Annotated in this window: 38 protein-coding genes and 1 pseudogene; 18 read left to right on the top strand and 21 right to left on the bottom strand. The window is 62.9% G+C overall.

Annotation, left to right across the window (positions count from 1 at the left end; genetic code table 11):
- Positions 1-3: 3 nt before the first annotated feature.
- Complete coding sequence (locus ACF8MI_RS17165; protein WP_051099445.1) at positions 4-474, bottom strand: MaoC family dehydratase; 471 nt, start codon at positions 472-474, stop codon at positions 4-6.
- A gap of 34 nt (positions 475-508) precedes the next feature.
- Positions 509-1,453: an alpha/beta hydrolase gene (locus tag ACF8MI_RS17160; RefSeq protein ID WP_060498694.1), complete on the bottom strand. Its 945-nt coding sequence runs from the start codon at positions 1,451-1,453 to the stop codon at positions 509-511.
- A gap of 218 nt (positions 1,454-1,671) precedes the next feature.
- Here ACF8MI_RS17160 and fadD2 point away from each other — a divergent pair, with 218 nt between their 5' ends.
- Both fadD2 and fadD1 read left to right on the top strand, forming a co-directional pair.
- Positions 1,672-3,360 carry a long-chain-fatty-acid--CoA ligase FadD2 gene (fadD2, locus tag ACF8MI_RS17155; RefSeq protein ID WP_060498695.1) on the top strand — a complete coding sequence of 563 codons (1,689 nt, stop codon included), beginning with the start codon at positions 1,672-1,674 and terminating at the stop codon, positions 3,358-3,360.
- A gap of 296 nt (positions 3,361-3,656) precedes the next feature.
- Complete coding sequence (gene fadD1, locus ACF8MI_RS17150; RefSeq protein WP_060498696.1) at positions 3,657-5,354, top strand: long-chain-fatty-acid--CoA ligase FadD1; 1,698 nt, start codon at positions 3,657-3,659, stop codon at positions 5,352-5,354.
- A 103-nt stretch (positions 5,355-5,457) separates the two neighbouring features.
- Here fadD1 and ACF8MI_RS17145 read toward each other — a convergent pair whose 3' ends face one another.
- A complete protein-coding gene (locus ACF8MI_RS17145; protein WP_156868126.1) occupies positions 5,458-6,765 on the bottom strand; it encodes an FAD-binding oxidoreductase in 1,308 nt (435 codons plus the stop codon).
- 24 nt (positions 6,766-6,789) lie between these two features.
- Positions 6,790-8,154 (bottom strand): glutamine synthetase family protein, encoded by a 1,365-nt coding sequence (locus ACF8MI_RS17140; protein ID WP_104835481.1) that lies wholly within the window; start codon positions 8,152-8,154, stop codon positions 6,790-6,792.
- A gap of 526 nt (positions 8,155-8,680) precedes the next feature.
- Between ACF8MI_RS17140 and hrpA the strand changes: the two genes are divergently transcribed.
- On the top strand, positions 8,681-12,586 hold the full coding sequence (hrpA, locus tag ACF8MI_RS17135; protein WP_104835362.1) for an ATP-dependent RNA helicase HrpA: 3,906 nt from the start codon (positions 8,681-8,683) through the stop codon (positions 12,584-12,586).
- 174 nt (positions 12,587-12,760) lie between these two features.
- A complete protein-coding gene (locus ACF8MI_RS17130) occupies positions 12,761-13,882 on the top strand; it encodes a beta-ketoacyl-ACP synthase III (RefSeq protein ID WP_019099150.1) in 1,122 nt (373 codons plus the stop codon).
- A 137-nt stretch (positions 13,883-14,019) separates the two neighbouring features.
- On the opposite strand, the gene ACF8MI_RS17125 is transcribed toward ACF8MI_RS17130, so the two are convergent.
- On the bottom strand, positions 14,020-15,264 hold the full coding sequence (locus ACF8MI_RS17125; RefSeq protein ID WP_392517609.1) for a putative porin: 1,245 nt from the start codon (positions 15,262-15,264) through the stop codon (positions 14,020-14,022).
- A 262-nt stretch (positions 15,265-15,526) separates the two neighbouring features.
- On the opposite strand from ACF8MI_RS17125, the gene ACF8MI_RS17120 reads away from it, so the two are divergent.
- Positions 15,527-16,654 (top strand): GNAT family N-acetyltransferase, encoded by a 1,128-nt coding sequence (locus ACF8MI_RS17120; protein WP_200929173.1) that lies wholly within the window; start codon positions 15,527-15,529, stop codon positions 16,652-16,654.
- 40 nt (positions 16,655-16,694) lie between these two features.
- Here ACF8MI_RS17120 and ACF8MI_RS17115 read toward each other — a convergent pair whose 3' ends face one another.
- The 3 genes from ACF8MI_RS17115 to ACF8MI_RS17105 all read right to left on the bottom strand — a co-directional run bounded on the left by ACF8MI_RS17115 (position 16,695) and on the right by ACF8MI_RS17105 (position 20,570).
- Entirely contained in the window at positions 16,695-18,827 is a 2,133-nt protein-coding gene (locus tag ACF8MI_RS17115; protein ID WP_060498702.1) for a TonB-dependent siderophore receptor, read from the bottom strand.
- Between the two features lie 76 nt (positions 18,828-18,903).
- Positions 18,904-19,284: a hypothetical protein gene (locus ACF8MI_RS17110; RefSeq protein ID WP_060498703.1), complete on the bottom strand. Its 381-nt coding sequence runs from the start codon at positions 19,282-19,284 to the stop codon at positions 18,904-18,906.
- A gap of 116 nt (positions 19,285-19,400) precedes the next feature.
- Entirely contained in the window at positions 19,401-20,570 is a 1,170-nt protein-coding gene (locus ACF8MI_RS17105; protein WP_164524226.1) for an MFS transporter, read from the bottom strand.
- 106 nt (positions 20,571-20,676) lie between these two features.
- Between ACF8MI_RS17105 and ACF8MI_RS17100 the strand changes: the two genes are divergently transcribed.
- Positions 20,677-21,561 (top strand): LysR family transcriptional regulator, encoded by an 885-nt coding sequence (locus ACF8MI_RS17100; protein WP_060498705.1) that lies wholly within the window; start codon positions 20,677-20,679, stop codon positions 21,559-21,561.
- Between the two features lie 41 nt (positions 21,562-21,602).
- Here ACF8MI_RS17100 and ACF8MI_RS17095 read toward each other — a convergent pair whose 3' ends face one another.
- Complete coding sequence (locus tag ACF8MI_RS17095) at positions 21,603-22,352, bottom strand: 3-oxoacyl-ACP reductase family protein (protein WP_060498706.1); 750 nt, start codon at positions 22,350-22,352, stop codon at positions 21,603-21,605.
- Positions 22,353-22,470: 118 nt separating this feature from the next.
- Here ACF8MI_RS17095 and ACF8MI_RS17090 point away from each other — a divergent pair, with 118 nt between their 5' ends.
- Complete coding sequence (locus ACF8MI_RS17090) at positions 22,471-23,409, top strand: LysR family transcriptional regulator (protein ID WP_104835357.1); 939 nt, start codon at positions 22,471-22,473, stop codon at positions 23,407-23,409.
- A gap of 40 nt (positions 23,410-23,449) precedes the next feature.
- On the opposite strand, the gene ACF8MI_RS17085 is transcribed toward ACF8MI_RS17090, so the two are convergent.
- Both ACF8MI_RS17085 and ACF8MI_RS17080 read right to left on the bottom strand, forming a co-directional pair.
- Positions 23,450-23,920, bottom strand: coding sequence for a GreA/GreB family elongation factor (locus ACF8MI_RS17085; RefSeq protein WP_186723247.1), 471 nt, complete (start codon positions 23,918-23,920; stop codon positions 23,450-23,452).
- Between the two features lie 2 nt (positions 23,921-23,922).
- Complete coding sequence (locus tag ACF8MI_RS17080; RefSeq protein WP_060498709.1) at positions 23,923-24,321, bottom strand: hypothetical protein; 399 nt, start codon at positions 24,319-24,321, stop codon at positions 23,923-23,925.
- A 130-nt stretch (positions 24,322-24,451) separates the two neighbouring features.
- Between ACF8MI_RS17080 and earP the strand changes: the two genes are divergently transcribed.
- Positions 24,452-25,579, top strand: a complete 1,128-nt coding sequence (gene earP, locus ACF8MI_RS17075) for an elongation factor P maturation arginine rhamnosyltransferase EarP (RefSeq protein ID WP_104835356.1) — start codon at positions 24,452-24,454, stop codon at positions 25,577-25,579.
- Positions 25,580-25,627: 48 nt separating this feature from the next.
- Positions 25,628-26,197, top strand: coding sequence for an elongation factor P (efp, locus tag ACF8MI_RS17070; RefSeq protein WP_012271109.1), 570 nt, complete (start codon positions 25,628-25,630; stop codon positions 26,195-26,197).
- 56 nt (positions 26,198-26,253) lie between these two features.
- On the opposite strand, the gene ACF8MI_RS17065 is transcribed toward efp, so the two are convergent.
- The 3 genes from ACF8MI_RS17065 to ACF8MI_RS17055 form a co-directional block, all read right to left on the bottom strand.
- A complete protein-coding gene (locus tag ACF8MI_RS17065) occupies positions 26,254-26,682 on the bottom strand; it encodes an organic hydroperoxide resistance protein (protein WP_060498711.1) in 429 nt (142 codons plus the stop codon).
- A 141-nt stretch (positions 26,683-26,823) separates the two neighbouring features.
- Positions 26,824-27,279 (bottom strand): MarR family winged helix-turn-helix transcriptional regulator, encoded by a 456-nt coding sequence (locus ACF8MI_RS17060; RefSeq protein ID WP_060498712.1) that lies wholly within the window; start codon positions 27,277-27,279, stop codon positions 26,824-26,826.
- 57 nt (positions 27,280-27,336) lie between these two features.
- The gene (locus ACF8MI_RS17055; protein WP_060498713.1) at positions 27,337-28,290 is read right to left on the bottom strand and encodes a LysR family transcriptional regulator; all 954 of its coding nucleotides are present in this window, start codon (positions 28,288-28,290) and stop codon (positions 27,337-27,339) included.
- A gap of 113 nt (positions 28,291-28,403) precedes the next feature.
- Here ACF8MI_RS17055 and ACF8MI_RS17050 point away from each other — a divergent pair, with 113 nt between their 5' ends.
- Positions 28,404-29,153, top strand: coding sequence for a sulfite exporter TauE/SafE family protein (locus ACF8MI_RS17050; protein WP_041166652.1), 750 nt, complete (start codon positions 28,404-28,406; stop codon positions 29,151-29,153).
- Between the two features lie 28 nt (positions 29,154-29,181).
- On the opposite strand, the gene ACF8MI_RS17045 is transcribed toward ACF8MI_RS17050, so the two are convergent.
- The gene (locus tag ACF8MI_RS17045) at positions 29,182-30,033 is read right to left on the bottom strand and encodes a LysR substrate-binding domain-containing protein (RefSeq protein WP_200929174.1); all 852 of its coding nucleotides are present in this window, start codon (positions 30,031-30,033) and stop codon (positions 29,182-29,184) included.
- 97 nt (positions 30,034-30,130) lie between these two features.
- Here ACF8MI_RS17045 and ACF8MI_RS17040 point away from each other — a divergent pair, with 97 nt between their 5' ends.
- Positions 30,131-30,349, top strand: a complete 219-nt coding sequence (locus ACF8MI_RS17040) for a DUF1127 domain-containing protein (RefSeq protein WP_060498714.1) — start codon at positions 30,131-30,133, stop codon at positions 30,347-30,349.
- A 135-nt stretch (positions 30,350-30,484) separates the two neighbouring features.
- On the opposite strand, the gene ACF8MI_RS17035 is transcribed toward ACF8MI_RS17040, so the two are convergent.
- On the bottom strand, positions 30,485-31,831 hold the full coding sequence (locus ACF8MI_RS17035; protein ID WP_060498715.1) for a class II 3-deoxy-7-phosphoheptulonate synthase: 1,347 nt from the start codon (positions 31,829-31,831) through the stop codon (positions 30,485-30,487).
- Between the two features lie 116 nt (positions 31,832-31,947).
- Here ACF8MI_RS17035 and ACF8MI_RS17030 point away from each other — a divergent pair, with 116 nt between their 5' ends.
- Together ACF8MI_RS17030 and ACF8MI_RS17025 are read left to right on the top strand one after the other, a co-directional pair.
- Positions 31,948-32,703, top strand: coding sequence for a spermidine synthase (locus ACF8MI_RS17030; protein WP_104835354.1), 756 nt, complete (start codon positions 31,948-31,950; stop codon positions 32,701-32,703).
- Positions 32,704-32,996: 293 nt separating this feature from the next.
- Positions 32,997-34,710, top strand: a pseudogene (locus ACF8MI_RS17025) (DEAD/DEAH box helicase).
- A gap of 90 nt (positions 34,711-34,800) precedes the next feature.
- Here ACF8MI_RS17025 and ACF8MI_RS17020 read toward each other — a convergent pair.
- Entirely contained in the window at positions 34,801-35,568 is a 768-nt protein-coding gene (locus tag ACF8MI_RS17020) for a class III extradiol ring-cleavage dioxygenase (protein WP_104835353.1), read from the bottom strand.
- A gap of 110 nt (positions 35,569-35,678) precedes the next feature.
- Between ACF8MI_RS17020 and ACF8MI_RS17015 the strand changes: the two genes are divergently transcribed.
- Positions 35,679-36,329: a thiopurine S-methyltransferase gene (locus tag ACF8MI_RS17015; RefSeq protein ID WP_060498718.1), complete on the top strand. Its 651-nt coding sequence runs from the start codon at positions 35,679-35,681 to the stop codon at positions 36,327-36,329.
- A gap of 94 nt (positions 36,330-36,423) precedes the next feature.
- On the opposite strand, the gene htpX is transcribed toward ACF8MI_RS17015, so the two are convergent.
- Complete coding sequence (htpX, locus tag ACF8MI_RS17010) at positions 36,424-37,311, bottom strand: protease HtpX (RefSeq protein WP_016500929.1); 888 nt, start codon at positions 37,309-37,311, stop codon at positions 36,424-36,426.
- Between the two features lie 448 nt (positions 37,312-37,759).
- Positions 37,760-38,971, bottom strand: coding sequence for a pyridoxal phosphate-dependent aminotransferase (locus tag ACF8MI_RS17005; RefSeq protein ID WP_019099440.1), 1,212 nt, complete (start codon positions 38,969-38,971; stop codon positions 37,760-37,762).
- Positions 38,972-39,138: 167 nt separating this feature from the next.
- On the opposite strand from ACF8MI_RS17005, the gene msrB reads away from it, so the two are divergent.
- Positions 39,139-39,534 (top strand): peptide-methionine (R)-S-oxide reductase MsrB, encoded by a 396-nt coding sequence (gene msrB / locus ACF8MI_RS17000; RefSeq protein ID WP_060498721.1) that lies wholly within the window; start codon positions 39,139-39,141, stop codon positions 39,532-39,534.
- A gap of 13 nt (positions 39,535-39,547) precedes the next feature.
- Positions 39,548-40,036 (top strand): glutathione peroxidase, encoded by a 489-nt coding sequence (locus ACF8MI_RS16995; protein ID WP_200929175.1) that lies wholly within the window; start codon positions 39,548-39,550, stop codon positions 40,034-40,036.
- Here the strand turns inward: ACF8MI_RS16995 and ACF8MI_RS16990 are convergent.
- On the bottom strand, positions 40,026-42,383 hold the full coding sequence (locus ACF8MI_RS16990; RefSeq protein WP_200929176.1) for an ATP-binding protein: 2,358 nt from the start codon (positions 42,381-42,383) through the stop codon (positions 40,026-40,028). The genes ACF8MI_RS16995 and ACF8MI_RS16990 overlap by 11 nt on opposite strands.
- Positions 42,384-42,459: 76 nt before the next feature.
- On the opposite strand from ACF8MI_RS16990, the gene ACF8MI_RS16985 reads away from it, so the two are divergent.
- Entirely contained in the window at positions 42,460-43,347 is an 888-nt protein-coding gene (locus tag ACF8MI_RS16985; protein ID WP_200929177.1) for an ATP-binding protein, read from the top strand.
- Positions 43,348-43,830 carry a GAF domain-containing protein gene (locus ACF8MI_RS16980; RefSeq protein WP_060498725.1) on the top strand — a complete coding sequence of 161 codons (483 nt, stop codon included), beginning with the start codon at positions 43,348-43,350 and terminating at the stop codon, positions 43,828-43,830.
- A gap of 67 nt (positions 43,831-43,897) precedes the next feature.
- On the opposite strand, the gene ACF8MI_RS16975 is transcribed toward ACF8MI_RS16980, so the two are convergent.
- On the bottom strand, positions 43,898-44,665 hold the full coding sequence (locus ACF8MI_RS16975; RefSeq protein ID WP_104835351.1) for a hypothetical protein: 768 nt from the start codon (positions 44,663-44,665) through the stop codon (positions 43,898-43,900).
- Between the last annotated feature and the right edge of the window lie 270 nt (positions 44,666-44,935).

Here is a 44,935-nt window from a genome sequence, read left to right as displayed (position 1 = left end):
CCTTCAGCTGGCCACAAAGTTCGGCGGCGACACCAGCTCGACAGTCTGCTGTTTGCGCGGTGCCAGAATCTCGGCCTCACCCTCGACCACCAGCTCATCGTTCTGGTTGTACACATTGGTGGCGATACGCACCTTGAACTTCGGCAGCTTCTCAAGAATTTCCAGGCGCACGGTCAGGGTGTCGCCAATTTTCACCGGCTTCTGGAAGCTCATTTTCTGGCCCAGGTAGATGGTGCCAGGGCCGGGCAGGGTGCAGGCCACTGCTGCACTGATCAATGCGCCGCTGAACATGCCATGGGCAATGCGCTCGCGGAACATGCTCTTGGCGGCGAACTCGGCGTCCAGGTGCACCGGGTTGTGGTCGCCGGACATGGCGGCGAACAGCTGGATGTCGCGCTCTTCAACAGACTTCTTGTATTCGGCCTTCTGGCCGACTTCGAGGGCTTCGTAAGGCGTGTTGGTGACCTGGGACATCGGGGCTTCCTTAAGCGGTGGGCGAGGGCGGCTATCATTCACTGCGCACAGGGCGGCCAAGGGCCAGCGCCTGTTCAAGCCAGCCGAGAATATCGGCGGTGACCTCGTCACGGTTGGTTTCGTTGAGCACTTCGTGCCGCGCCTCAGGATAGACGCGCAGCTGTACATGTCGATTGCCGGTCGCGCGCAGGGCGTCGGCCAGATGGGTGAGACGCTTGCCGGCACTGACCGGATCACATTCACCACCGATCACCAGCATCGGCAAGTTCGGATCGATCTGCGCGAGGTTACTCGGCTGGCTGATCTGCGCCAAGCCTTGCAACAGGTCGAGCCACAGCTGGTTGCTGCAACGAAAGCCGCACAACGGGTCTTTGACGTACAGGTCGACTTCGGCCGGGTCGCGGCTGAGCCAGTCGAATGCCGTGCGGTTGGGCTTGAAAGCCTTGTTGAACGAGCCGAACGACACCCACTCGATCAGTGCACTTTTGCCCAACGGCCCCTGACGCCAGGCTTCCAGCCGGGCAATCTGCCGGGCCACGCGGTAAAGCGTCGCCGGCTGGTAGTTGGAGCCACTCAGGATGGCCCCGTGCAGGCTGGCACTGTGGTGCAGCAGGTAGGCCTGGGCGATGTAGCTGCCCATGCTGTGGCCGAACAGGAACAGCGGTGTGCACGGGTATTGCTGACCGATGTGCTGGGCCACCCGGCCGAGGTCGTTGACCACGGCATTCCAGCCATGATGGCGGGCGAACAGGCCGAGGTTGCCCTGTTCGGCAGTGCGCCCGTGACCGCGCTGGTCGGCCGCGAACAGGGCAAAGCCGGCCTCGCTCAAGGCCTGCCCCAGGCGTTGGTAGCGCCCGGCATGCTCGGCCATGCCATGGGCCAGCAGCACCACGGCTTTCGCCGGTTTGGCCGGCAGCCATTGGTGCACATACAGGCTGCAGTGCTCGCTGGCGGGTAGCCAGAAGGCGTCGTGAGGCATGGCGGGTCCTTGTGCGCACAGGTACCCGAACAGTGTATGCACAACCGGCCGGATTGCAGGAAGGGCACAAATAAGATTCACAATGTTAATGGCGGCACTTGGCGTATATGCCACCTTGGACTTACCTGTTAACGTCGGATCAACGCCTGTTCGCCGGCTGGCGATCAGGTAATGGACTAAAGGACGCAGTGCAGGTCCAGGCAGAGGAACAATAATAAATGCAAGCCGACTTCTGGAATGACAAGCGCCCGGCGGGCGTGCCTTCCACCATCGACATCAATGCATACACCTCGGTCGTCGAGGTGTTCGAGCGCTCCTGCAAGCGCTTTGCCGACCGCCCGGCGTTCAGCAACCTGGGGGTGACCCTGACTTACGCCGAGCTGGAGCGCCGTTCAGCCGCCTTCGCCGGCTGGTTGCAGCAGCACACCGACCTCAAACCGGGTGACCGCATCGCGGTGCAGATGCCCAACGTGCTGCAGTATCCCATCGCCGTCTTCGGTGCCATGCGCGCCGGCCTGATCGTGGTCAACACCAACCCGCTGTACACCGAGCGCGAAATGCGCCACCAGTTCAAGGACAGCGGCGCGCGCGCACTGGTGTACCTGAACATGTTTGGCAAGCGTGTGCAGGAGGTGTTGCCCGATACCGGCATCGAATACCTGATCGAGGCGAAGATGGGCGACCTGCTGCCCACCGCCAAAGGCTGGCTGATCAACACCGTGGTCGACAAAGTGAAGAAGATGGTGCCGGCCTATCACTTGCCCCAGGCGGTATCGTTCAAACAGGTGCTGCGCCAAGGGCGCGAGCTGTCACCCAAACCGGTGCCGCTGAGCCTGGACGACATCGCCGTGCTGCAATACACCGGCGGTACTACCGGCTTGGCCAAAGGCGCGATGCTCACCCACGGCAACCTGGTGGCCAACATGCTGCAGGTGCTGGCCTGCTTCTCGCAGCACGGCCCCGACGGGCAAAAGCTGCTCAAGGACGGGCAAGAGGTGATGATCGCGCCGCTGCCGCTGTACCACATCTATGCCTTTACCGCGAACTGCATGTGCATGATGGTCACCGGTAACCACAACGTGCTGATTACCAACCCACGGGATATCCCGGGCTTCATCAAGGAGCTGGGCAAGTGGCGTTTCTCCGCACTGCTGGGGCTGAATACCCTGTTCGTTGCGCTGATGGATCACCCGGGGTTCCGTCAGCTGGACTTCTCGGCGCTGAAGGTCACCAACTCCGGCGGCACTGCGTTGGTCAAGGCCACTGCCGAGCGCTGGGAAGCGCTTACCGGATGCCGCATCGTCGAGGGCTACGGCCTGACCGAAACCTCGCCGGTGGCCAGCACCAACCCCTATGGCAAGCTTGCCCGACTGGGCACGGTGGGCATCCCGGTGGCGGGTACCGCATTCAAGGTGATCGACGATGACGGCAACGAGATGCCGCTGGGCGAGCGGGGCGAGTTGTGCATCAAGGGCCCGCAGGTGATGAAGGGCTACTGGCAGCAGCCCGAGGCCACGGCTCAGGCCCTGGATGCGGACGGCTGGTTCAAGACCGGTGATATTGCGGTGATCGACCCGGACGGTTTTACCCGCATTGTCGACCGCAAGAAGGACATGATCATCGTCTCGGGCTTCAACGTTTACCCCAACGAGATCGAGGATGTGGTGATGGGCCACCCCAAGGTCGCCAACTGTGCAGCCATCGGCGTGCCGGACGAGCGTTCCGGCGAGGCGGTGAAGCTGTTCGTGGTGCCGCGTGAGGGGGGGCTGAGCGTGGATGAGCTCAAGGCCTACTGCAAGGCCAACTTTACCGGCTACAAGGTGCCCAAGCACATTGTGCTGCGCGAGTCGTTGCCGATGACGCCGGTGGGCAAGATCTTGCGGCGGGAGCTGCGCGACATCGCTTAATGCCGGGTTGGCTGCTTCGCGGGCTTGCCCGCGAATGCCTTTAAACGGCTCTAACCGGCTTGTTACAGCCTGATCTGCGACATTTTGGTTAAAAACTCTAAAAATGACTTGTATTGTTCATTGAGTCATTTTTGTGACTGTAAGGCCTGTTTTGGCCTCTAGGCGACCCCAGGCAAAGCTGTTACTCTCGGCCCGCTTTCAGACGATCCGGTTTGCAACGAACCGCCGTCTCATATCAATAATAAGCGCATCGACGCGCCAATCGAACTTCGCTGTTGCTGAAGGAGTGGGCTTCCATGATCGAACATTTTTGGAAGGATAAGTACCCAGCCGGGATTACGGCGGAAATCAATCCTGACGAATTCCCCAATATCCAGGCAGTACTCAAGCAATCCTGCCAACGCTTTGCCGACAAACCGGCCTTTAGCAACCTGGGCAAGACTATCACTTATGGCGAGTTGTATGCGCTGTCGGGGGCGTTTGCGGCCTGGCTGCAGCAGCACACCGACCTCAAGCCGGGTGACCGCATTGCCGTGCAACTGCCCAATGTCCTGCAATACCCGGTCGCGGTATTCGGTGCCATGCGTGCCGGGCTGATCGTGGTCAACACCAACCCGCTGTACACCGTGCGGGAGATGGAACACCAGTTCAACGACTCCGGCGCCAAGGCCCTGGTGTGTCTGGCCAACATGGCCCACCTGGCTGAAAAGGTGGTGCCCAAGACCCAGGTCAGGCACGTTATCGTCACCGAAGTGGCCGACCTGCTGCCGCCGCTCAAGCGCTTGCTGATCAACAGCGTGATCAAGTACGTGAAGAAGATGGTACCGGCCTACAACCTGCCGCGTGCCATACGCTTCAACGACGCGTTGGCATTGGGCAAGGGCCAGCCGGTAACCGAGGCCAACCCGCAGGCCAACGACGTGGCGGTGCTGCAGTACACCGGCGGCACCACGGGCGTGGCGAAGGGGGCGATGCTGACCCACCGCAACCTGGTGGCCAACATGCTGCAGTGCCGGGCGCTGATGGGCTCCAACCTGCACGAAGGCTGCGAAATCCTTATCACGCCGCTGCCGCTGTACCACATCTATGCCTTTACCTTCCATTGCATGGCGATGATGCTGATCGGCAACCACAACGTGCTGATCAGCAACCCGCGTGACCTGCCGGCCATGGTCAAGGAACTGGGCAAGTGGAAGTTCAGCGGCTTTGTCGGCCTCAACACCCTGTTCGTTGCCCTGTGCAACAACGAGGCGTTCCGCGCCCTGGACTTTTCAGCGCTGAAAATCACCCTGTCGGGCGGCATGGCCTTGCAACTGAGCGTGGCCGAACGCTGGAAGGCCGTTACCGGCTGCGCTATCTGCGAAGGTTACGGCATGACCGAAACCAGCCCGGTGGCGGCGGTGAACCCGGCAGAGGCCAACCAGGTGGGTACCATCGGTATTCCGGTGCCTTCGACCCTGTGCAAGATCATCGACGACGCCGGCAACGAGTTGCCTTTGGGTGAAGTGGGCGAGCTGTGCGTCAAGGGCCCGCAGGTGATGAAGGGCTACTGGCAGCGCGAAGACGCCACCGCCGAAATCCTCGACAGCGAAGGCTGGCTGAAAACCGGTGACATCGCCCTGATCCAGGCGGACGGCTACATGCGCATTGTCGATCGCAAGAAGGACATGATCCTGGTCTCGGGCTTCAACGTGTACCCCAACGAACTGGAAGATGTGCTGGCGGCCTTGCCGGGCGTGTTGCAGTGCGCTGCCATTGGCGTGCCGGACGAGAAGTCGGGTGAAGTGATCAAGGTGTTCATCGTGGTCAAGCCGGGCATGACCCTGACCAAGGAGCAGGTGATGGAGCACATGCGTGCCAACGTTACCGGCTACAAGGTACCGCGCCAGATCGAATTCCGTGATTCGTTGCCAACTACCAACGTGGGCAAGATCCTGCGTCGCGAGCTGCGTGATGAAGAGCTGAAGAAGCAGGGCCTGAAGAAGATCGCCTGATAGACCTCACTGGTCTCTTCGCGGGCACGCCCGCTCCCACAGGTATCGCGCTGAGCCAGAGGGCTGCGCTGTAACTGTGGGAGCGGGCGTGCCCGCGAATGCTTCAGCGCAGTTTCTCAAGCATCTGGTAGTACCACATCCCCGCCGCCAGCAGCGGGTTCCCCAGCAAGTCCCCCATCGGCACCCGCACATGCTTGCACTGCGCGAAAGTGTCGAACTTCTCCAGCGTCCCGGTCAACGCCTCGGCCATGATCTCGCCCATGATGTGGCTGGTGGCAATGCCATGCCCCGAGTAACCCTGGCAATACCACACGTTGTCCGACAGCTTGCCCAACTGCGGAATGCGGTTGACCACGATGCCCATGGCACAGCTCCACTGGAACTCGATCGGCACGCCCTTGAGCGCCGGGAAGGTGCGTTCGATGCACGGGCGCAGTTCGCCTTCGATGTCGCGTGAGTCCTTGCCCGAGTAATTGGCGCCGCCACCAAACAGCAGGCGTTTGTCGGCGGTCAGGCGGTAGTAGTCGAGCACGAAGCGGCAGTCGTATACCGCCAGGTCCTGCGGGTTGATCTGCTCGGCCAGCTCACCCAGCGGCGCGGTGGTGACGATGCCGCCCATGGCCGGGAATATCTTACCTTTGAGCTGGCGCTTTTCCAGCTTGTGATACACATCACCGGCCAGCATTACCTGGCGCGCTTCGACCCGGCCATGGGCAGTGACCACTGCCGGGCGCGGGCCGTGAACGATGTCCAGCACCTCGGAATTTTCGAAGATCAGTGCACCCAGGCTGTAGGCCGCACGGGCTTCACCCAGGCACAGGTTGAGCGGGTGCAGGTGCAGGTTGCGCAGGTTTTTCAGTGCGCCCAGGTACAGCGGGCTTTGCAGGTGATCGGCCACTGCCGCACGGTCCAGCAATTGCACCTGCTCGCCCATGCCACGGCGGCGGGCCTCGGCCTCGAAGGCGCGCAGTTCGTCCATGTGCGAAGGTTTCATTGCCGCATGCAGGTGGCCGCGCTTGAGGTCGCAGTCGATGCCATAGCGCGCCACGCGCTGCTCGATCACCTGATGTCCGCGCCAGCGCAGGTGCCAGATGAAGTCGTCGACTTCGCCACCCAGGTGGTTGCGCATCTGCGAGCGCATGGCCTCATCACCCGACAGGCTGCCGGTGACCTGGCCACCATTGCGCCCGCTGGCACCCCAGCCGATGCGGTTGGTTTCGACGATGGCCACCTTCAGGCCACGCTCGGCCAGCTCCACCGCCGTGGCCACGCCGGTAAAGCCGCCGCCGATGATGGCCACATCCACCTGCACCGTGCCCTTGAGTTGCGGGTACTCGGTGTGGTCGTTGAGGGAGGCGGTGTAATAGGACGGCGCACGCTGCGCCGGGCCTTTGTTCAATGCTGCGTTCATGGGTGTTCCTTGTTAGGTAGGGGCTCAGGCCTGGTGCAGGTACCAGCGCCAGTCCTGCTCGCTGACTTCGGCCATGAACTGGCGGTACTCGGCACGCTTTACCTTCAGGTACACGCCAAGGAAGTCGTCGCCCAAGGCTTCGCGAGCCCAATGGGAATGCTGCAGGGCATCGAGGGCGGTCAGCCAGTCGGTGGGCAGGTGCTCGGTGGCCTGGGCATAGCCGTTGCCTTCCACCGGTGCGCCTGGGTCCAGCTGTTCGCGGATGCCGCGATGGCTGGCAGCGAGGATCGCTGCGGCAGCCAGGTAAGGGTTGGCGTCGGCGCCGCAAATGCGGTGCTCTACATGCCGGCTGTTGGCCGGGCCGCCGGGCACGCGCAGGCTCACGGTGCGGTTGTCCACGCCCCAGGTCGGCGCCAGCGGCGCATAGCTGTTGGCCTGGAAGCGGCGGAACGAGTTGGCATTGGGGCAAAACAGCAGCAGCGAGTCGCGCAGGTGGCGCAGCATGCCCGCCACGGCCTGGCGCAGCAGCGGGGTGCCGGCCTTGTCTTCGCTGGCGAACAGGTTGTTGCCCGTGCTGTCGGCCAGGCTCAGGTGCATGTGCATGCCGGTGCCGGCCAGGTTGGCAAACGGCTTGGCCATGAAGCAGGCCTGCATGCCGTGGGCGTGGGCCACGCCTTTAACCAGGCGCTTGTAGCGCACGGCCTGGTCCATTGCCTGCAGGGCGTCGCCGTGTTCGAGGGTAATTTCCACCTGGCCGGGGGCGTACTCGGAAATCGCAGTGCGCGCCGGGATGCCCTGCGCCTTGCAGGCGGCGTACAGGTCGGCGAGGAAGGGTTCGATCTGTTCCAGTTCACGCAGGCCATAGACCTGGGTGCTGCGCGGGCGGCCGCCATCATTGTCCAGTGCCGGTTGCGGGCGGCCCTGGGCGTCACGCTCCTGGTCGAGCAGGTAGAACTCCAGTTCGCAGGCCATCACCGGGCGGTAACCGTCGGCTTTTAGCGCCTCGATGGTGCGTAGCAGCACATGGCGCGGGTCGGCGATGCTGGCTGGCAGGCCTTCGCTGGGGTGCATGCTGACCTGCACTGCGGCGGTCGGCACCCGGCGCCAGGGCAGACGCACCAGGCTGCCTTCGAGTGGGTAGGCGCGGCAGTCGATGTCGCCCACGTCCCACACCAGGCCCGAGTTTTCAACGTCGTCGCCGTTCAGGGTCAGGCCAAGGATAGTGCTGGGCAGCGGCCGGCCGGTCTGGTACACGGCCAACAGTTCATCACGGTGCAGCAGCTTGCCGCGTGGTACGCCGTTGGCGTCGAGGATGAACAGCTCGAACAACTCGACATCGGGGTTTTCAGCCAGGAAACGGGTAGCCTGCTCTACAGGTGCAAAGTGCATGATGAATTCGCTCACAAGCGCACAGGACATTCGCGCAAAACGCGCGGTCCAGTTGAGTCAAACGGCCAGACGATGGCCGGGTTTGGTCACAAAGGCGTGAGCGAGCAGTCCGGTGGGCGCGCGTGGCGGCAGTGCCACAGTGCCCAGAAGGCGAGGATGATGTGCACCAGCGGATTTTCCCCGGCACGGCTCCGGGCCTTCGGTAGCGAAGGGCGGGAAGACGGTGGGGCGATGGGCTGGGCGGGAGTCATGCTTTTGATACTCACATGCGGCGTAAGGTTGATTAAAGCAGTGAATGGCAACCTTTACATCGCACATGGCTAAACATTTGTGCGGCTGCCACTGGCCTCTTCGCGGGCGCACCCGCTCCCACAGGTCTGAGCCCTGATGCGATCCCTGTGGGAGCGGGCAAGCCCGCGAAGAGGCCGGTACAGGCAGCAGAAAACCGGCAAATCTGCGACAATCGCCCAACTTTCCGAATGCTGATCATGAAAAAGCAGGCTCACCTGCATCACTAAAAAGCCCCATGACTGACCACGCCATCGACAAACTGTTGCAAAACCTCGACCACGCCATGATTGCCGACCGCCATCGTCTGCGCCGGCAACTGCACGAACTGCGCAAGCGCCCCGACGAAGCGAAGCTTTCGCAGTGGGTGGAAAAGGTCCAGGCGTCCTGCGCCCAGGTCACTTCACGTCAGCAGAGCGTGCCGACCGTGCGCTACGACGACAACCTGCCGATCGCCGCCAAGCGTGACGAAATCAAGAAGGCCCTGGCCGAAAACCAGGTGCTGGTGATCGCCGGCGAAACCGGTTCGGGCAAGACCACCCAGCTGCCGAAGATTTGCCTGGAACTGGGCCGTGGCAGCCATGGCCTGATCGCCCACACCCAGCCACGCCGGATCGCCGCGCGCAGCGTGGCAGCGCGGGTTGCCGAAGAACTGGGCACGCCGCTGGGCGGGCTGGTCGGTTACCAGGTACGTTTCGAAGACCAGAGCGATGCCAATACCTTGGTCAAACTCATGACCGATGGCATCCTGCTGGCCGAAACCCAGCACGACCGCTTTCTTGAGCGCTACGACACGATCATCGTCGACGAAGCCCATGAACGCAGCCTGAACATCGACTTCCTGCTCGGCTACCTGAAGACACTGCTGCATCGCCGGCCGGACCTGAAACTGATCATCACGTCGGCCACCATCGATCTGGAACGCTTTTCCAAACACTTCGATGGCGCGCCAATTATCGAGGTGTCCGGGCGTACCTTCCCGGTGGAAACTTGGTACCGCCCGCTCACCAGCGAGCAGGACGAGGAAGGCAACCAGATCGAGGACGACCTCACCGTCGACCAGGCCATCCTCGCCACCCTGGACGAGCTGGCGCACCACGAACGCAGTGAAGGCAAAGGCCCGGGCGATGTGTTGATCTTCTTGCCCGGCGAGCGGGAAATCCGCGATGCCGCTGAAATTCTGCGCAAGGCGCAGTTGCGCCACACCGAGATTTTGCCGCTGTACGCACGCCTGTCGCCGGCCGAGCAACAGCGTATCTTCCAGCCGCACACCGGGCGCCGTGTGGTGCTGGCCACCAACGTGGCCGAAACCTCGCTGACCGTGCCGGGCATCCGCTACGTGATCGACACCGGCACCGCACGCATCAGCCGCTACAGCTACCGCGCCAAAGTGCAGCGCCTGCCCATCGAAGCTGTGTCCCAAGCCAGTGCCAACCAGCGTAAAGGCCGTTGCGGCCGGGTCGAGCCGGGCATTTGCGTACGCCTGTACAGCGAAGAGGACTTCAACAGCCGGCCGGCGTTTACCGACCCGGAGATTCTGCGCACCAACCTGGCGGCGGTGATCCTGCAGATGTTGCACCTGCGCCTGGGCGCGATCGATGCGTTCCCGTTCATCGAGCCGCCGGATGGCAAGGCCATCAGCGATGGCTTCAACCTGTTGCAGGAACTGTCGGCGGTCAACCGCGAAAACCAGCTGACCCCGATTGGCCGCCAACTGGCGCGCCTGCCCATCGACCCGCGGCTGGGCCGCATGCTGCTCGAAGGCGCCCGACTGGGCAGCCTGCAGGAAGTGCTGATCGTTACCAGCGCACTGTCGGTGCAAGACCCGCGCGAGCGCCCACCGGAGCGTCAGCAGGCGGCCGATCAGGCTCATGCGCAATGGAAGGACGTGGACTCCGACTTCGCCGCGCTGGTCAACCTGTGGCGCGGCTTTGAAGAGCAACGCCAGGCGCTGACGGCCAACCCGCTGCGCAACTGGTGCCGCAAGCATTTCCTGAATTACTTGCGCCTGCGCGAGTGGCGCGATGCCCACCGCCAGCTGGCGCTGATCTGCCGTGACCTGCAGTTGACGGTGAACAAGGAACCGTCCGACTACCAGAAGATGCACAAGGCCATCCTCAGCGGCCTGCTCAGCCAGATCGGCCAGAAGACCGAAGAGGGCGACTACCAGGGGGCGCGTCAACGGCGTTTCTGGGTGCACCCGTCTTCGGGCCTGGGGCGCAAGCGACCGCAGTGGGTCATGGCCGCGGAACTGGTCGAGACCACCAAGCTGTATGCGCGCATGGTCGCCAAGATCGAGCCGGACTGGATCGAGCCGCTGGCCGGCCATCTAGTCAAGAAAAACCACTTCGAACCGCACTGGGAGAAGAAGCGCGGGCAGGTGGTGGCTTATGAGCAGATCACCCTGTACGGCCTGATTCTGGTCGGCCGCCGCCCGGTGCATTTCGGCCCGATCGACCCGGTCACTTCGCGTGAGCTGTTCATCCGCGAGGGCTTGGTGGGTGGCGAAATACAGTCGCGGGCCAAGTGCCTGGCGGCCAACAAACGCCTGCTCGAAGAACTCGACGAGCTGGAGGCCAAGGCCCGCCGGCGTGACATCTTGGCTGACGAGGAAACGCTGTACGCCTTCTACGAAGCGCGCCTGCCGGCGGAAATCCACCAGACCGCGACCTTCGACAGCTGGTACCGCATGGGCAGCCAGAAGGATGCCAACCTGCTGATCATGCGTGAGGAAGACGTGCTGGCCCGCCAGGCTAGCGAAGTCACTGCCGCGCAGTACCCCGACAGCATGCAGGTCGGCGAGCTGCGCCTGCCGCTGAGCTACCACTTTGAACCCGGCCACCCGCGTGACGGCGTGACCGTGCGGGTGCCGGCACCGTTGCTGCCAAGCCTGCCCGGCGAGCGCCTGGAATGGCTGGTGCCAGGCCTGCTGGAAGCCAAGTGCGTGGCGCTGATACGCAACCTGCCCAAGGCCCTGCGCAAGAACTTCGTGCCGGTGCCGGACTTCGTCAAGGCTTCGCTGGCGCGTATGACCTTCGGTCAGGGCGCACTGCCGCAGGCTTTGGGCCAGGAGCTGCTGCGCATGACCGGTGCGCGGGTGTCCGACGAAGCCTGGGACGAGTCGGTCCAGCTGGTCGAAGGCCACCTACGCATGAACATCGAAGTGGTCGACGGCCAGGGCAAGTTCCTTGGCGAGGGCCGCGATCTGGCCGAGCTGACCGCGCGCTTTGCTGCCGCCAGCCAGGCTGCCCTGGCAGTGCCGCGCACTGAAAAGAGCGAGCAGCCGGTGCAGGCCAAGGCCTTCAGCGAAGTGAAGCAGACCGCCCAACAGAAGATTGCCGGTCTGTCGATGACCGTGTACCCGGCGTTGGTGGAAGAGGGCGGTAGCGTGCGCGAAGGGCGTTTCTCGACCCAGGCCGAAGCCGAGTTCCAGCACCGCCGCGCCCTGCAGCGCCTGTTGTTGCAGCAACTGGCCGAGCCGGCCAAGTACCTGCGCGGCAAGCTGCCGGGCCTGACCGAGCTTGGCCTGCTGTACCGTGAAATGGGCCGGGTCGAGGCACTGGTCGAGGACATCCTGCTGGCCAGCCTGGACAGCTGCATCCTTGAAGGCGAACAGCCGTTACCGCGTGATGGTGCGGCCTTGGCCGGGCTGGCTGAGCGTAAGCGCGGCAACTGGGCCGAATATGCCGAGCGGCTGGCGCGCCTGACGCTGGAGGTGCTGAAGCTGTGGCATGGGCTGCAGAAGCGCTTCAAGGGCAAGATCGACCTGACCCAGGCGGTGGCGCTGAACGACATCAAGCAACAGCTGGGCAACCTCGTGTACCCGGGCTTTGTGCGTGAAACGCCCGGGGTTTGGTTCAAGGAGCTGCCGCGTTACCTCAAGGCGGTGGAGCTGCGCCTGGAGAAGCTGGGTTCGCAGGTGCAGAAGGACCGGGTATGGAGCGGTGAGCTGGCCAATTTGTGGGCACAGTACAAGGCCCGTGCCGACAAGCATGCCCAGGAAGGCAAGCGCGATGAGCAACTGACGTTGTACCGCTGGTGGCTGGAGGAATACCGGGTGTCGCTGTTTGCCCAGCAGTTGGGCACCAAGGTGCCGATTTCCGACAAAAGATTGAGCAAACAGTGGAGCCAGGTGGAAGGCTAACCTGCCCGATTTGTGGCAAACTTCAGGGAGTTTGGGGCCGCGTTGCGGCCCTTCGCGGGCGAACCCGCTCCCACAGGGTGCACGTACGCCCCTGAATTGGTACTAAAGTGCCACTAACTTGTCATATTCCCAGCCAGCGCCCTGTGGCGATGGCCTTTGACCAGAGGAACGACCGTGCATAATGTCGTGATCAGCGGCACCGGCCTGTACACCCCGGCCCAGAGCATTTCCAATGAAGAACTGGTGGCTTCCTTCAACGCCTGGTCGCAGCAGTTCAACCAGGACAACGCCGCTGCCATCGAGCGCGGTGAAGTTGAAGCAGCGCCGCTGTCCGATGCGGCCTTTATCGAAAAGGCCTCGGGCATCAAGAGCCGCTTCGTGATGGACAAGGCTGGCATCCTCGACCCGCAGCGCATGAAACCACGCCTGCCCGAGCGTTCCAACGACGAGCCCTCGGTGCTCTGCGAAATGGCCGTGGCCGCTGCCCGCCAGGCCCTGGAGCGCGCCGGCCGCACAGCTGCCGATGTCGATGGCGTGATCGTCGCCTGCTCCAACCTGCAGCGCCCGTACCCGGCCATCGCCATCGAAGTGCAACAGGCGCTGGGCATCCAGGGCTTTGCCTTCGACATGAACGTCGCCTGCTCGTCGGCCACCTTCGGCATCCAGACTGCCGCCAACAGCGTGGCCCTGGGCCAGGCGCGTGCGGTGCTGATGGTCAACCCGGAAGTGTGCACCGGGCACCTGAACTTCCGTGACCGCGACAGCCATTTCATTTTCGGTGATGCCGCCACTGCGGTGTTGCTCGAGCGTGCCGACAAGGCCACCTCGGCGCACCAGTTCGACATCGTCAGCACCAAGCTGTGGACCGAGTTTTCCAACAACATCCGCAACAACTTCGGCTTCCTCAACCGGGCAGCGGAAGAGGGCGAGGGCGCCGCAGACAAGCTGTTCATCCAGGAAGGCCGCAAGGTGTTCCGTGAGGTGTGCCCGAAGGTGGCCGAGCTGATCGGTGAGCACCTGCAGGAAAATGGCCTGCAACCGAGCGATGTGAAGCGCTTCTGGCTGCACCAGGCCAACCTCAGCATGAACCACCTGATCGTCAAGAAGTTGCTGGGGCGTGAAGTGGCCGAGGAAGATGCGCCGGTGATTCTGGACCGCTATGCCAATACGAGTTCGGCAGGGTCGGTGATTGCCTTCCACCTGTATCAGGACGACCTGGCCAAGGGGTCGTTGGGCGTATTGAGCTCGTTTGGTGCAGGGTATTCGATTGGTAGCGTGATTCTGCGCAAGCGCTGATCCTTAGTCAGCCTGTACCGGCCTCTTCGCGGGCGAGCCCGCGAAGAGGCCGGCGCATTTCTCACAGGCAAAAAAAGCGGGAAACGCCGGATGGGGTCGGCATTTCCCGCTTCAGGTGAAGCAGAGGAGGGGGGTGCTTAGAACTTGGCTTCCAGGTCCACCTGCAGCGTGTCTACATCAGCATCGCTGTTCGGCAGATTGGAGTAGTCGGTCTTGGCCATCATGTAGGCCGCGCCCAGGGCGAAGTTCTTGTCGATTTCGTAACCCACCTTGAACTTGTGGCCACGGGAACCGGTGAAGCCGTTACCGAAGTCGGAGTCGGTGAACAGGCTGACAACACCGTTACGCTGTACGTCGCGGTAGTTGTAGTCCAGGCTCCAGGCGCCGATCTTGCTCTTCAAACCAGCCAGCCAGGCCTTGTCCTTGCCGTCGGTGCTTTCGGTGTTCTTGACGAACTGGCCGTAAGCCGACAGTGGAATGGCGAAACCGGTGAAATCGACCTGACCGAAGCCTTCAACCAGGTTGAACTCGTCGGTGGTGTTGCCCAGCGAGCGCAGAGCAACCGAGGCCTTGTCGTTGTCGTAGCCGTATACGCTGCCGCCAACGGTAACCTTGACGGTGTCAGCCGCGTTGAACTTGGTACCCAGCTGGGCCGCGTACAGTTGCGCGTCGTGCTTGAACTGCACGCCGTCGCCGTCGACGTTGTCCTTCAGGTTGTAGTGGCCGATGCTGCCGAACACTTCGGCCGGGCCGAGGTTGGTCTTGTAGGTAGCTGCCACGCCTTCCGGGTTGATGTCGCTGTCCCAGATGATGTCGCCCATGCTCACCCATGGCTGTATCATCTTGCCGCCAATCAGGTGCAGGTTAGGTACGGCAGTCGGGTGCCAGTCGAGGTAGGCCAGGTCGACCCACAGCGATTTCTTCTCGAAGTAGTTGTCCAGGCTCTGGTTGGTCGAACGGGCATCGGCGCTGCTGCCGGTGGCCACACGCACGCCAGCGTCAACCTGCGGGTTGATCTCGCTGTAGAAGCCGACACGGGCACGTACGCGCTCACGGTCCTGGTTGCCGCTGCGGGAGATCGGGTTGTCAACGTTGACGTCTTCGTAACGCAGGCGCACATCACCCTTAATCTGGGTCTTGGCGGCCCATGCCACTTTCTGTTCGAAGTTGCTCATCCGTTCAGACTGAGCTTTCTGGTCGGCCCTTTCCTTGGTTTCTTTTGCCAGGTCGCCCTGCAGTTCGTTGTACTGCGCCTGGTTGATCGAGCCGTTGGCGCGGAGCATTTCGAGCAGCTTGGCGTCGACAGCAGCACTGGCCGGGGCGCTCAGAGCCAGCATCATGCCGGTGAGGCTCACTCCGGTAAGTGTAGAAACAAGACGCATAAGGTTCTCCCTACTGAAAAAAATGGGGGAGGCTCAAGCGCCTGCCCCTGCGTTGGCATGTCTTCGGAAAGGGCCTGACTAGACAGGTTCTGAGGTTCCGGAAAACAGGCGCAAGTATTGCGGGGGCCAATGACAGATTAATGTCTAATTAGTGGCACTGCGGTTAAGTAATTGAGAATAAAAGGGTCAGCCCGACGTTCGTCATTTGAGTGCCGGGCCTTCCTTGAGGATACTGAAGGCCTTCACACAGCGAGCCGAAACCGTGACCAGCCTGTACAGCCTTGCCCATTTGCGTGATCTTCCGGCAGCCACCTGGGACGCCCTGGTGCCCGCAGGCCAACCGTTCCTGCGCCATGCCTTCCTCAGTGCGATGGAGGACAGCGGCAGCGTGCAGCGCAGCACGGGATGGGCTGCCGAGCACCTGGTGCTGGAGCGTGACGGGCAGGTGAGGGCGTTGTTGCCGGCTTACCGCAAGTGGCATTCGTTTGGCGAGTACGTTTTCGACCATGGCTGGGCCGATGCCTGTGAGCGGGCAGGTATTGCCTACTACCCCAAGCTGCTGGGGGCAGTACCGTTCAGCCCGGTCAGCGGCCCACGCCTGTTGGCGGCGGACCCTGCCGACGGTTTGATGATGCTGCAGGCCCTGCCCGAGTACCTTGGCAAGGGCGGGTTATCCGGTGCGCACATCAACTTCACCGACCCGGCACTGGACACACAGCTGGCAGGCCTGCCGGGCTGGATGGAGCGCCTTGGGTGTCAGTTCCATTGGCGCAACCGGGGCTACAGGGACTTTCAGGACTTTCTCGACAGCCTGAGTTCGCGCAAGCGCAAGCAGATGCGCAAGGAGCGTGAGCAGGTGGCCGGGCAGGGCATTGATTTTCGCTGGTACCGTGGCGATGAGCTGGACGAGGCGCAGTGGGATTTCGTCTTCCTGTGCTACGCCAACACCTATGCGGTGCGCCGCCGTGCCCCCTACCTGACCCGCGCATTTTTCAGCCTGCTGGCCGAGCGCATGCCCGAGGCTATGCGGGTGGTGATGGCGCGTCAGGGTGGGCGCGATGTGGCGATGGCGCTGAGCCTGGTGGGGGGCGACAGCCTGTTTGGTCGTTACTGGGGCTGCCTGGATGAATTCGACCGGTTGCATTTCGAGACGTGTTTCTACCAGGGCATGGACTTTGCCATTGCCGAGGGCTACCAGCGTTTCGATGCCGGGGCGCAGGGGGAGCACAAGTTGATACGCGGGTTCGAGCCGGTGTTGACGCGGTCGTGGCATTACCTGCTGCACCCCGGGTTGCGGCGGGCGGTGGAGGATTTCCTGGCGCAGGAGCGGGAAGGGGTAAGGGGGTATGCCGAGGAGGCACGGGGAATGTTGCCCTTCCGCCAGGAATGATGCCTTCGGTGATGCAGGTTGGCTTTGGTGCGCCTCTAATCTAGAAACTGACCGAAGCCGACAGCCGAGCCGTACGTGGCGCCCCCTGGAACAGGTAGTTATCCCCCAGGTAATCCCCTGCATCACGCCAGTAGCGTTTGTCGAACACGTTATCAACGGTCAGCCGTAGCACCGTGTCATACCCGGCAATACGCGTTCGGTAGCGGCTGCCAAGATCGAATACCGCATAGCCGCCAACCTCCACGTTTCCCGCCTGGCTCGCAGACTTGCCGGCGCTGTAGCGCGCCCCGCCCAGCAACGCCAGGCCTGGCACCGGCAGTGTGTATTCTGCCTGCAGCGCTGCCCGGAACCTGGGCACGTTGATCGCCTGATGGCCTTCATAGGCCTCGGTGCCGCTGTTTTGCACCCGCGCCCGAATGGCCGCAGCGCTGGCTTGCACCTGCAGGTTGTGGGTCACCCAGCCGCTGACGCCCAGTTCCAGGCCGGTGTTTTTCTGCTGGCCTTGCTGCACATAGGTGAAGTTGCCGGCGCCGTCCGGGCGTGCGTACTGGTAGGCCTGGCGGATCTGGAACAGCGCGGCGCTGAAGCTCACACCTTGCCAATCGTGCTTCAGGCCCAGTTCCAGTTGGTGCGAGGTAGTGGGCGCGAGGATTTCGAATTTGTTCAGCGCAAACCACGGCGCTGTGCCGCCGGCCGACAGGCCTTTGGAATAGCTGGCGTATACCGTGGTATCCGGCTGCGGTTTGTATATAAGCGCTGCGTTAGGCAGCAACTCGTACTGCCGGGTGTGGCGACCAGTTGCGCCGTCTTCATTCCAGGTTTTCTCGTCCAGGCGTACTTCACGTGCACCCAGCACGATCTGCCATTGCTCGTTGAAGCTGATTCGGTCGCTGAAAAACAGCCCATACTGGCGGCTGTCCAGGCGACGCTCGCTTGACCTGATGGACTTATCGGATGGATCAAAAGCCGGTGCACCAGTATACAGGTTGCCTGTACCGACCCATTCCATATAGCTGGGTCGCTGATCCAGCGTACGCCGTTGCGCACTGGTCCCCACGGTCAGCTCATGACCCAAGCCCAACGCATCGAACCGCCCATTGAGCATGGCCTGCGCCTCATCGGTGCGGCGGGTGTCGTCGGGGCTGCGGAAGTCGTAGATGTCGTAGTCGCCATTGTTGCCGAAAAATGCGCCTTCGCTCGAACCCCAGGCGAACGAACTGTAGTCGTCGATCACCACCTTGCTGCGCGAGGCACTCAAGGTGCCGGTCCAGGCCTCGTTGAAGCGGTACTCGAAGCGCCCGCCCAGGTTCAGCGAGTCGTTCTGCACCGGCTTGGCCCAATCCTGGTAGGCCAGGCGGTCATCCGGGTCGATGCCGTGGGGCACTTCAGTGCCGCCCAGTAATTGGTAACCCGGCACCGAGCGCTGTTCGCGGTGCTGGTATTCGGCATCCAGCTGCAGGGTGGCATCCGGGTTGATCTGCCAGTCGAACGCCAGCGAGGCGAAGTCGCGCTTGCCGTCGGCGTGGTCGACGTAGGCGCGGATGTCTTCATGGGCCAGGTTGGCGCGCAGGCCAAACTGTTTTTCGCTGCCGAACCAGCCGCCCAGGTCGGTGGCCAGGTAGCGTTCGCCTTGCTCATTGGTCGATACCGTGACGCTGCGCACGTCTTCGGCACGCTTGGTCACGTAGTTGACCAAGCCGCCGGGCTCCGACATGCCGCTCTGCAGCCCTGACAGGCCCTTGAGCAACTCCACCTGCTGCTTGTTCTCCAGGGCCACGTTCTGCTCACCGGCGATGGTCTGGCCATTGATGCGGTAGCTGCTGGCGGCATTCAGCTCGAAGCCGCGCACATTGAAATTTTCGTAGTAGCCGATGGGGGCATAGCTGTCGCCAACCGAGGCGTCACTTTGCAGCACTTCGCTGAGCTTGCGCACCTGGCGGTCTTCCAGCAGTTGCTGGGTGAATACGCTGACCGAGGCGGGCGTATCGAGCAAGGGCGCGGGCTGCAAGCCACCCACCGCGGCCTGGCGTGCCTGGTAGCCATCGTTGGCATAGGTGTCGGACACCTGCAGCGGCGCCAGCACCACGCTGTCTTCGGCGAGCACATGGTGGCAATGCAGGGCCAAGCCCAGGCTGAGCAGGCTCAGGGGCAGGCGGGGGTGACGCGGTGGCATGCGGGGGCTCCGACCATGAAAAAGGCGGCATCTTAACAGCCGCCTTCTGCATAAAACGATCCGGGCCCCGCGATATTCAGTCCTGGTTGGCGGGCCGCTTGTGCTGCCGCCAGCTGTCATCGATCTTTGACCAGGTTTTGCCGTCGGTTATCGCCATGAGCTTGCGCCCATCCTTGAAGGTGGCCAGGAAGGTGGCTTCTTCCTCCTTGCCACCCAGCCACAGCCCGGCCAGCAACCCTACCGGACCCGCTACCAAAGCGCCGGCCACACCCCAGCCCAGGGCGCTGCCCAGGCTGCGGCTTGATTCCAGGCTGGCCAGCCTGAGGTCGCTGATGCGCGCGAGTGAAATCCGCTCGCCCGGGGAGGGACTGCGCGGGGTCTTGAGTGTGAGCGATCCGTTGCGATACTCGCCTTCACCTTGCAAGAAATCGCCGGATTGCACCGTGAGTCTTGTCATAAAGTCGTCCTGTCAGGGAAAGGGCATTGACCAGCGCCTACTGAGCGCTGCCCGGGCAGGCAAGTCAACGCCAATACGACGGAGGGTAGTGCGGTGCGATGTCGCCCCTGTGTCAATCAAACGGCCTTTCGATTGGCCAGCCCCCACGCCAGCAGCGCCAGCCCGCCTATCACCAGGCCTGCTACCACAATGCCCGTCCAGCCCTGGTGCTGGAACAACTGTGTGCCCAGCAGCGAGCCCAGCGCCCCGCCAATGAAGTAGCAGGTGATGTACCCGGCATTCAGCCGCGTGCGTGCCTCGGGCCGCAGGGCAATCACTGCGTTCTGGTTGCTCACGTGCACCAGTTGCACTGCCAGGTCGAGCATCAGCACGCCCAGCAGCAAGGCCAGCAGCGACTGCTGGGCAAACCCCAGCGGCACCCACGACAGCAGCAACACGACCAAGCCCACAGTGGTACCCAGCGAGCCTTTGCCACGGTCGGCCAGCCGCCCGGCCCAGTTGGCCGACAGCGCACCCGCCGCACCAGCCAGACCGAACAGGCCGATCACGGCATCGGAATAGTGGTAGGGGCCTTGTGCGAGCAGAAACGCCAGCGGTGTCCAGAACAGTGCGAACAGGCTGAACGCCAGCAGCCCAAGCAGTGAGCGCAGGCGCAGCACGGGCTCTTCGAAGAACAGGCGGAACACCGAAGCGATCAGCGCCGGGTACTTTAGCCCAGCATGGCTGTGGTGCTGTGGCAAGCTGCGGTACAGGGCCAGGGCGGTAATCGCCATCAGCACGGCGGCCAGCACATAGATGCTACGCCAGCCGCCCAGTTCGGCCATGAACCCGGCTGCGGTGCGCGCCAGCAGGATCCCCAGCAGCAGGCCGCTCATCAGCGTGCCGACCGCACGGCCGCGCTGATTTGGCGCGCTCAGGGTCGCGGCCATGGGGACCAGGATCTGCGCCACCACCGAGAACAGCCCGGTGAGCGCCGTGCCCAGGATCAGCCAGGGCAGGCTCGGCGCACAGGCACTGATGACAAGGCCCAGCGTGGAAATAGCGGTCATAACGGTGATCAGCCGGCGCTGCTCGAACAGGTCACCCAGCGGCGCAAGCAACAACAAGCCGGCGCCATAGCTGAGTTGGGCGGCGATGACGATGCTGCCGGCGCTGGCGGTGCTCAGGCCGAACTGCTCGGCGATGCTGTGCAGCAGTGGTTGGGCGTAGTAATTGCTGGCCACGGCCAGGCCGGTGGCGGTGGCCATCAGCAGGATCAGGGCGCGGCTGAGAGTGGGGGCGTTCATGCGGTTCTCGTGGCGGGCAGTAGTAAGTGGGAGGATTATCAGGAAGTGTCTGGCATGACACCAATGTATAGTTTTCAACTTATCCATCTTGAAAGCAGATAGATCCATGAACCTCAAGCAGCTCGAATATGCCCTTGCCGTTGCCGACACGGGCAGCTTTACCCGCGCGGCCGAGCGCTGCCATGTGGTGCAGTCGGCGCTTAGCCATCAGGTGGCGCGGCTGGAGGCACAGTTGGGCGTCAGCCTGTTCGAGCGTAGTTCGCGACGGGTGCGCCTGACCCCTGCCGGCGAGGCTTTTGTGCTTAGCGCCCGGCCGGCGGTGGAAGCGGCCCGGCGCATTGCCGATGACGTGGCGGCGGCTTGCGGACAGGTGCGAGGGCGACTGGCGATTGGTGAAATCAGCTCGCTTACGGCGTTGGACCTGGTCGACCTGCTGGCACTGTTTCATGGTCGTTTCCCGGATGTGGATGTGCGCTGGATCACGGCCAAGAGCGAATTGCTGATCGCCGATGTGGTCGAGCGGCGCCTGGATGTGGGCTTTATAGGCCTGTGGCAGGGCGAGGTCGTGCAGGGCGTGGAGCACCGCTTGCTGGCCAGGGAGGAACTGGTGGCGTTGTTGCCGGTTGGTCATCGACTTGCCGGCCGTACGCCGTTGGCGTTGGCCGACCTGGCGGACGAGGTGCTGGTGGACTTCCCTGAAGGCACCGGGGCACGGCGGCAGACGGATGAGGCGTTTCACGCCGCAGGGTTGCAGCGCCGGGTGCAGTTTGAAATCGGGCATGTGCGTCTGGTGGAAAAGTTTGTGCAGCGGGGCATGGCGGTGGGCCTGGTGCCGGAGCGGGTGGCCCAGGGCTTCGAAGGTGTGACGGTGGCGCGGTTGGTGGATGCGCCGGTGCGGCACTTGTATGCCGTGTGGTCCTCCAGCCCGACGCCCGCTGCCCGGGCTTTTCTGGAGGTGATGGAACAGCGGCTGGGGTCTGGGAGTGGATAAGCCTGTACCGGCCCTGTCGCCGGCACAGGCAGCCCATCAGCTCAAGCAGCAAACCCGCCATCAATCGTCAAGCTTGCCCCGGTGATGTACCCGGCCTCTGGGCCCGCGAGGTAAGCCACAAAGCTGGCAATCTCATCCGCCTCGCCATACCGCCCAATCGCCATCAGCGGGATCAGGCTCTCGGCAAACTCGCCGCTGGCCGGATTCATGTCGGTGTCCACCGGCCCTGGCTGCACGTTATTCACGGTAATGCCTTGCGGCCCCAGGTCACGGGCCATGCCGCGGGTCAGGCCAACCAGCGCCGACTTGCTCATGGCATAGGGTGCGCCACCGGCAAACGGCATGCGCTCGGCGTTGGTGCTGCCGATGTTGATGATGCGCCCGCCCTGGCCCATGTAGCGTGCGGCGGCCTGGCTGGCGACGAACACGCTGCGTACATTCACCGCCAGCATGCGGTCGAAGTCGGCCAGGTCGAATTCGGCTACCGGTGCCACTGCCAGCACGCCGGCGTTGTTGACCAGGATATCCAGTCGGCCGAAGGCCTTCACGGCGTCATCCACCGCCAGTTGCACGGCTGCTGCATCGGCACTGTCGGCGCGAAGGGCCAGGGCCTTGCCGCCGTTTTCGGTAATTTCCTGGGCCAGTGCTTCTGCCGGGCCGGCAGAGCTGACATAGGTAAAGGCCACGTGTGCGCCTTCGCGGGCCAGGCGCCGCACGATGGCCGCACCAATGCCGCGGGAACCGCCCTGTACCAGGGCCACTTTGCCTTCGAGTGTAAGTTGCTTGGACATGCTGATCTCCTGCTGGAAGCCAGGCCGGAATGCCTTGGATGGGCGCAGTATCGGCGCTCGATTACCTGCTGATAAGATGGCAATCACTATCAGCAGAGTAAACCTTTGGTTGCCAATCATGGCCATGGAATCGTTCAACGCGTTGGAATGCTTCATCCGCAGTGCCGAGGTCGGCAGCTTTGCCGAGGCTGCCAGGCGCCTGAGCATTACCCCGGCCGCTGTGGGCAAGCATGTGGCCCAACTGGAGGCGCGCCTGGGGGTGCGGTTGTTCCAGCGTAGTACCCGCAAGCTGACTTTGACCGAAGCGGGGCAGCGTTTTCTCGGTGAGGTCAGTGACAGCTTTCGCACTATCCAGTACGCCGTGGCCAACCTGGCCAGCGCCGAAGGCCAGCCGGCCGGGCTGTTGCGGGTAAGTATGGGTACGGTGTTCGGGCGCTTGTACGTGTTGCCGTTGCTGAGTGAGTTTTTGCGCCGTTACCCGGCTATTACCCCGGACTGGCATTTCGACAACCGCCAGGTCGACTTGATTGGCCAAGGGTTCGATGCGGCGATTGGCGGTGGTTTTGAACTGCCGCCGGGGGTGGTGGCGCGCAAGCTGACGCCTGCGCACCGGGTGTTGGTGGCGGCGCCGGTTTATCTTGAGCGGCATGCGCCGATTGCAGACCCGGAGGTGCTGCAGCGCCACGACGGTATCCTGATCCGCTCACCGCAGACCGGGCGGGTGCGTTCGTGGCCGTTGACTAGCCGCTGGCAGGCGCAACAGCCGTTGCAACTGCGCCAGGCGATGACCATGAGCGATTCGGACGCGGCGTGCGCGGTGGCCGAGCAGGGGCTGGGGATTGCCCTGGTGAGCCTGCCGTTTGCCGTGCCCTACCTGCAGGGTGGGCGGCTGCGGCGGGTGTTGCCGGACTGGTATGTGGACGACGGGCACATCAGCCTGTATTTCGCCGAGCACAAGCTGTTGCCGGGAAAGACCCGGGCGTTCATCGATTTTGTGGTGGAGAAGTTTGCCGAGCAGGGGTTGGCGGGGCGGTTTGATGCCTTGCAAGACCATTAGGTGTGCATTATTGCCTGTTCCGGCCCCTTCGCGGGCAAGTTCAGACAACATCAACAATGAACAATGCCTGCACGCCCAGGCTCACCTCATCATCAGTCTTCTTGCCCATTAACTGCTGCCCAAGCGGCGAGCGTGGGGTAATTACAGTTACCAACCCATCCCCCTCGCCAATTTTCAGCCCTGCCGCTTCAGGGCCGATGAACACCCGCCGCTGCCCGCCATCCTCATCCTCCAGCGTCACCAGGTTGCTCACCTGCACTCCCCGTGCCGGGTCATAGTCGCGCAGCAGCAACTGCTGGTAGATCAGCAGCGCCTGGCGAATCTCTGCACTGCGCCGGGCCTGACCGGTGGCCAGGTAGGAGGCTTCCAGGCCCAGGGTGTCGTACTTGTTCTCGGCGATGTTCTCTTCGGCGGTGGCGGCCTCGTAGGCGGTTTGCGCCGCACGGGTCAGCACGTCCAGATCATGCGTGAGGATGGCGACGATCTGCGCCAGCAGGTGGGGCTTGTCCATGGTCAGTAACAGAACTCCAGCACATTGGCCTGGCTTTTTTCGGTGGGGGCGGTGCGGTTCTGCTGCAGCCAGAACTGGCACTTGGGGCTGTTGAGGTTGCGCGGGTTGCCTTGCGCGGCTTCGGCGGCCTGTTGCTGTTCCTGCTTGTGCAGGATGTCCTTGTAGCGGTCGAACATCTCGGCCTGGGCATCCGCTGGCGTGGCGGCTGCCGGTGCCGATGCTGGCGGGTAGACGCTGGGGGGCAGGGCCTGGGCCAGCGGCTGTACCTGCTGCGGCCACACCGACAGGGCCAGCCAGGCGCTCGCCACAATGGCCACCGCGCCCAGCCAAAGGCCAAAGGCAACGCACAGGATCAACGGCAACGGCTTGAGGGTGATTTTCAGTTCACGCTGGCGGGGCATGGCAGCCTCCTGGCAAGGTCGGTCGGGGTGCATTGTCGCATGCACTTGCGCATTTTTCCGCGCAGGTGCTTTTGTCGGCGACAATTTATGCGCAGAATTCGCGGTTTTTGCACCGGTACGGGAGGGGCGCATGAAAGCCACCTGGGACATCTTCTGCAGTGTCGTCGATAACTACGGCGATATTGGCGTGACCTGGCGCCTGGCTCGGCAGCTGGTGGCTGAGCATGGCCTGGCGGTGCGCCTGTGGGTGGATGACCTGAACGCCTTCACGCCCATGTGCCCCGGCGCCGATGCCACTGCTACGCAACAGTGGCAGCAGGGTGTGGACGTGCGCCAATGGCCGGCGGCCTGGTTGCCGGTGGATCCGGCTGATGTGGTGATCGGCGCATTCGCCTGCCAGTTGCCGGCGCCTTATGTGGAGGCCATGCGTGCCTGCGCCACGCCGCCGCTGTGGCTGAATCTGGAATACCTCAGTGCCGAGGACTGGGTGGAAGGCTGCCACGGCTTGCCGTCGCCGCAGCCCAACGGCCTGCGCAAGGTGTTTTTCTTCCCCGGCTTTACCGAGAAAACCGGTGGCCTGCTGCGTGAGGGCTCGCTGCTGGCGCGGCGTGACGCCTTTGAGCAGGGGGCAAGGCAGGCCTTCTTGCAGGGGCTTGGTGTAAACCCCGAAGCAGGGGCGTTGCTGGTTTCGCTGTTCGCCTACGAAAACCCGCAGCTGGGCAACTGGCTTGATGCCCTGGCCACAAGCGAGCAGCCTTGTCACCTGCTGGTGCCGCTGGGGCGCGTTGTCGCGGGGCTCAGCCAGTGGCTTGGCGAGGCGCCGCTACCCGTGGGCAGCGTGCGCAAACGAGGGGCACTGACGGTGCAGGTGCTGCCTTTCGTCAGCCAGGACGACTACGACCGGCTGCTGTGGAGCTGTGATTTCAACGCCGTGCGCGGCGAAGATTCGTTCGTGCGTGCACAGTGGGCCGGGCAACCGATGCTGTGGCACATCTACGTACAGGACGAAAATGCCCACTGGGAAAAGCTCGAAGCGTTTCTCGGGCATTATCGACGCGGCCTGTCAGACGATGCCGATGCCGCACTGCTGGGCCTATGGCGTGCCTGGAACATGGATTTCGACATGGGCCAGGCCTGGCGGGCGGCCCGTCACCATTGGCCAGAACTGCAGCAGCATGCCCGCCTTTGGGGTGTGCAACAGGCCGCTCAGCCGGACCTTGCCACAGCGCTAGTACACTTTTACCGAAATTCGCTATGATACGCGGCCTCGATTTTTATAAATCCATCCAGATTCGGATACTTCGTAATGAAAACTGGTAAAGAACTGAAACCCGGTACCGTCCTGCGGATCGACAACGACCCGTGGCTGGTTCAAAAAGCTGAGTTCACCAAGTCGGGCCGTAACAGCGCGATCATGAAGACCAAGCTGAAGAACCTGCTGACCGGCTACAAGACCGAAACCGTATACGGTGCGGACGACAAGCTGGACGACGTGATCCTGGATCGCAAAGAAGCGACCCTGTCGTTCATCAGCGGTGACTCGTACACCTTCATGGACACCACCGACTACACCATGTACGAACTGAACGCCGAAGACATCGACGCCGTTCTGCCGTACATCGAAGAAGGCATGGAAGACATCTGCGAAGCCGTGTTCTTTGAAGGCCGCCTGGTATCGGTTGAACTGCCGACCACCATCAGCCGTCAGGTTGTCTACACCGAGAACGCTGCTCGCGGCGACACCTCGGGCAAGGTCATGAAGCCTGCCAAACTGAAGAACGGTACCGAGATCCAGGTTGCCGACTTCATCCAGATCGACGAGTGGATCGACATCGACACTCGCGACAACAGCTTCAAAGGCCGCTCCAAGAAGTAATTCTTCTTGTGAAACGCAAAAACCCGGCCTTGGCCGGGTTTTTTTGTGCCTGTGATTTACACGGTCACATGCAGGCGTACATCCACATTGCCGCGGGTAGCGTTGGAGTACGGGCACACCTTGTGCGCTTTTTCCACCAACCCTTCGGCATCGGCCTGGGCCAGGCCCGGCAGGTTGATGTGCAGGTCGATGTCCAGGCCGAAACCACCCGGGATCTGGCCGATGCCCACGTTGGCGGTGATCGATGCATCGGCCGGCAGGGCTTTTTTCTCTTGCCCGGCTACAAATTTGAGGGCGCCAATGAAGCAGGCCGAGTAACCGGCGGCGAACATCTGCTCGGGGTTGGTGCCGTCACCTCCGGCGCCGCCCAGTTCCTTGGGGGTGCTCAGGCTGACGACCAGCTTACCGTCGCTGGACTTGGATTTGCCGTCGCGCCCACCGGTGGAGGTAGCTTCTGCGATGTACAGCGGAGTGACCTTTTGCATCTTGAGCCTCGCTAATGTGCTATGCGCTTCCTGTTCGGGGGAGGGCGCGGGTTGGTGTTGGATTTAAATTAGCGCGCAATTAGTTTGTGCGCAAGATAAATCGTCACCGCTCATCCGAACGGCCATTGCACAGCATAGCTTTCAGAGGTTTTTCTGCAGGTTCTCGCGCAAGTTCAGCAGGTCGGCCTGCAGTTGTTGCAGCTGCGCCAGGCTGTACCCACTGGCCTTGAGGATGCACTGAGGCACCTCTTTGGCCTGTTGTTGCAGGGCACGGCCCTTGTCGGTCAGTTGCACCATCACCACCCGTTCGTCCTCGCGGCTGCGGTTGCGTTGCAGCAGGCCCTCGCTTTCAAGGCGCTTGAGCAGCGGGGTCAGCGAGCCCGGGTCGGTGAGCAGGTGCTGGCTGATCTCGCCCACGGTCAGGCCGTCGCGCTCCCACAGCACGAGCATGGCCAGGTACTGTGGGTAGGTCAGGCCCAAGGCCTGCAGCAGCGGTTTGTAGACCTTGGTCATCAGCAACGAGGTGGAGTGCAGGGCAAAGCAGACCTGGTTGTCCAGCAGCAGCTCGTCACAGGAGGCTTGGGTGTTGGCGTTCATGCAGGTCCTTGAAGGCAATAATGGGGAATTCTGGCTCGCTGATCATTAGTGCGCGCATTACTCGCGCAGTTCACTGCGCAAGGCCAGGTCCCAGGGGGGAACCGGGCTGAAGCGACTCTTGAGAAATTCGAGCAGCAAACGGCTGCGAGAGTTCGTTTTGTGTTCCAGGCGTAGCGCATAAATACCGCTGGTTTCGGCTTCGGGCAGGCCGCCACCGCAAAACAGCGGGACCAGTTCGCCGCGCAAAAGGTATTCGCTGATCAGCCAGGTGGGCAGGTGGGCAACACCTAGGCCGGCGAGGGCGCCGAACAGCAGGGTTTCTGCATTGTTGGCGGCCATGCGCATGCGCGCCGGGCGGTACAGGCGGGTTTGCCCGGCTACGGTGAAGCGCCAGGCGAACGGCGGTGCCAGGCCGTCCCAGTCCAGGCCGTCGTGCCCGGGCAGTTCGCTGGGGCAGGTAGGGATGCCTCGGCTGGCCAGATAAGCCGGGCTGGCGCAGGCGATGCGTACCATGTAGGCCAGCGGCGTAGCGACCAGGCGGGTGTCGGCCAGGGGGCCGGCACGCAGTACCAGGTCGACCTCGCCCAGGTGGCTGCCATGCAGGTCGACGAAGCTGTCGATCAGGCGCAACTGCACGTCCAGGCCAGGGTAGGCCACCAGGAAGTCGGCGATGGCCGGTGCAAGATGGCGGCGGCCGAACGCGGCGGGGGCGTCGATACGGATCAGCCCTTCCGGGGCGTTGCTCAGCGATACTGCTTCGGCCCGGGCCAGGCGCAGCTCCTCGATGATGCGCCTGGCCCGTTCGGCAAACGCATTGCCCGCAGGGGTGGCGCGCACGGCGTGGGTGCTGCGGCTGAACAGACGGCTGCCCACGGCGGTTTCCAGGTTGTCGATGCGTCGGGCCACCGCAGACGGGGTCAGCGGATGGCGGCGGGCAGCGGCTGAAAAACTGCCGGTCTCCAGCACATCGAGGAACAGGCTCAGCTGGTCGGTGAGGGCATCGGGGCTCATGGTTGCCTTGCTTCTGCGAAATGCGCACAGCCATTGTGCGCTGCTGTGCGTTTCCCTGCCAGCCCGCAATCGTTAGCATGCTCGCAATATCTATACAGGCGGATGAGGCCCTGATGATCGAGTGGTTGTTGTATATCGTGTTGGGCGCTGCCCTTGGCACCATGGGGGGCCTGTTCGGCATTGGCGGCGGGCTGATCGCCATTCCGGCGCTGGGCGTGCTGTTCGGCCTGGACCAGCAACTGGCGCAGGGTACGGCGCTGGTGATGGTGGTACCGAACGTGCTGCTGGCGCTGTGGCGGTATCACCAGCGCAACCGCATTGAGCTGCGCCATGCCGTGCCGCTGTCGGCGTGCAGCTTCCTGTTTGCCTGGCTGGGGTCGATCTGGGCAGTGGGGCTGGATGCGCATTCCATGCGCCTGGGTTTTGTCGGCTTTCTGGTAGCGCTGGCGGTGTGGAACGTGGCGCGGATGTTCATGAAAGTGTCGCCGCCGAGTGCCGAACTGCGCTATGCCTGGCCGTGGCTGGGCGTGCTGGGCAGCTTTGCCGGCACCATGGGCGGGTTGTTCGGTGTCGGCGGGGCGGTGGTGGCGACGCCGATCTTGACCAGTGTGTTTGGCACCACCCAGGTGGTGGCGCAGGGGTTGTCGCTGGCGCTGGCGGCGCCGAGCACCTTGGTCACGCTGGTGACCTATGGCGTGCACCATAGTGTTGATTGGGGCGTGGGGATTCCACTGGCGGTGGGCGGCTTGCTCAGCATCAGTTGGGGGGTGAAGTTGGCCCATGCGCTGCCCGAGAAGGTATTGCGGGCGATGTTCTGTGTGTTTTTGGTGGTGTGTGCGGTGATGCTCGGGTTTGAACTTTGAGATTGTGGGGCCGCAAAACGGCCCCAAATTACTTGAACCCTTCGACGATGTAATCGGCCATGCAGTCGGTGATGGGGGACTGGGTCTTGGTGTTGCGCAACAGCATTACATTGGCCATGGGCAGCTGCGGCAACCCGTCCTGTTCGCCCAGGATGCGGATGTTCCCGCCAATCAGGCTCTGCAATTGCGCCGTTACCGCCAAGCCCGCCGTGACAATGGCAAAGATCGCCGCCAGGCTGGGGCTGGTATAGGCGATGCGGTAGTCGATGCCCTGCGCTTCCAGTGCGTTGCACGTCCAGGCTCGGCAGAAGCAGTCGGTATTGAACAGCGCCACAGGCATCGGCCGCTGCTCTTGCGGGCAAAAGCCTTCGGCGGCGGCCCACACCAGGCGTTCCTGGCGCAGCAACTGGCCAACCTCGTTGCCCGGCTCGCGCGTGACGATGGTCAGGTCCAGGTCCTGGCGCAGCATCAGCTGTTTGGACGAGTCGCAATGCACTTCCACCTGCACCAGCGGGTAGGCCTGGGCAAAGCTCGACAGAATGGTCGGCAAAAAGCGCATGGCGTAGTCGTCTGGCGTGCCGATGCGCACCATCCCGACCATGTGCGGCATGCGCAAGGTATTGAACACCTCGCCATGCAGCTTGAGGATGCGCCGGGCATAGCCCAACAGCACCTGGCCTTCGGCGGTGAGCCTGACCTGGCGGCCGTCACGCTCGAACAGCTGGCGCTGCAGAATGTCTTCTTCCAGGCGTTTCATCTGCATGCTCACCGCCGACTGGGTGCGGTTGACCACTTCGCCAGCGCGGGTGAAACCGCCTTGCTCGGCGATGGCGACGAAGGTGCGCAGCACGTCTGCATCGAGGCTCTGGTACTGGGACATTGCATCAATCTCCGAGATGCATGGCATCAGAAACATTCGTTGGATTGATCTTAAGCCCGGCGCGAGACTGAGGCCATCCAACACGGAGGGCTTCACGATGAAAGGTCATGTCAGCAGCATCCAGCAACCTGCCTTCTCCCTGCACCACCTGTGGCATGCGGTCCTGCAGCGGCCGGTGCGCTGGCTGGAGTTGTACCGCCAGCGGCGAGAACTGGCCGCCCTCAGCGATGCTACCTTGCATGACCTGGGGCTGAGCCGGGCCGATATCCAGCAAGAGGCCGAGCGGCACTTTTGGGATGATCCGCTGCGGAAATAGGCTAACGTTGTCGGTGGATTTGCCGGACTCTTCGCGGGCAAGCCCGCTCCCACAGGTACTGCACAATACTTGAGAGTTGTGCGGTGCTTGTGGGAGCGGGCTTGCCCGCGAAGAGGCCCGTATGACTTGCTTCGATTAGCGCCGCACCTGCTTGAGGGTTTCGGCAATCAGAAACGCCAGCTCCAGCGACTGATCGGCATTCATCCGTGGGTCGCAATGGGTGTGATACCGGTCAGACAACGCATCTTCAGTGATCGGCCGGGCGCCGCCGATGCATTCGGTGACGTTCTGCCCGGTCATCTCGATATGAATGCCGCCGGCATGGCTGCCCTCGGCCTGGTGTACCTGGAAGAACTGCTTCACTTCATCCAGGATCTGCGCAAAGTCGCGGGTCTTGTAGCCGGTGCTGGCCTTGATGGTGTTGCCGTGCATCGGGTCCGAGCTCCACAGCACCTTTCGCCCTTCGCGTTCGACGGTGCGGATCAGCCCCGGCAGGTGGTCGCCAACCTTGCTCGCGCCCATGCGCACGATCAGGTTCAGGCGCCCGGGGTCGTTGGCCGGGTTGAGCGTGTCGATCAGGCGGATCAGCTCTTCAGGGTTCATGCTGGGGCCGACCTTGACCCCGACCGGGTTGTGCACCCCTCGCAGGAACTCCACATGGGCACCGTCCAGTTGACGGGTGCGGTCGCCGATCCACAGCATGTGCGCCGAGCAGTCGTAGTAGTCGCCGGTCAGGCTGTCCTGGCGCACAAAGGCTTCTTCATAGTTCAGCAGCAGTGCTTCGTGGGCCGTGAAGAAGCTGGTTTCACGCAGTTGTGGCGCGCTGTCCAGGCCACAGGCGCGCATGAACGCCAGGGTTTCGTCGATGCGGTTGGCCAGCTGGTGGTACTTGTCGGCCAGCGCCGAGTTGGCAATGAAGTCCAGGTTCCACTTGTGCACCTGGTGCAGGTCGGCAAAGCCACCCTGGGCAAAGGCGCGCAGCAGGTTGAGGCTGGCGGTGGCCTGGTGGTAGGCCTGCAGCAGGCGATCCGGGTCGGGGATGCGGCTTTTGGCATCGAAACCAATGCCGTTGACGATGTCGCCACGGTAGGCGGGCAGGGTGATATCGCCGATGGTTTCATCGCCCGAGGAGCGCGGCTTGGCAAACTGGCCGGCCATGCGGCCAACCTTGACCACCGGGCAGCCGGCGGCAAAGGTCATCACGATCGCCATTTGCAGCAGCACCTTGAAGGTGTCGCGGATTTTCGCCGCCGAGAACTCGGCGAAGCTCTCGGCGCAGTCGCCCCCCTGCAGCAGGAAGGCGCGCCCTTCGGTCACCTCGGCAAACTGGCGGCGCAGCTCGCGTGCCTCGCCCGCGAATACCAGCGGCGGATAGCTGGCCAGGGTTTGTTCAACCTTCAGCAAGTGCGCGGCGTCGGGGTAGGTCGGTTGCTGCTGGATCGGCAGGGCGCGCCAGCTGTCAGGGCTCCACGGTTGGTTCATCTCGGGCTCGGTCTTGTCGGTTGTAGGCTATGGGCCATGGTAACAGTTGGCACTGCGCTTGTTGCATCGAGGGTGTTGACGGACAATGCGCGTTTTTACGCGGGCGGGTGGTAAGCATGACGGCGGAACGGGAAGAGCGGCTACTGGCACGGGTCGAGGACGCGTTTGGCGTCATCAGCGTGTACGAAGTAGACGACTACCGCTTTCTGGAATTCGGCGATGCCATTGAGCAAAGCTGCGTGTTCACGGCCGACCCGAGTTGGCTGGAGTACGACTACACCCGCGCCATGCTGGTGGGGGCGCTGTGCCACGAACAGCCCGAGAGCGCGCTATTTCTTGGCCTGGGTGCCGGCACGCTGACCCAGGCCTGCATGAAGTTCCTGCCGCTGGAAGACATCGAAGCCATCGAACTGCGCCCGGACGTGCCGCGCCTGGCCATGGAGTACCTGGGGCTGGATGACGACCCTCGGCTGTATGTGCGCATCGGCGATGCCCTGGCGTTGCTGCCCACGGCGGAGAAGGCCGACCTGCTGTTCGTCGACCTGTACACCGACCACGGGCCGGGCGTGGGGCACCTGGCGTGGAACTTCCTGGAGAACTGCCAGCAGCAGCTGAACCCGGGCGGTTGGCTGGTGATCAACCAGTGGGCCACCGATGATGGCAAGCCGCTGGGTGCGGCGTTGCTGCGTGGGTTGTACCATCGGCATTACTGGGAGCTGCCGGTGAAGGAGGGCAATGTGATCTTGCTGGTGCCGGCGGATCTGGAACAATCGCTGGACCTGGAAGGGTTGCGGACGCGTGCCGAGGCGCTTGCACCGCGGTTGGGGTATAGCCTTGAGGGGTTGATCCGCGAGATTCGGCCGGCTACCTGACTGCGTCAGTCTTCAGGGAAATAACGATTCAGCTCCAGCTAACTGATGGCCCGACAATGGCCTTTCACTGCGAAAATATTCCTCACGTCCCTGCACGATTTCGGGTATAGTACGCGCCGGTCTTTTAGCGGACCTCAAAATCAGGTGGTGCAAATCCTCCGAGTCCAGCTTCGGCTGCACGTCCGCTAGGCGGACCTTCCCACGTTTTCTTTTTCAATCGTTTTCGCAAATCCCCGCCGCCAAAGCTGCCTGGGTGACCTGACGGTCTTTCAAGGCATGTGCAGCTTTGGAGCATGGGTCTTTGCGGATGCACCTAGAGGCAGACCCATGACCCAGGAAACCGGCGGCTTCGCCGCTCTCGATCTTAATCCGAATATTGTTGCTGCCGTTCTGGCGACCGGCTACGAAGAGCCGTCCGCCATTCAGCAACAATCGATCCCGATCATCCTCGCCGGTCACGACATGATCGGCCAGGCGCAGACGGGCACCGGCAAGACCGCTGCCTTCGCCCTGCCGATCCTCAACAAGATCGATGTGAGCAAGCGCGAACCGCAAGCCCTGATCCTGGCGCCAACCCGTGAGTTGGCGCTGCAAGTTGCTACCGCTTTCGAAACCTACGCCAAGCAGATGCCAGGCGTGAACGTGGTTGCCGTGTACGGTGGTGCCCCGATGGGCCCACAGCTGCGTGCAATCCGCAACGGCGCGCAAATCGTGGTGGCCACCCCAGGCCGCCTGTGCGACCACCTGCGTCGTGACGAAAAAGTCCTGTCGACCGTGCAGTACCTGGTACTGGACGAAGCCGACGAGATGCTGAAGCTGGGCTTCATGGACGACCTCGAAGTGATCTTCGACGCAATCCCGGCTACCCGTCAGACCGTGCTGTTCTCCGCAACCCTGCCTTCGTCGATCCGTTCGATCGCCGAGCGCCACCTGCGTGAGCCCAAGCACGTCAAGATCCAGAGCAAGACCCAGACCGTTACCGCGATCGAGCAGGCCCACCTGATGGTCCACGCCGACCAGAAGATACCGGCTGTGCTGCGTCTGCTGGAAGTGGAAGAGTTCGACGCGCTGATCGCCTTCGTGCGCACCAAGCAAGCCACCCTGGACCTGGCCGCCGCGCTGGAAGCCAAGGGCTACAAGGCTGCCGCGCTGAACGGCGACATCGCCCAGAACCAGCGTGAGCGCGTGATCGACTCGCTCAAGGATGGCCGCCTGGACATCGTCGTCGCCACCGACGTCGCTGCACGTGGTCTGGACGTACCGCGCATCACTCACGTATTCAACGTTGACATGCCGTACGACCCGGAGTCCTACGTACACCGTATCGGCCGTACCGGCCGTGCTGGTCGCGATGGCCGCGCGCTGCTGCTGGTCACCCCGCGTGAGCGGCGCATGCTGCAGGTGATCGAGCGTGTGACCGGTCAGAAGGTAGCCGAAGCCCGCCTGCCGAATGCCCAGGCCGTGCTGGATGCCCGCATCAAGAAGCTGACTTCGAGCCTGGCGCCGCTGGTAGCCGAAGCCGAAGCCACCCACGGCGACCTGTTTGACCGCCTGACCACCGACCTGGGTTGCAGTGCCCGTGCCCTGGCTTCGGCCCTGCTGCGCAAGGCCACCAATGGCCAGGCGCTGGACCTGGCGGCGGTAGAGCGTGAGCAGCCGCTGGTGCCTAGTTTTGCTCCGCGTGGCGAGCGTACCGAGCGCGGTGAGCGTGGCGAGCGCCCAGATCGTGGCGACCGTGAGCGCCGTGCGCCAATGCCGTTGGCCGAAGGCCGTGTGCGTTGCCGTACTGCCCTGGGTGCCCGTGACGGCATCGCTGCCAAGAACCTGCTGGGTGCGATCCTCAACGAAGGTGGCCTGGCCCGTGACGCCATCGGTCGTATTCAGGTGCGCGACAGCTTCAGCCTGGTCGAGCTGCCGGAAGATGGCCTGGAGAAGCTGTTGTCCAAGCTCAAGGACACCCGCGTGGCTGGCAAGCAGCTGAAGCTGCGTCGCTACCGCGAGGATTGATCCTGGCGCAATGAAAAAATCCCCGGCCTTGGCTGGGGATTTTTTTTGCCTGTGTCGGCCCTTTCGCGGGTTTACCCGCGAAGAGGCCCGTCAGTCAAACCGATAAATGTCCATTCCCAGCGCGCCTAGGGTAAACCCCTGATGCACCACCCCGAACTTGCTCCCAGCCCCAAGGGCAAAGAACAGCGGCAGCAAATGCTCATCACTGGGATGGTTGCGCACCGCATGCGGCGCCTGCTGCCGGTAATCCAACAGCGCCGCCTGGTCATCTGCCTGCAACCGCTCCACCACCCAGTCCCTGAATGCCAGTGCCCAAGGCTCGATCACATCCGGCCCGGCGTGCCAGTCCAGCTCGCCCAGGTTATGGGTGATGCTGCCCGAGCCAATCAGCAGAATACCTTCGCCACGCAGCCCCGCCAGCGCCTGGCCTACCTTCACCTGCAGCGCCGGCCCCATGCGGCTGGGCAGCGATACCTGCACCACCGGAATGCTCGCATCCGGGTACATCAGCGACAACGGCACCCAGGCGCCGTGGTCGAATGGCCGTTGCGCATCCAGCCGGGCCGGCAGGCCGGCTTTCGTGAGCCGTTCGCTTACCTTGGCAGCCAGCGCAGGCTCGCCCGGCGCCGGGTACTGCACGGCGTACAACGCCGGTGGGAAGCCGTAGAAGTCATGCCAGGTTTCGGGTTGCGCGCTGCTGGTCACCAGCAGTTCACGGCTTTCCCAGTGCGCCGACACCACCACGATGGCCTTCGGCCTTGGCAGGCTATTGGCCAGCCCGGCCAGGGCCGGCCCGCTGGCACCTGGGTGCAGGGCGAGCATGGGGGAACCATGGGAGATGAACAGGCTGGGCAGCATGGCGAGGTCCTGAAGGTTAAGATGCACTCATCTTCGATCAGAAACTGATCGATTTCCATCGCAAGTTTTACGCGTTTTCTATCGGTTTACTCGATAAACAAGGAGCAACCATGGAGCCAGCGTTCTGGCACAAACGGTGGGCCGACAACCAGATCGGCTTTCACCAGGGGCAGGTCAATCCTTACCTGCAAGCGCACTGGCCAGCAGTGGGCCTGGCGCCAGGCAGCCGCGTGCTGGTGCCGCTGTGCGGCAAAAGCCTGGACCTAGCCTGGCTGGCGGGGCAGGGGTATCGCGTGTTGGGCGTGGAGCTGTCGCGGCGGGCGGTGGAGGATTTCTTCCGTGAGCACGGGCTTGAACCCGAGGTGCGTCAGCAAGGCGCATTCGAGGTATGGCGCCAGGGTGACGTCGAGCTGTGGTGTGGCGATTTCTTCGCGTTGCGTGCACAGGACATTGGCGACTGCATGGGGCTTTATGATCGGGCGGCGCTGATTGCGCTGCCGCCGCAGATGCGTGTGAAGTACGTGGAGGCTTTGTCCGCATCGCTGCCGGTGAGCTGTCGGGGGCTGCTGGTGACGCTGGATTATGACCAGGCGCTGCTGGACGGGCCGCCGTTTTCGGTGGGGGATGAAGAGGTGCGGCAGGGGTTGGCCGGGTGGCAGGTGGAAGAGCTTGAGGTTGCGGAGCTTATTCAGGAAAGCCCGAAGTTTTTGCAGGCTGGGGCATCCAGCCTTTTGGAGCGGGTGTACCGCATAATCCGCTGACAGATGTGTAGCCTTCGCCGGCCCGCGAAGAGGTCGGTACAGGCATACACAAAAAAGGGCGACCGAAGTCGCCCTTTTTGCATTACCCGTTGGATCAACCGCGGCGGCGCAGGGCCTCAATACGGTCTTCCAGCGGCGGGTGGCTCATCAGCAGCCCGGCAAGGCCGTGCTTCAGGCCGCCGTTGATGCCGAAGGCCTTCATGGTGTCAGGCATATGCACCGGCAGGCCTTGCTCCACGCGCAGGCGCTGCAGGGCGCCGATCATGGCGGAAGTACCGGCCAGTTGCGCACCGGCTTCGTCGGCGCGGTATTCGCGGCGGCGCGAGAACCACATCACGATCATGCTGGCCAGGATACCCAGGATCAGCTCGGCAACGATGGTCGCCACGTAGTAGGCAATGCCCTGGCCTTCTTCGTTCTTGAAGATGACCTTGTCGACGAAGTTGCCGATGATGCGCGCGAAGAACATCACGAAGGTGTTCACCACGCCCTGCACCAGCGCCAGGGTGACCATGTCGCCGTTGGCCACGTGGCCGATCTCGTGGGCCAGCACTGCCCGCACTTCATCGGGCGAGAAGCGCTCCAGCAGGCCCTGGGACACGGCCACCAGCGCGTCGTTGCGGTTCCAGCCGGTGGCGAAGGCGTTGGCCTCGTATGCCGGGAAGATACCCACCTCGGGCATTTTGATGCCGGCTTCACGGGACAGCTCTTCGACCGTTTGCAGCAGCCACTGCTCGTGGCGGGTGCGCGGCTGGCTGATGATCTGGGTGCCGGTGGTCATCTTCGCCATCCACTTGGAGATGAACAGCGAGACCAAGGAGCCGGCAAAGCCGAACACGGCGCAGAACACCAGCAGGCTGCTGAGGTTCAGGTCGACCCCGTTGGCCGCCATGAACCCGTTGAAACCGAACAGGCTCAGGGTAATGCTTGCAACCAGCACCACCGCGAGGTTGGTGGCCACAAACAACAGAATGCGCATCATGGTTGTTACGTTCTCCTGACGGATGAATTGTCGCTTACTGCGGGGTATATAAGGGGCCTGCCGCGCCGATTCAATCGGGCGACTATTTCAAACTGTGTACTGCGGAGTATGGCAGAGGATGGCGCGGGGGCTGTGGGATAGAGCGTTGCAGGATGTAAGAAAAGGTGCAAGCCTTCGGATATGTGTTGGCGTTGGGATCGAGCGCCGCCCGCGCGGCGCATCGCGAGCTGCGCTCGCTCCTACGTTTGTTTCGGGCCAGTAACGCCTGTGACAGGCGCGCGCGACCGCCTGGTGTGAACGACGCGATATAGCGCCATGCGCCAAGGCGTACGCGAGCAAATCCCACAGGCATAATTGGCCCGAAACAAACGTAGGAGCGAGCGCAGCTCGCGATGCGCCGCGCGGGCGGCGCTCAATCTCCGCGCCACCCCAACAATCCCGTCGAACCCTACTGCGAATAAGTCCGCAGGAAATTGCCGATCCGGCCAATCGCCGCTTCCAGGTCATCCACCCGCGGCAAGGTCACCACGCGGAAGTGGTCCGGCCACGGCCAGTTGAACGCCGTACCCTGCACGATCAGCAGCTTTTCCGACAGCAGCAGGTCAAGCGCGAACTTCTCGTCGTTGAGAATCGGGCACACTTTCGGGTCGATACGCGGGAACGCATACAGCGCACCCATCGGCTTCACGCAACTCACGCCGGGGATGTCGTTGAGCAGTTCATAGGTGCGGTTGCGCTGTTCCAGCAAACGGCCTGGCGGCAGCACCAGGTCGTTGATGCTCTGGTAACCGCCCAGCGCGGTCTGGATGGCATGCTGGGCCGGCACGTTGGCGCACAGGCGCATGTTGGCCAGCATGTCGATGCCTTCGATGTAGCTTTGCGCGTGATGCTTGGGCCCGGAGATGATCAGCCAGCCGGAACGGAAGCCCGCCACCCGGTACGATTTGGACAGGCCGTTGAAGGTCAGGCACAGCAGGTCGGGGGCCAGCGAGGCGGTGCTGATGTGCACGGCTTCGTCGTACAGGATCTTGTCGTAGATCTCGTCGGAGAACACCACCAGGTTGTGCTGGCGGGCCAGCTCCAGCATGCCCTGCAGCAGCGCTTTGGAGTACACCGCGCCGGTCGGGTTGTTCGGGTTGATGATCACCAGGGCCTTGGTGTTCGGGGTGATCTTGGCCTTGATGTCTTCAAGGTCGGGGAACCAGTCGGCCTGCTCGTCGCACAGGTAGTGCACCGGCTTGCCGCCGGCCAGGCTCACAGCGGCGGTCCATAGCGGGTAGTCGGGGGCGGGGATCAGCACTTCGTCGCCGTTGTTCAACAGCGCCTGCATCGACATGACGATCAGCTCGGACACGCCGTTACCGAGGTAGATGTCCTCGATGGTGACGCCTTCGATTTCCTTTTGCTGGCAGTACTGCATTACCGCCTTGCGCGCGCTGAACAGGCCCTTGGAGTCGCTGTAGCCTTGCGCGGTGGGCAGGTTGCGGATGACATCCTGGAGGATTTCATCCGGCGCCTCGAAGCCAAACGGCGCCGGGTTGCCGATGTTCAGCTTGAGGATGCGGTGGCCTTCCTCTTCCAGGCGTTTGGCGTGCTTGAGCACTGGGCCGCGAATGTCGTAGCAGACATTGGCGAGCTTGTTCGATTTGCTGAACTGCATGATGGGATCCCGATATGAGAAAACACGCCACCCACGCCGAAAGGTTTGAAACGGCAGGAAGCGGGTGCCAGACTGAACGCCTGGCACACGAAGCCAACTAATATACGTGCCACCCGCGCCCCGGAAAAGACGGTGTGGGGTGAAATTCAGCCTGCCGAGGTTCCTGCATGAAAAAGATCGAAAAAACCCTGGATGAATGGCGGTCGATGCTCGACCCCGAGCAGTACCGGGTATGCCGCCTCAAGGGCACCGAGCGGCCGTTCAGCGGCAAGTACAACAGCGAGCGCCGCGGTGGTATCTACCATTGCATCTGCTGCGGCCTGGCGTTGTTCGATGCGCAGACCAAGTTCGATTCCGGCTGCGGCTGGCCAAGCTTTTATGCACCGATCGAGGACAGCGCGATGATCGAGATCCGTGACACCTCCCACGGCATGATCCGCACCGAAGTTACCTGCGCCCGCTGCGACGCGCACCTGGGCCATGTGTTCCCCGACGGCCCGCCACCGACCGGCCTGCGCTACTGCATCAACTCGGTGTGCATCGACTTGCGCCCACGCGACTGACCGGAGCCCGACCATGGCTGGATCGATGCTGGACATCCCCTGCGTAACCCTGGGCGGCGAGCACAAGAAGCTTGGCGACTTCCCGGGCAAGGCGCTGCTGGTGGTCAATACCGCCAGCCAGTGCGGCTTTACCTCGCAGTACAAGGGCCTTGAGCAACTGTGGCAGGCCTACCGCGCGCGCGGCCTGGTGGTGTTGGGCTTTCCGTGCAATCAGTTCGGCAAGCAGGAGCCGGGCGATGCACGGGACATTGCGCAGTTCTGCGAGCGCAACTTCGGCGTGAGCTTTCCGCTGTTTCGCAAGATCGAGGTCAACGGCCCGGGCGCCCACCCGCTGTTCGTCGAGCTCAAACAACGCGCCCCGGGCATTCTGGGTAGCCAGAAGATCAAGTGGAATTTCACCAAGTTTCTGGTCGACCCCGCCAGCGGCCAGGTCACGCGTTACGCGCCCACCACCAAGCCGCAGGCCCTGGAAGCGGATATCGAGCGTTTGCTCAGCCGTTGAAGGGCACCCAGTGGTCGACCAGGGCCAGTAGCTCTTCACGGCGGAACGGCTTGGCCAGGTAGTCGCTCATGCCCGCCGCCCGGCAGCGTTCGCGCTCTTCGGGCATGGCGTTGGCGGTGAGCGCAACGATAGGCAGGTGTGGCCAGCGGCCGCTCTGGCGGATGCGCCGGCTGGCTTCATAGCCGTCCATGACCGGCATGTTGCAGTCCATCAGTACCAGGTCGAATTCACCTTGCTCCAGCATTTCCAGGGCCTCGGCGCCCTGGGTGGCCAGCTGCACCTGGCAGCCGAGCTTGGCCAGCATGCCTTGGGCCACGAGCTGATTCACCGGGTTGTCTTCTACCAGCAAAATCCGCGCTCGCCCTTGCTCCAGGCTAATGGCCGGGGTGGCCAGTGGGTGCTCGGGCTCATGGCCTTGCAAGGTGCGGCGCAGCGTCTGGTACAGGGCGTTACGTGCCAAAGGCCGGGCCAGTTGATGCAAGGGCGCCAAGGCCAGCGACTGCTCGTTGGGCAGGAAGTTGCCGTAGGCGGTTACCAGCAGAATCGGCGTTTTCAGTGCCGGGCGCAGTTCGAACAGGTGGTCCACGTCGTCGGTGATCAGCAGGTCGATCGCTGTGGTGTCCAGCGTGGCGCTGCTGTCATGGCGCTGGTAGGCCAGGCCCCAGGCGGGCAGCAGGTTCTGCAACAGCTCATTAAGCCCGCTACCGGCTGCACTCAGCGCGGCTACCCGGCCATGCAGCGGTGTCGGCGGGATGGCTTCGGTGTGCACCGGCAATGGCAGCTCGGCCGTGAAGCAGCTGCCGAAGCCTGGCTCGGAGCGAATGTGCAGGTGACCTTGCATGGCCTTGCACAGGTTGCGTGTGAGCGACAGGCCCAGGCCGGTGCCACCGTACTGGCGGGTGATGCCGGCACCGGCCTGGGTGAATGGCTGGAAGATCCGCGCTTGGGCTTCTTCGGGGATGCCAATGCCGGTATCACGTACCTCCAGGCGCACGCCGCCGACGATCGTCACCAGGCGTATGTCGACACGGCCGAAGCGGGTGAACTTGAGCGCGTTGGACAGCAGGTTGCTGACGATCTGCCGTACCCGCGTGGGGTCGCCGAGCACGCTGCTGGGGAAGTCGCGGGCGATCAGGCAGGTCAGCTCTACGCTTTGCGAGGTGTTCTGCGACAGCAGGTTGGCGGTGTCTTCCACCATCGAGCCCATGTCGAACGCAATGCGCTCCAGCTCCAGCTGGCCGGCATCGAACTTGGACAGGTCGAGGATATCGTTCAGCAGTTCCACCAGCACCTTGCCCGAGTCGTGGGCAATCGCCAGTTGCTGGCGTTGCTCGCTGGGCGACGGGTTGTCCAGCGCCAGGGCGATCATGCCGAGCATGCCGTTGAGCGGGGTGCGGATTTCGTGGCTCATGTTGGCCAGGAAGGCGGCGCGCGCCTGGGCCATGTCCAGCGCGCGGCTGCGGGCCTGTTCCAGCTCCTGGTTGGACAGGCTCAGGCTACTGTTGCTGGCTTTCAGCTCGTTGGTGCGTGCCGAGACGATGTCTTCCAGCTCGTTCAGGTACTGGGTCAGGCGGTTTTCTGCGGTGCGCCGTTGTTCGATCTCGGTGGCCATGCTGACGAACTGCTGGTTGGCGACCTTCACCAGCACGCCGATTTCGTCGTGTTCGTGCCCGTGTGGGCATTCAAGGCGGGTTTGCCGGGGGTTGCGCGGGTCGCTGCCGCTGAGTGCGCCGATCACCGTCACCAGTGGCTTGGTCAGCATCATGTAGAACAACGCCAGCAGGATGCCGGTCAGCACCAGGCTGCGGGCAAAGCCGTTGAGCAGGGTGATGCCGGCGCGGTCAAGGAAGCGGCTGCCGAAGGCGTAGGTGTCGACGTCCAGGTACAGGGTGCCGAGGTATTCCTCGGGCATGTGGGTAAGGTACAGGCGCTCCTTGAACTGGCGCTGTTCACCGAACAGAAAGTCGCTCAGTGGCCGGTAGCGGTCCTCCAGCCTGGGCCGCTCGACGTCGGCGAGCACCGTTTCGTTGTTGTCGATCAACCGCGCGCGGATGATGGCCGGCGATTGCAGCAGGCCACGGGTCAGCTCCAGCGCCAGTTCCGCGTCGATGTTGTAGGCGATGCGCGAGGCCGGGTTGTGGCTGATTTGCAGCAACGCGCGCACTTCGCGGTTGATGGACGCGTCTTCGCTGGCATAATCGATGCCGATCTGGATGAGACTGAGCAATGTTCCCAGGATGAAGCCGACCAGGACTGTCAACCGGGCTTGCTTGTATGACAGGCGATTGGTGAACTTGATATCCATGAGTCCCGAGCCGGTTTCACGTCCCTTGCGCTGCGCAAGCATAGCCGAATAGCCCCGGCAGCTGGCGGGCCTGTCACACATTCAGCTGGAAATCTCACCTGTCTTGTTAGGAGTCGTCATGGACGCTCGCTTGATTGCTTTCCTGGACCGCGCCGAATCGGTACTGGCGCGCCTCGATCCCCTGTTGCCGGCACAGCGCCCGAACATCGACTGGGGCGTCACCCTGGCCGCCCGCTGGCAGCGCGATGGCCGCAGTGGTTACCTGCTGCCGCTGGACGTCAGCCTGGATATCCGCCTGACCGACCTGATCGGTGTCGACAAACAGCGCGACCAGCTGGGCCGCAACACCCACCAGTTCATCAACGGCCTGCCGGCCAACCACGCATTGCTGTGGGGCTCGCGCGGTACTGGCAAGTCGTCGCTGGTACGTGCCTTGCTGGCCGAACATGCCGACGCCGGCCTGCGCCTGATAGAAATCGAACGCGACCACCTGGCGGACCTGCCACGGGTGGTCGAGCAGCTGCAGAAGCTGCCGCAACGCTTCATCCTGTTCTGCGACGACCTATCGTTCGAAGCGGGGGAGGGCGACTACCGGGTGCTGAAAAGCGTGCTTGACGGCTCGCTGGAGCAGGCTCCGGACAACGTGCTGCTGTACGCCACCTCCAATCGCCGCCACCTGGTGCCGGAGAAAGAGAGCGACAACGAGAACTGGAAGCGCGTGGACGGCGAGCTGCACCCCAGCGAAGCCGTGGAAGACAAAATCGCCTTGTCTGACCGCTTTGGCCTGTGGCTGTCGTTCTACCCGTTTACCCAAGACCACTTCCTGAATGTGGTCGAACACTGGATCGGCCAGCTGGCGCGCCCTGCGGGGCTTGCGTGGCAGCGTACAGAAGAACTCGACATCCTCGCCGTGCGCTGGGCCACCGGCCGCGGTAACCGTAATGGCCGTTGTGCCTATCAGTTCGCCCGCTACTGGGTCGGGCTGCAATTGCTGGAGCAAAAGTAAATGATCGACCTCAATGCCAGTGGCGCCGGCCTCGACGGCTACAACCTGCTGGCGGCGCAAGTGCAGGCGCTGTTTGCCGACGAGCGTGACTTCATCGCCAATGCCGCGCAGTTTTCGGCGTTTCTGTACAACCAGGTGGACGACCTGAACTGGGCGGGGTTCTACCTCAATCGCAACGAAGAGCTGGTGCTGGGGCCGTTCCAGGGCCAGGTGGCGTGCGTGCGCATACCGTTCAGCAAGGGCGTGTGCGGGGCGGCGGCAGCCACCCGGCAAACCCAGCGGGTGGAAGATGTGCATGCGTTCCCTGGGCACATTGCCTGTGACAGCGCGTCCAACAGCGAGCTGGTGATCCCGTTGGTGAAAGAAGGCAGGTTGATCGGGGTGCTGGACCTGGACAGCCCGAAGGTTGGGCGTTTCAGTGAAGCGGATCAGGCGGGGTTGGAGCGGTTGGCGGCGATCTTTCTGGAGCTGACAGACTGCTGACTATTGTGCTGTCTGTGCTGGCCTCTTCGCGGGCATGCCCGCGAAGAGGCCAGCACAGGTTAACGCATCAGTCGTACATCACCTTCTTCTTCCAGGTCTCTTCCTCATCGGTCTTGAGCCCGTCTGTCAGTGCGTTGTGCTCATCCTCCGCCGGTGCCATGCGGTCCAGCACCTGGGCGTTGGCCCGGGCCAGCAGCTTTTCCAGGTACGTCAGCTGCTCTTCATACACCTTCGGCTCCGGCTGCTTGCGCAGGTATTGCACGCCACGCTCGAACGCCAGGCGCGCTTGGCCCGGCTGGTTCTTTTGCAGGGCCTGTTGGCCAAGGTTGTTGAAGAACTCGATATGCAACAGCACCAGGATATGGCGGATTTCCTTGACCCAGTGCTTGGCCTCGGGTGCTGGCAAGAAGCCTTCCTGGGCGGCGCGGGTTACCTGGTTGTGCATCGCCTCCAGCAAGAAGCGCACGTCCTTGGCCTTGACCTCGGTGTGGATCGGGTTGGGCGGGTTGTTCACCGGTATCTTGTCGCCCTGGGCAATCAACCCCTCCAGTTCGGCGATGCGCGCCTTCAGCTCGGGGTTGTGCTTGTCCACCGCCAGCTGGCGCTGGTTGAGGTTCAGCTCCAGGCGGGCCAGCAGCAATTTGAGGGCCGGGGTCATGAACTGCCCGGGGAAGGTCTCGGTGATTTCGCCACAGCGGCGCAGGCGGTCGGCCAGCTCGATCCTTGTCCGGACGCGTTCGATCTTGCCGTTCTCGACCACATTGTTGAGGTAGCCGATCACGATCAGCAACGCGATGCCCGCCACGATGAGCAGGGTGATCAGAAGTGGTGTCACCGTTAATGCCTCATTGAAGAAGAATTACAGCTTTGAGTGTAGTGAGTTCGCCGGAGGACGAACAGCGGCTATATGCCGACACTGGCTTCTCTCTATATCGACAACCCGCCCCGCATCTGCACCTTCCTCCAGCCGGAAGTCATTGATTTAAATAAATTTCTACAAAGGGGTTGACGCACCTCTGAACCATCCCTAGAATGCGCGCCACTTGCAGCGTAAAGCACACAGCGAAACGCGGCAGGGAGTGAAAGCAGGCAGTAATGCCAGCAG

This window comes from Pseudomonas sp. yb_9, from assembly GCF_043103635.1.
GTDB lineage: Bacteria > Pseudomonadota > Gammaproteobacteria > Pseudomonadales > Pseudomonadaceae > Aquipseudomonas > Aquipseudomonas monteilii.
The sequence above is the reverse complement of the archived record's forward strand: the minus strand, read 5'-3'. Positions and strand labels throughout refer to the sequence as shown.

What these genes read in the sequence shown, in the direction of transcription:
- ACF8MI_RS17005 (WP_019099440.1), bottom strand. Translation starts at nt 38,971, where the DNA reads ATGCAGTTCAGCAAATCGAACAAGCTCGCCAATGTCTGCTACGACATT.
- ACF8MI_RS17160 (WP_060498694.1), bottom strand. Translation starts at nt 1,453, where the DNA reads ATGCCTCACGACGCCTTCTGGCTACCCGCCAGCGAGCACTGCAGCCTG.
- ACF8MI_RS16995 (WP_200929175.1), top strand. Translation starts at nt 39,548, where the DNA reads ATGGCTGGATCGATGCTGGACATCCCCTGCGTAACCCTGGGCGGCGAG.
- ACF8MI_RS17030 (WP_104835354.1), top strand. Translation starts at nt 31,948, where the DNA reads ATGACGGCGGAACGGGAAGAGCGGCTACTGGCACGGGTCGAGGACGCG.
- ACF8MI_RS17065 (WP_060498711.1), bottom strand. Translation starts at nt 26,682, where the DNA reads ATGCAAAAGGTCACTCCGCTGTACATCGCAGAAGCTACCTCCACCGGT.
- ACF8MI_RS17015 (WP_060498718.1), top strand. Translation starts at nt 35,679, where the DNA reads ATGGAGCCAGCGTTCTGGCACAAACGGTGGGCCGACAACCAGATCGGC.
- ACF8MI_RS16990 (WP_200929176.1), bottom strand. Translation starts at nt 42,383, where the DNA reads ATGCTTGCGCAGCGCAAGGGACGTGAAACCGGCTCGGGACTCATGGAT.
- ACF8MI_RS17020 (WP_104835353.1), bottom strand. Translation starts at nt 35,568, where the DNA reads ATGCTGCCCAGCCTGTTCATCTCCCATGGTTCCCCCATGCTCGCCCTG.
- ACF8MI_RS17100 (WP_060498705.1), top strand. Translation starts at nt 20,677, where the DNA reads ATGAACCTCAAGCAGCTCGAATATGCCCTTGCCGTTGCCGACACGGGC.
- htpX (WP_016500929.1), bottom strand. Translation starts at nt 37,311, where the DNA reads ATGATGCGCATTCTGTTGTTTGTGGCCACCAACCTCGCGGTGGTGCTG.
- ACF8MI_RS17080 (WP_060498709.1), bottom strand. Translation starts at nt 24,321, where the DNA reads ATGCCCCGCCAGCGTGAACTGAAAATCACCCTCAAGCCGTTGCCGTTG.
- ACF8MI_RS17145 (WP_156868126.1), bottom strand. Translation starts at nt 6,765, where the DNA reads ATGAACGCAGCATTGAACAAAGGCCCGGCGCAGCGTGCGCCGTCCTAT.
- ACF8MI_RS17165 (WP_051099445.1), bottom strand. Translation starts at nt 474, where the DNA reads ATGTCCCAGGTCACCAACACGCCTTACGAAGCCCTCGAAGTCGGCCAG.
- ACF8MI_RS17060 (WP_060498712.1), bottom strand. Translation starts at nt 27,279, where the DNA reads ATGAACGCCAACACCCAAGCCTCCTGTGACGAGCTGCTGCTGGACAAC.
- ACF8MI_RS16985 (WP_200929177.1), top strand. Translation starts at nt 42,460, where the DNA reads ATGGACGCTCGCTTGATTGCTTTCCTGGACCGCGCCGAATCGGTACTG.
- ACF8MI_RS17095 (WP_060498706.1), bottom strand. Translation starts at nt 22,352, where the DNA reads ATGTCCAAGCAACTTACACTCGAAGGCAAAGTGGCCCTGGTACAGGGC.
- fadD2 (WP_060498695.1), top strand. Translation starts at nt 1,672, where the DNA reads ATGCAAGCCGACTTCTGGAATGACAAGCGCCCGGCGGGCGTGCCTTCC.
- ACF8MI_RS17125 (WP_392517609.1), bottom strand. Translation starts at nt 15,264, where the DNA reads ATGCGTCTTGTTTCTACACTTACCGGAGTGAGCCTCACCGGCATGATG.
- efp (WP_012271109.1), top strand. Translation starts at nt 25,628, where the DNA reads ATGAAAACTGGTAAAGAACTGAAACCCGGTACCGTCCTGCGGATCGAC.
- hrpA (WP_104835362.1), top strand. Translation starts at nt 8,681, where the DNA reads ATGACTGACCACGCCATCGACAAACTGTTGCAAAACCTCGACCACGCC.
- ACF8MI_RS16980 (WP_060498725.1), top strand. Translation starts at nt 43,348, where the DNA reads ATGATCGACCTCAATGCCAGTGGCGCCGGCCTCGACGGCTACAACCTG.
- ACF8MI_RS17085 (WP_186723247.1), bottom strand. Translation starts at nt 23,920, where the DNA reads ATGGACAAGCCCCACCTGCTGGCGCAGATCGTCGCCATCCTCACGCAT.
- ACF8MI_RS17055 (WP_060498713.1), bottom strand. Translation starts at nt 28,290, where the DNA reads ATGAGCCCCGATGCCCTCACCGACCAGCTGAGCCTGTTCCTCGATGTG.
- ACF8MI_RS17045 (WP_200929174.1), bottom strand. Translation starts at nt 30,033, where the DNA reads ATGTCCCAGTACCAGAGCCTCGATGCAGACGTGCTGCGCACCTTCGTC.
- ACF8MI_RS17035 (WP_060498715.1), bottom strand. Translation starts at nt 31,831, where the DNA reads ATGAACCAACCGTGGAGCCCTGACAGCTGGCGCGCCCTGCCGATCCAG.
- ACF8MI_RS17115 (WP_060498702.1), bottom strand. Translation starts at nt 18,827, where the DNA reads ATGCCACCGCGTCACCCCCGCCTGCCCCTGAGCCTGCTCAGCCTGGGC.
- ACF8MI_RS17105 (WP_164524226.1), bottom strand. Translation starts at nt 20,570, where the DNA reads ATGAACGCCCCCACTCTCAGCCGCGCCCTGATCCTGCTGATGGCCACC.
- ACF8MI_RS17140 (WP_104835481.1), bottom strand. Translation starts at nt 8,154, where the DNA reads ATGCACTTTGCACCTGTAGAGCAGGCTACCCGTTTCCTGGCTGAAAAC.
- ACF8MI_RS17040 (WP_060498714.1), top strand. Translation starts at nt 30,131, where the DNA reads ATGAAAGGTCATGTCAGCAGCATCCAGCAACCTGCCTTCTCCCTGCAC.
- ACF8MI_RS17050 (WP_041166652.1), top strand. Translation starts at nt 28,404, where the DNA reads ATGATCGAGTGGTTGTTGTATATCGTGTTGGGCGCTGCCCTTGGCACC.
- fadD1 (WP_060498696.1), top strand. Translation starts at nt 3,657, where the DNA reads ATGATCGAACATTTTTGGAAGGATAAGTACCCAGCCGGGATTACGGCG.
- ACF8MI_RS17110 (WP_060498703.1), bottom strand. Translation starts at nt 19,284, where the DNA reads ATGACAAGACTCACGGTGCAATCCGGCGATTTCTTGCAAGGTGAAGGC.
- msrB (WP_060498721.1), top strand. Translation starts at nt 39,139, where the DNA reads ATGAAAAAGATCGAAAAAACCCTGGATGAATGGCGGTCGATGCTCGAC.
- earP (WP_104835356.1), top strand. Translation starts at nt 24,452, where the DNA reads ATGAAAGCCACCTGGGACATCTTCTGCAGTGTCGTCGATAACTACGGC.
- ACF8MI_RS17090 (WP_104835357.1), top strand. Translation starts at nt 22,471, where the DNA reads ATGGCCATGGAATCGTTCAACGCGTTGGAATGCTTCATCCGCAGTGCC.